This is a genomic window from Rheinheimera sp. 4Y26 (assembly GCF_025245835.1).
Taxonomy (GTDB): Bacteria; Pseudomonadota; Gammaproteobacteria; order Enterobacterales; family Alteromonadaceae; genus Pararheinheimera.
Map to the genome: position 1 here is coordinate 515,472 of NZ_JAOBWS010000001.1, position 57,671 is coordinate 573,142.

Annotated in this window: 49 protein-coding genes and 1 other RNA gene (2 of these 50 cut by a window edge); 38 read left to right on the top strand and 12 right to left on the bottom strand. The window is 50.0% G+C overall.

The genetic code is table 11. The features are described from left to right. Positions 1-1,119, bottom strand: partial view of a M3 family metallopeptidase gene (locus N3Z11_RS02160; RefSeq protein WP_260655497.1) — the 5' portion only. The gene continues 1,236 nt to the left of window position 1, outside the view; the window shows 1,119 of its 2,355 coding nt (coding positions 1-1,119); its start codon is at positions 1,117-1,119; its stop codon lies off the left edge, out of view. Between the two features lie 198 nt (positions 1,120-1,317). Here N3Z11_RS02160 and N3Z11_RS02165 point away from each other — a divergent pair, with 198 nt between their 5' ends. From N3Z11_RS02165 to N3Z11_RS02215, 11 genes are all read left to right on the top strand, one after another. After that, entirely contained in the window at positions 1,318-1,755 is a 438-nt protein-coding gene (locus N3Z11_RS02165) for a GNAT family N-acetyltransferase (protein ID WP_260655498.1), read from the top strand. A 155-nt stretch (positions 1,756-1,910) separates the two neighbouring features. Then, entirely contained in the window at positions 1,911-3,962 is a 2,052-nt protein-coding gene (gene prlC / locus N3Z11_RS02170) for an oligopeptidase A (RefSeq protein ID WP_260655499.1), read from the top strand. 191 nt (positions 3,963-4,153) lie between these two features. Next, on the top strand, positions 4,154-4,501 hold the full coding sequence (locus tag N3Z11_RS02175; RefSeq protein WP_260655500.1) for a hypothetical protein: 348 nt from the start codon (positions 4,154-4,156) through the stop codon (positions 4,499-4,501). A 117-nt stretch (positions 4,502-4,618) separates the two neighbouring features. After that, complete coding sequence (locus tag N3Z11_RS02180; protein WP_260655501.1) at positions 4,619-5,353, top strand: DNA-3-methyladenine glycosylase I; 735 nt, start codon at positions 4,619-4,621, stop codon at positions 5,351-5,353. After that, positions 5,350-6,114, top strand: coding sequence for a class I SAM-dependent methyltransferase (locus N3Z11_RS02185; RefSeq protein WP_260655502.1), 765 nt, complete (start codon positions 5,350-5,352; stop codon positions 6,112-6,114). The genes N3Z11_RS02180 and N3Z11_RS02185 overlap by 4 nt, the downstream gene beginning before the upstream one ends. Before the next feature lie 153 nt (positions 6,115-6,267). Then, entirely contained in the window at positions 6,268-6,759 is a 492-nt protein-coding gene (locus N3Z11_RS02190; RefSeq protein WP_260655503.1) for a peroxiredoxin, read from the top strand. Positions 6,760-7,462: 703 nt separating this feature from the next. Continuing rightward, positions 7,463-7,759 (top strand): hypothetical protein, encoded by a 297-nt coding sequence (locus N3Z11_RS02195; protein WP_260655504.1) that lies wholly within the window; start codon positions 7,463-7,465, stop codon positions 7,757-7,759. Positions 7,760-7,871: 112 nt separating this feature from the next. Beyond that, positions 7,872-8,270 carry a hypothetical protein gene (locus N3Z11_RS02200; protein ID WP_260655505.1) on the top strand — a complete coding sequence of 133 codons (399 nt, stop codon included), beginning with the start codon at positions 7,872-7,874 and terminating at the stop codon, positions 8,268-8,270. A gap of 510 nt (positions 8,271-8,780) precedes the next feature. Beyond that, positions 8,781-9,239 carry a hypothetical protein gene (locus tag N3Z11_RS02205; protein WP_260655506.1) on the top strand — a complete coding sequence of 153 codons (459 nt, stop codon included), beginning with the start codon at positions 8,781-8,783 and terminating at the stop codon, positions 9,237-9,239. 207 nt (positions 9,240-9,446) lie between these two features. Then, positions 9,447-10,175, top strand: a complete 729-nt coding sequence (gene leuE / locus N3Z11_RS02210; protein WP_260655507.1) for a leucine efflux protein LeuE — start codon at positions 9,447-9,449, stop codon at positions 10,173-10,175. Between the two features lie 184 nt (positions 10,176-10,359). After that, a complete protein-coding gene (locus tag N3Z11_RS02215) occupies positions 10,360-10,827 on the top strand; it encodes a hypothetical protein (protein WP_260655508.1) in 468 nt (155 codons plus the stop codon). A 199-nt stretch (positions 10,828-11,026) separates the two neighbouring features. On the opposite strand, the gene N3Z11_RS02220 is transcribed toward N3Z11_RS02215, so the two are convergent. After that, positions 11,027-11,938 carry a S1 family peptidase gene (locus N3Z11_RS02220; protein ID WP_260655509.1) on the bottom strand — a complete coding sequence of 304 codons (912 nt, stop codon included), beginning with the start codon at positions 11,936-11,938 and terminating at the stop codon, positions 11,027-11,029. Positions 11,939-12,261: 323 nt separating this feature from the next. On the opposite strand from N3Z11_RS02220, the gene N3Z11_RS02225 reads away from it, so the two are divergent. After that, the gene (locus tag N3Z11_RS02225) at positions 12,262-12,636 is read left to right on the top strand and encodes a DUF3718 domain-containing protein (protein WP_260655510.1); all 375 of its coding nucleotides are present in this window, start codon (positions 12,262-12,264) and stop codon (positions 12,634-12,636) included. 109 nt (positions 12,637-12,745) lie between these two features. Here the strand turns inward: N3Z11_RS02225 and ggt are convergent, their stop codons facing one another. Then, positions 12,746-14,485 (bottom strand): gamma-glutamyltransferase, encoded by a 1,740-nt coding sequence (gene ggt / locus N3Z11_RS02230; protein ID WP_260655511.1) that lies wholly within the window; start codon positions 14,483-14,485, stop codon positions 12,746-12,748. Positions 14,486-14,657: 172 nt separating this feature from the next. Between ggt and N3Z11_RS02235 the strand changes: the two genes are divergently transcribed. From N3Z11_RS02235 to rnpB, 5 genes are all read left to right on the top strand, one after another. Beyond that, positions 14,658-16,400, top strand: a complete 1,743-nt coding sequence (locus tag N3Z11_RS02235; protein ID WP_260655512.1) for a M1 family metallopeptidase — start codon at positions 14,658-14,660, stop codon at positions 16,398-16,400. Between the two features lie 198 nt (positions 16,401-16,598). After that, complete coding sequence (locus N3Z11_RS02240) at positions 16,599-17,348, top strand: hypothetical protein (RefSeq protein ID WP_260655513.1); 750 nt, start codon at positions 16,599-16,601, stop codon at positions 17,346-17,348. Beyond that, complete coding sequence (locus N3Z11_RS02245; protein ID WP_260655514.1) at positions 17,345-18,391, top strand: sensor histidine kinase; 1,047 nt, start codon at positions 17,345-17,347, stop codon at positions 18,389-18,391. The genes N3Z11_RS02240 and N3Z11_RS02245 overlap by 4 nt, the downstream gene beginning before the upstream one ends. A gap of 65 nt (positions 18,392-18,456) precedes the next feature. Beyond that, positions 18,457-19,266: a LytR/AlgR family response regulator transcription factor gene (locus tag N3Z11_RS02250; protein WP_260655515.1), complete on the top strand. Its 810-nt coding sequence runs from the start codon at positions 18,457-18,459 to the stop codon at positions 19,264-19,266. A gap of 74 nt (positions 19,267-19,340) precedes the next feature. Beyond that, positions 19,341-19,705, top strand: an RNA gene (gene rnpB, locus N3Z11_RS02255) — RNase P RNA component class A. 170 nt (positions 19,706-19,875) lie between these two features. Here the strand turns inward: rnpB and N3Z11_RS02260 are convergent. Continuing rightward, on the bottom strand, positions 19,876-24,132 hold the full coding sequence (locus N3Z11_RS02260) for a S8 family serine peptidase (protein WP_260655516.1): 4,257 nt from the start codon (positions 24,130-24,132) through the stop codon (positions 19,876-19,878). Between the two features lie 436 nt (positions 24,133-24,568). Here N3Z11_RS02260 and N3Z11_RS02265 point away from each other — a divergent pair, with 436 nt between their 5' ends. From N3Z11_RS02265 to N3Z11_RS02275, 3 genes are all read left to right on the top strand, one after another. Beyond that, positions 24,569-25,381 (top strand): hypothetical protein, encoded by an 813-nt coding sequence (locus tag N3Z11_RS02265; protein WP_260655517.1) that lies wholly within the window; start codon positions 24,569-24,571, stop codon positions 25,379-25,381. A 207-nt stretch (positions 25,382-25,588) separates the two neighbouring features. Beyond that, positions 25,589-28,678 (top strand): efflux RND transporter permease subunit, encoded by a 3,090-nt coding sequence (locus tag N3Z11_RS02270; RefSeq protein ID WP_260655518.1) that lies wholly within the window; start codon positions 25,589-25,591, stop codon positions 28,676-28,678. After that, a complete protein-coding gene (locus tag N3Z11_RS02275; protein WP_260655519.1) occupies positions 28,665-29,840 on the top strand; it encodes an efflux RND transporter periplasmic adaptor subunit in 1,176 nt (391 codons plus the stop codon). Before N3Z11_RS02270 ends, N3Z11_RS02275 begins: the two co-directional genes overlap by 14 nt. A gap of 21 nt (positions 29,841-29,861) precedes the next feature. On the opposite strand, the gene N3Z11_RS02280 is transcribed toward N3Z11_RS02275, so the two are convergent. Continuing rightward, on the bottom strand, positions 29,862-31,022 hold the full coding sequence (locus N3Z11_RS02280) for a flavin reductase family protein (RefSeq protein ID WP_260655520.1): 1,161 nt from the start codon (positions 31,020-31,022) through the stop codon (positions 29,862-29,864). A gap of 819 nt (positions 31,023-31,841) precedes the next feature. Here N3Z11_RS02280 and mraZ point away from each other — a divergent pair. The 15 genes from mraZ to lpxC all read left to right on the top strand — a co-directional run bounded on the left by mraZ (position 31,842) and on the right by lpxC (position 48,779). Beyond that, positions 31,842-32,312 (top strand): division/cell wall cluster transcriptional repressor MraZ, encoded by a 471-nt coding sequence (gene mraZ / locus N3Z11_RS02285; protein ID WP_260655521.1) that lies wholly within the window; start codon positions 31,842-31,844, stop codon positions 32,310-32,312. Then, entirely contained in the window at positions 32,309-33,253 is a 945-nt protein-coding gene (rsmH, locus tag N3Z11_RS02290; protein ID WP_260655522.1) for a 16S rRNA (cytosine(1402)-N(4))-methyltransferase RsmH, read from the top strand. Before mraZ ends, rsmH begins: the two co-directional genes overlap by 4 nt. Beyond that, complete coding sequence (ftsL, locus tag N3Z11_RS02295) at positions 33,250-33,558, top strand: cell division protein FtsL (RefSeq protein WP_260655523.1); 309 nt, start codon at positions 33,250-33,252, stop codon at positions 33,556-33,558. Before rsmH ends, ftsL begins: the two co-directional genes overlap by 4 nt. Further along, complete coding sequence (locus N3Z11_RS02300; protein WP_260655524.1) at positions 33,555-35,297, top strand: penicillin-binding transpeptidase domain-containing protein; 1,743 nt, start codon at positions 33,555-33,557, stop codon at positions 35,295-35,297. The genes ftsL and N3Z11_RS02300 overlap by 4 nt, the downstream gene beginning before the upstream one ends. Continuing rightward, positions 35,287-36,801: a UDP-N-acetylmuramoyl-L-alanyl-D-glutamate--2,6-diaminopimelate ligase gene (locus tag N3Z11_RS02305; protein WP_260655525.1), complete on the top strand. Its 1,515-nt coding sequence runs from the start codon at positions 35,287-35,289 to the stop codon at positions 36,799-36,801. The genes N3Z11_RS02300 and N3Z11_RS02305 overlap by 11 nt, the downstream gene beginning before the upstream one ends. Continuing rightward, positions 36,798-38,177 carry a UDP-N-acetylmuramoyl-tripeptide--D-alanyl-D-alanine ligase gene (gene murF / locus N3Z11_RS02310; RefSeq protein WP_260655526.1) on the top strand — a complete coding sequence of 460 codons (1,380 nt, stop codon included), beginning with the start codon at positions 36,798-36,800 and terminating at the stop codon, positions 38,175-38,177. Before N3Z11_RS02305 ends, murF begins: the two co-directional genes overlap by 4 nt. Further along, positions 38,171-39,253 (top strand): phospho-N-acetylmuramoyl-pentapeptide-transferase, encoded by a 1,083-nt coding sequence (gene mraY, locus N3Z11_RS02315; RefSeq protein ID WP_260655527.1) that lies wholly within the window; start codon positions 38,171-38,173, stop codon positions 39,251-39,253. The genes murF and mraY overlap by 7 nt, the downstream gene beginning before the upstream one ends. A 13-nt stretch (positions 39,254-39,266) precedes the next feature. Beyond that, on the top strand, positions 39,267-40,610 hold the full coding sequence (gene murD / locus N3Z11_RS02320; protein ID WP_260655528.1) for a UDP-N-acetylmuramoyl-L-alanine--D-glutamate ligase: 1,344 nt from the start codon (positions 39,267-39,269) through the stop codon (positions 40,608-40,610). Beyond that, a complete protein-coding gene (gene ftsW, locus N3Z11_RS02325) occupies positions 40,607-41,806 on the top strand; it encodes a putative lipid II flippase FtsW (RefSeq protein WP_260655529.1) in 1,200 nt (399 codons plus the stop codon). Before murD ends, ftsW begins: the two co-directional genes overlap by 4 nt. Further along, positions 41,799-42,884, top strand: a complete 1,086-nt coding sequence (gene murG, locus N3Z11_RS02330) for an undecaprenyldiphospho-muramoylpentapeptide beta-N-acetylglucosaminyltransferase (RefSeq protein WP_260655530.1) — start codon at positions 41,799-41,801, stop codon at positions 42,882-42,884. Before ftsW ends, murG begins: the two co-directional genes overlap by 8 nt. 1 nt (position 42,885) lies before the next feature. Continuing rightward, positions 42,886-44,343 carry a UDP-N-acetylmuramate--L-alanine ligase gene (gene murC / locus N3Z11_RS02335; RefSeq protein WP_260655531.1) on the top strand — a complete coding sequence of 486 codons (1,458 nt, stop codon included), beginning with the start codon at positions 42,886-42,888 and terminating at the stop codon, positions 44,341-44,343. 28 nt (positions 44,344-44,371) lie between these two features. Continuing rightward, on the top strand, positions 44,372-45,136 hold the full coding sequence (locus N3Z11_RS02340; protein WP_260655532.1) for a cell division protein FtsQ/DivIB: 765 nt from the start codon (positions 44,372-44,374) through the stop codon (positions 45,134-45,136). After that, complete coding sequence (ftsA, locus tag N3Z11_RS02345; protein WP_260655533.1) at positions 45,133-46,368, top strand: cell division protein FtsA; 1,236 nt, start codon at positions 45,133-45,135, stop codon at positions 46,366-46,368. Before N3Z11_RS02340 ends, ftsA begins: the two co-directional genes overlap by 4 nt. 170 nt (positions 46,369-46,538) lie before the next feature. Continuing rightward, positions 46,539-47,756, top strand: coding sequence for a cell division protein FtsZ (gene ftsZ, locus N3Z11_RS02350; protein ID WP_260655534.1), 1,218 nt, complete (start codon positions 46,539-46,541; stop codon positions 47,754-47,756). 111 nt (positions 47,757-47,867) lie between these two features. Next, a complete protein-coding gene (gene lpxC, locus N3Z11_RS02355) occupies positions 47,868-48,779 on the top strand; it encodes a UDP-3-O-acyl-N-acetylglucosamine deacetylase (RefSeq protein ID WP_260655535.1) in 912 nt (303 codons plus the stop codon). A gap of 87 nt (positions 48,780-48,866) precedes the next feature. On the opposite strand, the gene N3Z11_RS02360 is transcribed toward lpxC, so the two are convergent. Then, complete coding sequence (locus tag N3Z11_RS02360) at positions 48,867-49,331, bottom strand: DUF721 domain-containing protein (protein WP_260655536.1); 465 nt, start codon at positions 49,329-49,331, stop codon at positions 48,867-48,869. A 29-nt stretch (positions 49,332-49,360) separates the two neighbouring features. On the opposite strand from N3Z11_RS02360, the gene N3Z11_RS02365 reads away from it, so the two are divergent. The 3 genes from N3Z11_RS02365 (at position 49,361) to mutT (ending at position 53,576) form a co-directional block, all read left to right on the top strand. Further along, positions 49,361-50,317: a M23 family metallopeptidase gene (locus N3Z11_RS02365; RefSeq protein WP_260655537.1), complete on the top strand. Its 957-nt coding sequence runs from the start codon at positions 49,361-49,363 to the stop codon at positions 50,315-50,317. Positions 50,318-50,333: 16 nt separating this feature from the next. Next, a complete protein-coding gene (gene secA, locus N3Z11_RS02370; RefSeq protein ID WP_260655538.1) occupies positions 50,334-53,045 on the top strand; it encodes a preprotein translocase subunit SecA in 2,712 nt (903 codons plus the stop codon). A 126-nt stretch (positions 53,046-53,171) separates the two neighbouring features. Further along, positions 53,172-53,576, top strand: coding sequence for an 8-oxo-dGTP diphosphatase MutT (mutT, locus tag N3Z11_RS02375; protein WP_260655539.1), 405 nt, complete (start codon positions 53,172-53,174; stop codon positions 53,574-53,576). A gap of 50 nt (positions 53,577-53,626) precedes the next feature. Here mutT and yacG read toward each other — a convergent pair whose 3' ends face one another. From yacG to pilB, 6 genes are all read right to left on the bottom strand, one after another. After that, entirely contained in the window at positions 53,627-53,860 is a 234-nt protein-coding gene (gene yacG, locus N3Z11_RS02380; protein WP_260655540.1) for a DNA gyrase inhibitor YacG, read from the bottom strand. 96 nt (positions 53,861-53,956) lie between these two features. Beyond that, entirely contained in the window at positions 53,957-54,703 is a 747-nt protein-coding gene (gene zapD, locus N3Z11_RS02385; RefSeq protein ID WP_260655541.1) for a cell division protein ZapD, read from the bottom strand. Between the two features lie 62 nt (positions 54,704-54,765). Continuing rightward, the gene (gene coaE / locus N3Z11_RS02390) at positions 54,766-55,389 is read right to left on the bottom strand and encodes a dephospho-CoA kinase (RefSeq protein ID WP_260655542.1); all 624 of its coding nucleotides are present in this window, start codon (positions 55,387-55,389) and stop codon (positions 54,766-54,768) included. A 6-nt stretch (positions 55,390-55,395) separates the two neighbouring features. Next, a complete protein-coding gene (locus tag N3Z11_RS02395; protein WP_313771324.1) occupies positions 55,396-56,298 on the bottom strand; it encodes an A24 family peptidase in 903 nt (300 codons plus the stop codon). Next, positions 56,295-57,521 carry a type II secretion system F family protein gene (locus N3Z11_RS02400; RefSeq protein WP_260655543.1) on the bottom strand — a complete coding sequence of 409 codons (1,227 nt, stop codon included), beginning with the start codon at positions 57,519-57,521 and terminating at the stop codon, positions 56,295-56,297. Before N3Z11_RS02400 ends, N3Z11_RS02395 begins: the two co-directional genes overlap by 4 nt. 95 nt (positions 57,522-57,616) lie before the next feature. Beyond that, positions 57,617-57,671, bottom strand: the final stretch of a protein-coding gene (gene pilB, locus N3Z11_RS02405) for a type IV-A pilus assembly ATPase PilB (protein WP_260655544.1). It continues 1,634 nt past the right edge of the window; 55 of the gene's 1,689 nt are visible here — the last part of the coding sequence; the start codon falls outside the window, past its right edge; the stop codon is at positions 57,617-57,619.

The following is a 57,671-nucleotide window of genomic DNA, read 5'->3' on the forward strand; positions in this document are numbered from 1 at the left end:
CGCACGTTCAGCACGGATTTGCGCCAGACGAGCCACCAGAGGGCGGTTGTCGGTTTCACCTTTGGTGCCGCGATAGGCTGAAGCTTCCCAGATTTGCTGACGCAGTTCACGGTTTTCCAGCACTGCTAAAGCAGGCTGGCGGGTGGTGTTGGTCAGTGCAATCACATACTTACCTTCCTGACCACGGGCTTTAGCGCCTTCAGCAGCAGCCTGAATTTCAGCTTCTGAAAAACCAGCCAGTTTGGCTTTGTCATCAACAAAGACTGCGATGTCTTTGGTGATTTTTAACAGGTTCTGGCTGAACTGGTTGGTCAGTTTGGAATGTTCTTCGTTTAAAGCGCGGATCTTGGTTTTTTGCTCGTCAGTTAAAAGCGCACCGGCACGCACAAAACGGTCGTAATACACTTCAGTTAAACGTAATGACTCAGCATCCAGATTCAGGTTGGCGCGGTTGTCATAAATGGCTTTAACACGGGCAAACAGCGCCGGATTTAAGTTAATGTTGTCGCCGTGTGCCGCCAGTTTCGGTGCCATTTCTGATTGAATTTTCAGAATGTCCGGGTTGCTGATAGTGCCGGTCATATTAAAAAACACTGAGCTGGCGCGGTCTAACAGTGCACCACTTTGCTCCATGGCCACAATGGTATTTTCAAAAGTGGCAGCTTCAGGGTTATTGGCAATTTTTTCAATTTCAGCAGCGTGTTCGGCAATGCCTTGTTCCATCGCTGGCTGATAATGTTCAACCTTAATTTTGTCAAATTCAGGTGCCTGATATTGCAGTGAACTTGGTTGTAACAGCGGGTTGCTGGCTGTGACAGCGGCTGTTTTATCAGCTGCTGCAGCAGGGGCTGCACTTTGAGCTTGTTGTTCAGCTTGCGCAGGGGCTTTATTGTCAGTACAGGCGCTTAACGCCAGCACTGCTGCAACTGTGGTTGCAACCATGGTCTTTTTCATCTTGTGTTCCTTGGAATTCAGGGTGAGCTGTTGTTGCCGGATGGCAAATAAACGTTCCGAGTATGCCAAAGAGCGGGCTGCTGTCACGCAGTTTTTCAGCCAAAAGCCGCTACTTTGCGTTAAATAACAGCGCAGATGCTGCAAAAGCTGAATTTTGTCAGCCATACTGGGGGCAGCCGGTGCAGAAAACTGACAGCAAAACGCCGCTTATTTGCCTTTGTTTTCAGTTCATTAACATCGTTGGCCAGCGCCTGTTGTGACAACAAGCGGGCTCTGGCGGGCAAGAGCCTTACTCTGCATGTCTGGCCTGCAATACAAACCCCACACCACAGCTGTGACTATAGCCAAATCAAGAGGACAGTTATGTACAGTATGACCGAAGTACCCTTGAGCGATCCTGCCTTACTTGCGCTGTTTAAGGCGTTATCTGATGCCCTGGGTCACACTGCGCAGGAAGATCCACAACAACTGTTGATGAATGGTGCCGATGTGCTGGTGGCTGTGCTGGCCTGGCATGACGGTAAGGCGGTGGGCTGTGGTTTGTTACTGAAATTTAATGACAGCACTGCCGAAATTAAACGTATGTATTCGCGCCAACCCGGCGTTGGCACTGCTGTGCTGGCTTATCTGGAAAACTATGCCCGTCAGCATGGTTTTCAAAAACTGGTGGGCGCAGCACGTATTATCAACAGCAAAGCGGTCAACTTTTACCTGCATAAAGGTTTTAAAAAGTGCGCCAGTTATGGCAAATACAAATACAGCTCGCAGTCGATTTGTATGGAAAAACAGCTTGGCTCGTGACTGTTCACATCGGCACTGGCCGGCGGATTTTTCCCGGCCAGTGGCTGGGTCCCTGTTATTTTCTGTTTTTGCTGCTTGAGAAAATCTGCACCCACCCATAACTCAGGTTATTATCCTGTTTATCTTTTTTGCATGTCGCAACACCCGGGGTTTTTATGGACAATCTGTTATTTAATTTCACGGCGTTACCGCCTTTTTCCAAAATCAGTGCTGATATGGTGTTGCCTGCGGTGGAAAAGGCGTTAGCCGAATGCCGCGTTGCGGTAGAGCAGGCGGTGCAAAGCCGTCCGGTCAGCTGGCAGTCGCTGATTGAAGCTACCGAAGCGAGTTCCGATCATTTAAGCAGCCTTTGGTCGCCGGTATCGCATTTAAACTCAGTGGTTTCTTCAGCAGAGCTGCGTGAAGCTTATGAAAGTTGCCTGCCACTGTTGTCTGATTTCAGCACCTGGCTGGGGCAACATGAAGGTTTATATCAGGCCTATCTGGAGCTGAGTCAAAGCGCTGAATATCAGACGCTGAGCAGCGCCCAGCAAAAAGTGATTCAAAACGCGCTGCGTGATTTTAAATTGTCGGGTATTGGCTTGTCGGATGCCAAAAAGCAGCGTTATGGTGAAATTCAAAGCCGGTTATCTGATTTATCTTCTACCTTCTCCAACCATTGTTTAGATGCCACCCAGGCCTGGTTTAAGCAGGTGACAGACGAAAACCTGCTGGCCGGTTTGCCTGAAGATGCCAAACTTGCCGCCGCAGAAGCAGCGCAAAGCCGCGAGCTGGACGGTTATGTGTTTACGCTGGAATTCCCAAGTTATATCGCGGTGATGACCTACGCCGATAACGCTTCGCTTCGCGAAGAAATGTACCGTGCTTATTGCACCCGCGCTTCAGATCAAGGCCCAACCGCCGGTCAGTTTGACAACAGCGCCATTATTGAAGAAACGCTGGCGCTAAAACACGAGCTGGCCACTTTGCTTGATTTTAACAACGCCGCTGAAGAGTCGCTGGCCACCAAAATGGCTGAAAGCCCGGCCCAGGTGCTGGAGTTTTTATCTGATTTAGCCAAACGTGCCAAACCTCAGGCCAAACAGGATTTAGCCGAGCTGCAGGCTTTTGCCAGTGCTGAGCATGGCCAGAGCAGCTTAAACGCCTGGGACATTACCTATTATTCGGAAAAACTGAAAATGGCCAAATACGCCATTTCTGACGAGGTATTAAGGCCGTATTTCCCTGAGCCTAAGGTGCTGAGCGGTTTATTTACCGTGCTGAATAAACTTTTTGGCGTGACAGTAGAACAGCAGCAAGGGGTGGATGTGTGGCACCCTGATGTGAAGTTTTACCGCATTCTGGACGCCAAAGGTGAGCTTAGAGGCAGTTTTTACCTGGATTTATACGCCCGCGCCAAAAAACGCGGTGGTGCCTGGATGGACGTATGTCAGGACAGGTTATGGCGTGCCGATGGCAGCCTGCAACACCCTGTGGCTTATCTCACCTGTAACTTTAATAAACCAGTTGGCGGAAAACCTGCGCTTTTTACCCATGATGAAGTGGTGACTTTATTCCACGAATTTGGTCATGGCCTGCACCATATGCTGAGCAAAGTAGACGCCAGCGCAGTGGCCGGTATTCATGGTGTGCCATGGGACGCGGTAGAGCTGCCAAGCCAGTTTATGGAAAACTGGTGCTGGGCGCCTGAAGCTTTGCAGGTGATTTCCGGCCATTATGAAACGGGCGAGCCATTGCCACAGCAGCTGCTGGATAAAATGCTGGCGGCGAAAAACTTCCAGAGCGCGATGTTTTTAGTGCGTCAGCTGGAGTTTGCTTTGTTTGATTTCCGCTTACACGCTGAATATCAGCCTGAGCTGGGTGGCCGGGTGCAGCAAATGCTGGATGAAGTGCGTGCTGAAGTGTCGGTGATAGTGCCGCCGCGTTTTAACCGCTTCCAACACAGTTTCAGCCATATTTTTGCCGGTGGTTATGGCGCCGGTTATTACAGCTATTTATGGGCTGAAGTATTGTCAGCCGACGCTTTTAGCCGCTTTGAAGAGGAAGGTGTATTTAACGCAAAAACCGGTGCCGACTTCCTGGCCTGTATTTTAGAGCGTGGTGGCAGCGCCGAGCCAATGGAGCTGTTTAAAGCGTTCCGCGGCCGCGAACCGTCCAATGCAGCGTTATTACGCCATATGGGTATCAACGCCGGAGCCGCCGCCTGATGCGCGGCGCAGGCTCCAAGGGTGGTGCAGCAAAGCGGCCGCTGCTTTTGGCAACAATCTTTGTTGCAACACTGGCTGGCTGCAGCCCCAAACCGCAACAGGCGGGGGTTACGCCTGCTGCTGACAGCAGTCAGGTGTCTGCAGCTCAGGTTGCACCAGAGCCACAAACACCAGCATCAGCCGGGGTAGTAATGAATAAAGAGCAACAACTGCCAGCAGCAGTGAGCAGAAACGAACTGCAGGCCATGTATCAGGACATTGTGCAGCTGGTGGGCAGCGCCAAAGCCAGCTCAGTGGCGCAGTGCCGGGTGGTGGGGCTTGGCGCCAAACCTTGTGGCGGGCCGCAGTCTTATCTGGTGTATTCGGCTGAACAAGGCAACGAAACTGAACTGCTGGCCAGGGTGGCACGTTATAACCAGCTGGTACAACAGCATAATCAGCAGCTTGGACTGATTTCTGACTGTGCAGTGGTGCCAAAACCCGGTGTGGTGCTGGTGGAAGGTGTCTGCCAGGCTGGCCCGCCTGGTGATTTAATGTAACAGGCTTATGTAACCGCCTGATGTTACAGGCGAATATCAGCGCCTGATAAAAAGCAAATGAAGTAACACCAGGCTCAGCCAAAGCGGCTGAGTTTTGGCTTTAAAAAGGAAGGGCCCATGGCCAAAGTGGAAACAGTGTCGCAGATTTATCAGCGGGCACTTGAACGCAAAGGTGGTGAAGCGCAGCTGCAGTTATTATTGGGGCAACAGCCGCTCAGTACTGCAACACTGCTGCAATACCAGGACAGCGACTGGCTGGCCGCTTTTACCAAAAAAGTATTTCAAAGTGGTTTTGTCTGGCGGGTAGTCGAGCAAAAATGGCCGGGTTTTTGTGACGTTTTTTTTGATTTTTCCATCGAAAAAATGCTGCTGATGAGCGACGAAATGCTGGCGGCCAAAGCGCAGGACCCACGGATTATCCGAAACGGCAGTAAAGTGCTTACCATCAGACACAATGCGCTGATGATTAACGATTTAGCCCGCGAGCACGGCAGTTTTGCTGCGCTGGTCGCGCAGTGGCCAACAGACAATATTATTGGCCTGTGGCAGCTGTTAAAGCAGCGTGGTGCCAGGCTGGGTGGCAACACCGGCCCTTATGCGCTGCGCGCTATGGGCAAAGACACCTTTTTATTAAGCCAGGATGTGGAAGCTTATTTACGCGCTTATCAGGTGATTGATGGGGGTTTAACCAGCAAAAGCAATCTGCAAAAAATTCAGGCGCAGTTTAATCAGTGGCAACAAGAATCGGGTTTTAGCCTGACCACTTTAAGCCGCCTGGTGGCGCTCAGTAGCGGTGACAATTATCTGGGGCTCACTGGCGCCGGTGCTGCTGACATGGCGGACAACGCATGACAATACAGCCTGAACATCAGTTACTGGCAACAGAAAATCTGCCGGCAGAAATCCAAAATGCCGCCGCCGGTTTTGGCATCAGCCTGGCGACGTCTGTGACAGGCTGGCATTTAGTCTGGACCGGCGAAGCGCTGGTGCTGCGTAGCACCGAACTTGCCAAACAAGGTGACATTCTGGTGGATTTTGCCAGTGGCGCTGCCACTTACCGGCGCAAGTTTGGTGGTGGTAAAAGTGAAGCTATTGCCAAAGCTGTTGGCCTGAGTAAAAAAGCCGGTTTAACAGTGATAGACGCCACTGCCGGCCTTGGCCGCGACGCACTGGTGCTGGCAAGTTTGGGCGCTCAGGTGACTTTAGTGGAGCGTAACCCTTCGGTGGCGCTGTTGTTGTGGGACGGTTTACGCCGTGCCCGGCTCGACCCTGAAGTGTGCGACTGGTTGCCACCACGGATGCTGCTGGTATTTCAAAGTGCGGCCGAGGCGCTGCAAACTTTGCCAGCGCCCGATGTGGTGTATCTGGATCCGATGTTTCCGGCGCGGGAAAAATCTGCTGCGGTAAAAAAAGAAATGCGCGCTTTTCATGATGTGGTGGGCAGCGATCCCGACGCCGACCCTTTACTGGCTCTGGCTTTAAACCTGGCGCAGAAAAGAGTGGTGGTCAAAAGGCCGGGTTATGCTGAGTTTCTGGCCGGACAAAAACCCAGTATGAGTATTGAAGGTAAAAACAACAGATTTGATGTGTATGTAAAAGCGGCGCTGGATTAAAGCAGCGCGACGCTGATAACAGCAGATCACAGCGAAGCGTGGTTTTTGTGAATGCAGGCAGATGCAGGCACATGTAAATACGGCGCTTTGGGTTATAAACAACGATGATTTCAGCACGACTTATTCATCATTTCAGCACAATAGGAGCAACCCATGATTAAAGTGGGCGATAAATTACCGGAAGTCAGCTTCCAGCGACTAACCGACAATGGTGTGGTGACTTTAACCACCAAAGAAGTGTTCAGCGGCGAAACCGTGGTGTTATTTGCACTGCCGGGCGCCTTTACCCCAACCTGCAGCGCAGCGCATTTACCCGGTTTTATTGAGCTGGCCGAGCAGTTTTTTCAGGCCGGTGTAGACCGTATTATCTGCACTGCGGTGAACGATGCTTATGTGCTGGACGCCTGGGGCAAACAGCAAAACGCCGGTGACATTCTGTTTTTAGCCGATGGTGCCGGCCGTTTTGCCACCGCCTGTGGTTTGGCAACCGACAGCGGCGACTTCGGCGGCCTGCGTTCATTGCGCTACGCCATGATAGTGGAAGACGGTGTGGTGCAGCTGTTAAACGTCGACGCGCCCAAGACCTTTGAGCTGACCAAGGCGGAAGTGCTGCTGGAGGCAGTGAAGCAGCGCTCTGCCTCTTAATTGCCAGCCTGCTTTGAGCGGGTGGCTTTTGGCCTTTTGGTTTTCATCTGAAAATTAAGGCGTACTTGTTATAGGCGGTGCGCCTTTTTTGTTTTTGGTGTTTTGGCACTCTGCAATTTGGGGCGTAGTCGCAGCGGGCAGTACGTCGGATGGCGTCTTGTATTGCACATTCAAGACGGTCTGGTTGATGCCTGAAGTATTTTGTTTTCAGCTTGCAGCTGATGGTGCTATTGAAGCGGAGACTCGCCTCCGCGGGCGAGTCACTTTTTGTATCGACAAAAAGTGACGCAAAAAACGACCCCGAGATCGCTCGAAAGCCTGTTGTTTTGACTCGCTTTTGAGGCGCCGCCAAAACTCGACGGCTGCTAGCGTCAGCCGTCTCAAACAGTTGTCGGCTTAAAACCTCAAAACCGGCCAAAACAACTGCTCGCTAAACGGGGAGGGAAAGCACTGGCTGGGAGATGAGTATTGTTCTAACTAGCTAGCTGCACTTTACGGCTCGTTTTGTAATTTATTTGTTGCAAATTAACTGTGCGGGTTTATCCACGCTTTCACACTCACAAAAAAACGCTGCAGTTATAACCACTTGTCGTCAATCATATTTCTGTGTAGTTTTGAAGCATATTGGAACGAAATAAGGGATAAACCACGATTTAAAGCGTGGTTTATCCCGTTGATTAAGTTGTTATAAGCCAAGGAAGACATGAGCCATTGTCGCCACTGTGAAGAAGTCAACCAAAGCTTTCGCATCGAAAATCCAGGGGATTTATCGAAAGCAATAAGGGTTGTTTCTGACAACCTCGAAGACGGAACAATTATTCAAGATGTTCCTGAGATGGGTGGTTTTACTTCAGTTCAATTTCGAGATTTAGCTAAGGGCGAACTTTGGGATGATATTGTTGAGTACAACTTCATATGCCCAGAGTGCAAGCAGAAATATTGTCTTCGAGCAGAAACCTATCATGGTAGTGGTGGAAGCTGGTCTCCAAGGTCGAGCTAATGGCTTATAACAAGTTGCTCAAGTACACTCCGGCCGCAAAAAAGCGCGGCCTCCGCGGGACAACCTACACTACGTTTCGGTTGCCCCTTAGCAAAGCGTTAGGTGATCGCAGATGTTTTCTCCGTATTTTCTAACTGATGAAAATTTGGGTTTGTACCCTGAAGTCGATGTACGAACAGATGCAAGTGGTGTTGTTATAAAGCTAGCATTCCACTCGCAGGTAATAGAAGTGCTCTTCCGCCATGTGATTGCATTCTATTGTGTTGAAGAAAGTAATTACGAGTTGTCGCCGCTACCGGGTATGTCTAGTGAAGTTGACTTTGTATCGCTGGGAAAGGGGGCAAAAGAATCTCCAATTTGGAAGTCTTCAGCCAATTACAGGCGCAGTTTTTATGCTCATCTTGATTCATATCTTGCAGATGCATCATTAGAATCATATTTAATTTTTGGTGCCGATTACGTGGTTTTGGTTGAGTCAATCGGTTTGGTAGATGTTAAGGTGGCAACTTAAGCACCTAACTATCCGCGTCATTCGGGGCCTGCGGCCCCTACGACGCTCACAAGTTCGCGCGCATGCGGGGCGTTAGCCAGCAAGAACAAGGAACGTCGTGCAATATTTTAATAGCCCCAGATACTTACCGTTTTTGCTGTTGATGAGTCTCAGTATGTGGTGCTATTTGGCTTTAATTGGTGCTTTGGGTGACTCACGAGCAACTGATCATAGCCTTACATCAGACGAAATGTATTGGTGGGAAATAGTATGGCTTTACATCACTGTGGGGAGCTTATTTTATATTGTGGTTTGCTCAGTCGTTCATTGCTTCAAGAATTTAAGCATGTTTGTTGCTCTAATAATTCTATTCGTCTGGCCTACAGCTTACCTATATGCGCTTTATCATCTGTACAAGATTTCAATAGGGTCTAAATATGGCTAACAAACGCCAGCACAACGCGTCTGTGGCCGCTTTACTCGCAACAAGTTGCTCGCCCGTGTGGCGGGCGTTATGTATAGGAGCATTAATTGAAAAATCTAATGGAACTTTATAAAGGATTTTTGTGGGGGGTAGGTTTTTCTCTTGCGGCTGGGCTTATATTTTCAGTGCTAGTATCCAGGTTTGCTGCATCTATAGAATATGGTTACAAAAATCGCTTGCAGGAATTATCTTCAAAACAATTGACGTTGCTCGCAGATTCTTTAGGTTTGGAAATAGTCAAAACCTCAATTGAATCTAAAAAAATTATTTTTGCTACAAAGCATATAAATTTGAATGATTCTTCTTTTATCCATACTACGTACAACATTTCATTGAGCCTTTTTAACAAATCCGGAGAGTTTATTTCAAAGTGTGAGTCTGAGTTCCCTGATGAAAAATCAACTGAGAAAGACATTTATACAGTGATTGAATGCCCAATAATATTTGGGGAGGCTAATGAATTTGATCATGCAAAAATTGCGATCACACGACAACAAAGGACATAACAAATAAAGCTTAATAGGGGGCAGGTTTTGTGTTTTACCCTCATGCTAATTAGTTTATTTTTGCAGTCAGGTGCGCTGAAGTTTAGATTCTGAGGCTATGAGAGCTAAACAAAACGCAAGATCTGCCCCTGATCACTGCAGAGGCTATTAGAGCTAGGCAAAACACAAGACCTGACACTGATCGCTATTAAATTGCTCAGGAGTGGTATGGAAAACCTCGGTATTGTGCAGTTCTGGACTTTTCTCAGCGGTGTCATTGTCATTATTCTGCTGCCAGGGCCCAATAGTTTGTTTGTGCTCAAAACCAGCATCAGCCGGGGGGCTCAGGCGGCCTGGCAAGCAGTTGCTGCTGTGCTGATTGGTGATGCGGTGCTGATTTTATTGGCTTATCTGGGCGTGGCTTCGTTGTTACTGGCATCCCCTGAACTGTTTCGCTGGGTGCGGTATTTAGGTGCTGCTTATTTGTTGTATCTGGGCGTGCAGATTTTATTAAGCCTGCGCCAGCATAAGAGCAGCACCGCAGCAAAAAGCACGCAAACGAGAACGCAAGGCATTGCAGAAGGAACAGCAGAAGGCAGTACAGAAGACCATGCAGCAGGCAGCATAGAAGAAAGCGCAGAAGTGCGCAGCACAAAAAAGACCGGTTCGGTGTTTCGTAAGTCTTTGCTTTTGAGCCTGACCAACCCCAAAGCCATTTTGTTTTACCTGTCGTTTTTTATTCAGTTTATCGACTACAGCTATCAGCCGGCCTGGTTGCCTTATCTGATGCTGGCGCTGGTATTGGAGCTGGTTAGCCTCTGTTATCTGACTGTGCTGATTTATGCCGGCCGGGCTATTGCCGGATTTTTTGGTCATCAACCCAAAGTGGCGATGGCGGGTAATCTGCTGCTTGGGCTGTTATTCAACGCTTTTGCCGTCCGGCTGGTATGGGCCTGATGTAAGGGCTGTATCGGTGTCGTTTTTTGCATGCGTCACTCGCCGCTCTGAAATAACCCAGGCTGCCTTTTGGGTGCTTTTGTGCCTATCCCAAATTTTCCACCACTGGTCACGGCTGGTGCTGGCGTTTTCGTGTTGTTGATTAGTCTGGCTTACAACAGCTTCAAAAGAGCAAGGAAGCATCATGCAAAAATTTATGGGGTTATTATCAGGCTTGGCTTGTGTGCTGTTTTTGGGCTTCTGTTGTGGTGCTGCAGCGCAGCCTGCGGATGCCCGGGTTCTCGATGCTGAAGAACTTAAAGCCAAAGTTGTGGCCATCACCGACGCACAAAATAAAGTGATGCTGAAAGGTTCCAGCCAGGCTGATGTGGATGCGCTTTTTGCTATGTATCACGCCGACTTTGTGTATCAGCACCAGGTGTATGGCGGTGAATATTCCAGAGAAAAACTGTACGCCAATACGCTTAGGCTGCAGGCGATGGGCAAATACAACCTGACGGCGCCACGTTATCAGATCCAAGCACAAATACCGGGTTATAACGCCGTGGCGGTACAGCGGATGGAAATGCAGCAGGGTGCGGTACACCATCATTTAGCAGTGTTTGAATTTCGGGGTGATAAAGTCAGCCGCATCATCGAGTATTGGCAATAAACAGCGAATACAAGCAGCCATAACAAAGGCAGATGCAAACGGCCTGGCGGAACAAAAAAGTGCAGTATCAGTTTTCTTGTTGTGACCAGCTTTTGCCTACAGCAGATACATACCTGATTTTTTAACCTTTTTTATCACCTGGCTCACGCCCTTTTGTGCAGCGGTTTTGCAGTCCGCTGCTTTTTTCTTTAGAACTTCGTTAATTGTTGCCCGACAAAGCAGCCTCTAGCCAATCCAGATAAAACCAGCTGCTGCTAAATATGGTGTAGTTGCCGCTGCGGGTGGCATGCCAGGCATCGGCGCTGTGATTGTTCAATACAGCTACATCATCAGTTTGTGTGCAGCTTTGGCCAAAGCTTGCCACGCCAAGATGGTAATAGTTGCCCTGATAAAACCCCAATAATGGTGCGCCGCTGTCAGCAACACAGTTGTTGTTATCGCCGCGGGCAAAACCAAGGCACAGCATTGAGGGCAGTACCGCGCCCTGATAAGCCGTTGGCCCGTTGCAGTTTATGTGAGCCTGCAGCGGCAAACTTTGTTGCAATAACTGCTCAGCCGCTTCACCTCTGGCATTCAAGGCGCCCCAGCTGGCGCTTTTCAGGTAAACACCGGGGTAAACCAGTTGCGCCATCACCCGGGCGTTTGGCAGTTGCAGTGGCCGAAACTGCGCTGGGGCAGCGCCTGCAAGTTGCAACAAGGCAATGTCGTGTTGATGGCTGTGGTATTGATAAAGTGGATGACGCAGAATTTTTTGAATGCTGATAAGGCTGTGCTCTGACATGATCTGCTCACTGCCCAGCCGCACCTGTGCACCCGCCTGGTGATGTGCCACACAACGGGCTGAGGTGAGTACCCAGTCGGGTTTTATCAGCGCGCCACTGCAATAATGGCCACCTCCCAGCTGCACCGACACCATAAAACTAAATTCCTCTGCCGCTACCTCTGTGCCTGTTGCTATCAGCGGCAACGGATAAAGCTGAGCCAGGTTTTGTGCCGGCGCTTCAGGCTCAGGCTCAGAGGCCGCCAAAGCAGGGCCTGGAGAAGCCATAAACAGCGTGGCGACAAAAACAGCTATTGTCGCTGCAATCTGAAGTGTGATGGCTGGCCGCATCTTTGCCGCTCCGCTTTGCTAACAGACTGAAGTTGCATGGGGTTTTGTTAGCCTTACAGCGGTTTCGCTCTGGCGCCAGCGCAGATGGATGATGTCAGAAAAATATCAATAAATTGTCAGCGTCAGGTTTTTTAGTGTGGCATTTGCAACATATTTGTATGCATAAAACAGCGACAAGAATAAAAAACCAGCAATCAAATCAATTCGATAGCGAATTTGCCATCTGCCAGCTTGCCTTTGTGTCATAAACGCCAATACTTGGCATGAGCCGGCTCACAACAGAGGCCGGGGGAGAAAATTTTTCAAGTCTGGATGAGGTTGTTATGAAGAAAACTGTAACTGTAGTGGCGCTTGCGGTAACTATGCTGGCTTTTAGCGCACCTTCGGCGCTGGCGAATGATCAGTGGGCGACTTCTATATGTGAATATACCAAGGCGGATGATAAAAACCGCATCCGTAAGCTGTTAAGCGATAACAAACTGAACGTACGTAAAATTTATGACAGCGTGCAGTGCAATAACGAATCTCTGATTAAATTTGCCATGCGCAGTGACGCTTATGAAGTGGGTTCCTTTTTTGTCAAACAGATGCCGGCTAAAGCGCTGGTGGCAGAAGATTTAGAGGCCTGGGCCGGTGCTAATGGTTTGGCTTCTTCATCATTAATTAACGATATTAAAGCCCGGATTGGTCAGGATTAATCACTGTCCAAACAGGGGAAAAACAAAGGGCGGTTAAGACCGCCCTTTTTGCTGTTTGTCAGTCAGCTATTTGCTCAGTTGGCTGTTTATTACAGCTGAAAAAAGCCGCTTAATAACCTGCCGCCTGCCCATCTTTACGCGACTCTGACGCACCATAATACACGCCGGTTTTTGGGTCTTTCATAATTGCCTGATAACCACCATAACCGCCAAAACCATAACGGATGTCGTGGCCTTTTTGCTGCAGTTGCTGAATGGTCTGATAAGGCACGCCACGCTCTACTTCAGTGTAACCGCCGTTTTCCAGATACATCTGGCTGCCATCTGTAGGTTCAGTATTGCCAAGGTGCTGCCAACGGGCGGCGTCGCCGGCTTCCTGCAGGTTCATACCGTAATCAATCATATTCACCACAATCTGCACATGGCCCTGAGGCTGCATAGCGCCGCCCATCACACCAAAGCTGACATAAGGTTTGCCATCTTTCGTAATAAAAGCCGGAATAATGGTGTTAAAAGCACGTTTACCAGGCGCAAAAGCGTTGGCGTGTTTAGGGTCCAGCGAAAACATCTGGCCACGGTCCTGGAAACCAAAACCTAAACCAGGCACCACCACACCAGAACCCATACCACGGTAATTTGACTGGATCAGCGACACCATATTGCCGTCTTTATCGGCTGTGGTCATATAAATGGTATCGCCTTCATACAGGTTGGGGTTACCTGCGTCCACCCGCTGCGCCGCTTTGTCGGTTATCAGCTTGGCGCGCTCCTTGCCATAAGCTTCAGAAATCAGGCCTTTGACCGGCACCTTGTGAAAATCCTGATCGGCATAAAATTTCGCCCTGTCTTCAAAGGCCAGTTTTTTTGCTTCAATTAAGGTGTGCAGGCTTTCTGCGCTGTTATAACCCATGGATTTTAAATCGAAATTTTTTAAAATTTGCAGCATCTGCAAAGCGGCAATACCCTGACCATTAGGTGGAATTTCCCAGACATCAAAACCGCGGTAATTGACGGATACCGGCTCTACCCATTCAGATTTATGCGAGGCTAAATCTTCATAACGCAGATAACCGCCTTCTTTTTTCATAAAAGCGTCAATTTTCCGGGCGATTTCACCCTGATAAAAAGCGTCGCGGCCATCTTTGGCCAGAATTTTTAAGGTATTGGCAAGGCCTGGGTTTTTAAAAATATCGCCTTTTTTTGGTGCTTCGCCATTAATGGTAAAAGTGCCTTTAAAATCACCGGGTTGCGGCGACAATCTCGGCACCGATGCCCCCCAGTAATAGGCAATCAATTCAGACACCGGAAAACCCTGCTCGGCGTATTGAATGGCAGGAGCCAGAATTTTATCCATTGGCAATTTGCCAAATTTGCCATGTAGGCTAAACCAGCCATCCACAGCACCAGGCACGCTAATGGGCAACATGCCATAAGGAGGAATATCGGTGCGGCCGAGTTTTTTTACTTCAGCCTGCATTTTTTCCAGCGTCATGCCTTTGGGTGAACGGCCTGAACCATTGAGGCCAAACAGCTTTTTGTCTTTGGCCGACCAGACAATGGCGTATAAGTCACCGCCGATGCCGTTACCTGTGGGTTCCATTAAACCCAAAGCAGCGTTGGCGGCAATAGCGGCGTCTATGGCGTTGCCCCCTTGTTTCATAATATCCAGCGCAATCTGAGTGGCCAGCGGCTGACTGGTGGCGGCCATGGCATGGGGGGCTATCACTTCAGAGCGACTGGCAAAATCATGGCCTGTAACCCTGTCATAGCTATATGCCGGACTGATGGCGAGGCTCAATACCGAAATCACAAAAACAGGTTTTAACAACACAACAGGTTTCGAAAACATGACGGGCTCCGCTGATTTTTTGAGCCTAGAGCTTACTTTAGTGATCGCTAAATTCCATCAACAAACGACCAACGCACCAGTTCCGCCGATGGCCGGTGCGCTACGCCCAAGCGCTGTATCTGGTTTTCATGGCATGATAATTTTTTAAATAGCAAAGCGCGCAGGAGTTGCAATGGCCGTTGTTCAACCGCACCAGATCACACCTCATCCCTTTTGTTTGCCACAGAAAAAAACCGGTTTTGGCCTGAGCCTGCTGGCACTGGCTCTTGCTGGTTGCAGCAGCACCATGGCGCTGGATCCGGTGATTGGCGACACCGGCCAGCCGTTATCACAACTGGCGCAAAAAGCCGACGTTAAAAGATATGCCCTTGATTTAGAGATATTTCCTGACGAGCAAAAAATTGCAGGTGTGGGTGAAACTGAATTTGTATTGGTTGCGCCAAGCGACAAAGTGGAGCTCAAACTCGACAGCCGTTTTGACATCAGCAAGATTGAGGTGAACGGTAAAACAGCGCAATACCAACGTCAGGGTGGGGTACTGACTATTGCGCTTGGTGCAGAGCAGCCCTCAGGCGCCACAGCCAAAGTGGCGGTGTATTACAGCGGCAAACCTCATGTGGCAAAAAATGCACCCTGGGCCGGTGGTTCGGTCTGGAGCAAAACCGCCAAAGGCGAGCATTTTATTGCCACCGCAGTGCAGGGCGAAGGTTGTGATTTATTCTGGCCCTGTAAAGATCATTTCAGCGACAAAGCCGACCGCATGCAGATAAAGCTGACAGTGCCTAAAGGCTTAAGCGCAGTGACCAATGGCGTACTACAAAAAATCGACGAGTTACCCGGCAATAAACAGCGTTTTGACTGGTTATTATCGGTGCCGGCCAGCGATTACAATATTGCGCTGAATATTGGTCCTTACAGCCGTATTTCTGAGACTTATCAAAGCATTAACGGCGCTACTGTGCCTATTGAATTCTGGGCGCTGAGCGACAATGCCGATAAAGCCAAAACATTGATAAAAGATGATGTGCGTGCGCAGCTGGCTTTTTATGAACGCCGGTTGGGGCCCTATCCCTGGGGTGACCAAAAAATGGGGGTGGTGGAAACGCCGCATCTGGGGATGGAACATCAAACCGTCAACGCTTATGGCAAAGGGTATAAACGCGACGAATATGGTTTTGACTGGCTGTTGCACCATGAACTGGCGCACGAATGGTTTGGCAACCTGATGACCCACGAAAAGCTGAACGACGCCTGGTTACACGAAGGTTTTGGTCTTTATATGCAGCCCGCTTACGCGCTGGAAAAACTCGGTAGCGCTGCGTATTCCTATCAAATGTATAAGTCTTATTTAGGTTTATTAAACTGCGAGCCTGTGGTGCGAAGCGGCGTGGTGACCTCAGATCAGGCTTTTAACCCGGATATTTATGGCAAAGGCGGTTGGGTGCTGCATAGCCTGCGCAATCTGATTGGTGAAGAGGCGTTCTGGCAGGCCACCCGCGAGCTGCTGTATGGCACAGCAGATACGGCAAAGTTGCAGTACCCGATAAAACCACGTTATCGCAATACCAAAGAATTTATCAGCATAGTCAACCGCATCACAGGTCAGGATTATCAGTGGTTATTTGATGTGTATTTATATGAAGCGGCTTTGCCTGAGCTGAAACAGCAACAAAATGGCGATGCCGTGACTTTTAGCTGGTTAAGCCCCAATAAAAAACCTTTCCCTATGCCGGTTGAAATTAGCATTAATGGCCAAACGCAGCTGCTGGATTTTAGCAAAGGTGCTGTGACTGTTGCGCTTAAAAGCACAGATCAGCTGTTGATTGACCCGCAGATGAAAGTGCTACGCCAACTGCCGCTGATTGGTTTATGTGAAGAAAACCGCGCCAAAGTTAAAAATAAAAGGGCGGAATAACAGCTGTTTTAGCAGCTGACCTAAATCAGCCAGTCACAGCTCGTTCAGATAAAGCGCTGCCTTTGCGGCGCTTTATTGCTTATTTTCCTCCGCTAAAAAGCAGTTTTCCGCTGCTGTTCGTTTTTGCCTGCCCGGCACAGCGCCCGCTTTGTAATCTGAGTTCCAGACAACTGAAACACAGACAAATGGGGCTTTAACATGAATAACAACAATCAAAACAGTAGTTTTAAAACAACTCATCTGCAAACCGCCATCAATCTGGTGCTGGGTTTTGCTGTGGTGGCGCTTGGAGTGCAAACCCAAATTCTGCAAAAAGACACAACCTCTGTGCGAGAGCTGAATGTTGAGCGGCTGAATGTCATGGAGCCAACAGGGCATCCGCGGCTGGTGCTGGCCAATACCGCCCATGCGCCCAAAGCCATTAAACAAGGCAAAGTGGTGTTTGACCCGGGTCAGCGCCCCGGCATGATTTTTTATAACGACGAAGGCACTGAAAATGGCGGGCTGATTTTCCGTGGTAAAAAAGTCGGCGACAAAATTGAGCATGGCCTGCATTTGTCGTTTGACCGTTATAACCAGGATCAGGTGGTGGCGCTGCAGCATATTGAGCAGGATGGCATGCTGATCGCAGGTTTAAATATTGTCGATCGGCCGCAACTGGATTTTGATCTTTATATGCAGCTGGCGCTGGCGGCAGAACAAGGCGATAAGGCCGCTATTGCCAGGCTCGAAACGCTGGATGTCAATAAAGACGGCTCCATTCATGGTGCGCGCCGCGCTTTTTATGGCACCCTTAATAACAAAGCCATGTTGCAACTCAATGATCCATCAGGTAAAAAACGGATTGAAATGGCAGTGAATGCCAAAGGCGAACCTCAGCTGGTGTTTTATGATGCCAAAGGCCAAGAGATGTTACGTTTACCTGAGCAGAAGGAACTGAAACCATGACCATGGCCGCATCTGTACCCGCACAGCCGGCAGCCCCGTTCTGGCTGCGGCTTGGCAAACCTGTGGTAGGTATGCTGCTGTTTGCCCATTTGTTCTGGTTATATGTGGCGCTGTTGCAAACAGCGCCCGGTGAAGCGCTGCATTATTATTTTGACGCACCAATCTGGCTGACGCTGCAGGGGCTGCTGGCGCTGGCACTGACCCGCTGGTTGCAGCGGCGTTTGCCAAAAAGGGCAAACAAAAGTGTGCACTATCTGCAAACTTTATTGCTGGGCACACTGCTGTTTGTTGTGCTGATGACCCTGCTGCAACAAGGCATAGAGCAGTTACAGGGTTATCCTTTTTCCGCAACTTTGCTTTTGAAAAACATGCTGATGTACGCGCTGTTGCAGTTATTGGTTGGCGGTTTTGTGTTGTTACTCGAGGCGCTGAAAGAGCAGCGCCAGCAGGCGGAAATGTTGCTGATGGCCGAAAAAAATGCGGCTGAGCAGCAACTGCAGCTGTTACAACAACAAATGGATCCGCATTTTTTATTCAATAACCTCAATGTGTTGTCGGCGCTTATTCATAAAAACCCCGATGAAGCTGAAGATTTTTTAGCAAAATTTACTGCTATTTACCGTTATCAGTTGCAGCAGCAGGCCACGCCGCTGGTGACGCTGGCACAGGAGCTGGCTTTTGCGAAGGATTATCTCTTGCTGTTAAATCAGCGTTTTGCCAACAGTTATTTGCTGGAGATTGAGCTTGCAGGTTTTAGTCCTGAACAACAGCTGGTATTGGCGGGGGCTCTGCAGCTGGCACTGGAGAATGTGGTGAAACACAACGAAGCAAGCCCGCAGCAGCCGCTGCACATTCAGATCCGCACCGAAGGCGACTGGTTAACTGTCCGCAACACATTAAGGCCAAAGTTATACGCACCTGAATCCACTGGCCTTGGGCTGAAAAACTTACAACAACGTGCCCTGGTGTTATTTAAACGGGATATTCAGGTGACACAACAACAAGGTGAGTTTTGTCTGGCCTTACCGCTGAGTGCTTTATAAACAAAGACACAAAGACACAAGGGCACTGGTAAAACACAGTATAAAGCACTGATAAGGTGACGGTTTTGCAACAAGAATTGCTGAAAGTATTGCTGATAGAAGACGAACCTCTTGCTGCCGAAAAGCTGGCCGGTTTTATTCAAAGGTACCAGCCAGCGGCTGAAATAGTGGCGGTATTAACCTCAGTGGCCGAAGTGCTGGCCTTTTTTGAGCAGGACGAGCTGCCGCTGTTACAGCTGATTTTTGCCGATATTGAACTTAGAGACGGCGCGGTATTTAAAGCTTTGGCGCAGCTCGATTTGCCTTGCCCTGTTATTTTTACCACTTCTTATGATCAGTATGGCGTGCAGGCATTTTCGCATCAGGCTGTAGGTTATTTACTGAAACCTTTTACTTATAAAGTGTTTAGCGACACCATGGAAAAACTGACGCAGCTAAAAAACAAGCTGCTGGCGCAGGCACAGATGCCAGCAGCGTCTGCGGCAATAACACTGGCAGCAGCACAGGCTTTACCAACCACACCACCGCAGCCTGGTTATCGTCAGCGGTTTTTATTAAAGCAGGGCCAGGGGCTGAAGTTACTGGAAGCGGCCAATATCAGTTGTATCCGCGCTGTCAAAGGCATTTTGCTGGCGCAGGATGAAAAGGGCCAAAGCCTGATGCTCAGTGAAAACAACGTGCAGCAGCTGGCCGAAAGCCTAGATCCAAGCCGGTTTTTTCAGCTTAATCGCAGTGACATTATCCAGATTAACTTTATTGAGCGGCTGGAGCCTTATGGCAAAGAAAATCTGGCGGTGTATCTGCGCGGCCAGACCGAGCCTTTAATAAGCAGCAAAACCCGCACAGCATTACTTCGTAAGTGGCTGAATAGCTAGACAAAAAGCCCGCCAGTTGCAGGCAGGAAAGCTTTTACTGGCCACAAACCCGAATTGGCGTATAATGCGCGCCGTGAGTTGGCCAAGACAATCGCTGCCTGCGCAAGCAGGGGGAGGAAAGTCCGGGCTCCACAGGGCAGGGTGCCAGGTAACGCCTGGGGGGCGTGAGCCTACGACCAGTGCAACAGAGAGCAAACCGCCGATGGCCCGCAAGGGATCAGGTAAGGGTGAAAGGGTGCGGTAAGAGCGCACCGCGCGACTGGTAACAGTTCGTGGCACGGTAAACTCCACCCGGAGCAAGACCAAATAGGCCCCCTTTGGCGCGGCCCGCGTTGGGGGCGGGTAGGTTGCTTGAGGCGTGCGGTGACGTACGTCCTAGAGGAATGATTGTCGCTCTGGCAACAGAGAACAGAACCCGGCTTAACGGCTGGCTCACATCTCATTTAGCAGGCAGCAGGTCAATGATCTGCTGCCTGGATTTAATAAAAAAACCGGCATCTTTGGATGCCGGTTTTTTTATGCCCTGAAAGCTGTGATGGTTCTGAACTGGCAGGAACAGCTTGTTGTCTGAACCTGCCGATTTTGGCGTTAAAACAGTGTCTTGCTTTGTTATGTATGGCTTTGTTGTGCTTTGCCTTGCAGGCGGTACTGCCTGCGATAACACCAGATTGCGGCCAGGCTCAGCACACTCAAGCCCATACTGCCACCACCGCCGCCACCGTCGTTGCTGTTTGCTCCGCCACCGGAAGAACCATCGCCGGATTTTTTATCTGAAACCGTCGGGTTGGTGCCAGCCTGAAATTCCTGCAACGCGCTAAAACCATCCTGATCTTTATCCGATGTGGCATCAGCAGCATCCAGCGGGTTTAAGTTGTATTGCACTTCATAACCGTCAGGCATGCCGTCGCCGTCAGTGTCGGCCAGAGTTGGGTTGGTTTTATATTTAAATTCATGAAGGTTGCTCAGGCTGTCCAGATCCAAATCTGTGTTGGCATCCGCTATATCCAGAGGGTTTAAGTTGTACTTCACTTCATAACCATCGCCCATGCCATCCTTGTCAGTGTCGGCAGATTTTGGGTTGGTGCGCAGTTTAAACTCGTCCAGGTTGCTCAGGCTGTCCTGATCCAAATCTGTGTTGGCATCCGCGATATCCAACGGGTTTAAGCTGTACTTCACTTCAAAACCATCGGTCATAGTGTCGCCGTCGGTATCAGCTTTGGCGGGCTGCGTTTTGTGAATAAACTCTTGCAGATTGCTCAGTTCATCCTGATCCGGATCCAGCTGTGCATCGCTACTGTCCAGAGGGTTCAGCCCGTGTTGATGCTCAAATCCATCATGGATGCCATCCTGGTCTGAGTCTGCCCGATCCGGGAATGTTGTGAGTGTTAATTCCTGTAAATTGGTTAATCCGTCATTATCCAGATCACTATCTCGATCATCTTTATATAAATCAAGTCGGTAGCGCAGCTCGTCGATGTCATCCATGCCATCATTGTCGTCATCATTATCCTGAAAATCTGCAGTGCCATCCTGGTCGTGATCAAGTGCGAGTGCGGTTTCGGACTTGGGACCTACAATGGCTGCGTTGTGAAACACCGATTCCAGGCTATTGCCATTTTTGTGTGTTGCTATGTATCTGACCGATGCCAGAGCGGCGTTGTCCGGCAGTTCAAATTCACCACGATAAACCGGTAATGTGTTTGTATCTGGTGTGGTGAGCTGCATGCCCAGTGGTCGCCATCTGCCGTGATAATAAATCTCGGCACTGACTGCTTCGACGTTATCGCTAGCCAATTCAAAAAAACCTTTGCCCTGGCTGATTTGTTGTGTGGGTTGCTGGTTAGCTCCTATCCGCACCTGATGTATAGATAAATCGTTATAGCGGTTGGCGGCAAAGGTTGTCAGGCGACTAAATGAAGGGGTGGGCTGATTCAGCAGCGCAGTGGTGTATTTGAGTTCAACATCATAGCGTGTGCAGTTCTTGTCAAAAGTAAAGGATGCTGCTGTGGACAGTTTTATTTCACCAGCGTTTTGGTCGCAGCGAAGCAGCGCCGAGTACTCAGCCGGATATTGGGGTGTAGACTCATGTTTGATGCGGTTGCCATAAATATCCCAATACTGGCCAGCTCGAACCTCAAAGCTGGCAGGATTGACATGAGCCCAATAACGTACCCAATGTGGCATCAGGGTCAGAGTTTGCTGTCCTGCCGGATTATTGGTGTAGTTTTTAAGTTCCTGCACAGATGAGCCGTATTGGCTGTATAAAGAAACTTGAGATGCCCCTTTTTCGCCATAAAAACGCCAGTTATCACTATAAACAGAATTCATAAAATCGTTGGCCGTTATGGAAATAGAAAATTGACCTACGCCATAATCAGGCTTAAACGATGGTGCTGTGCCATAAATGCTTACTTTTGCTGGATTATTTGCTGCAATTTCAGCAATCCGATAGCCAAAACCTACAGTGCCGTGCCTGTCTTCAGGAAGAAGATCATCGCTTTTTAAACCACGCAAAATGCCGTAACTGAAGGCAATATATTGGGTAAAGTCGGCTGCTGCTATTTGCGTCACCAGGCGGTTTTGTGTGGTGGCGTCTAACTGGATTTCTGTATTGTTATTTATTTCGCTAAAACGTTGTGTCCAGCTGTAAATCTGAACGTCGTCAGCTGCAGCTCGTTTGTCTTGCCAAAAAGCGGTCATGGCGAGTTGGAATTTATCTGGAATGGCTGAAATAAACAGGGATTGTGTTCCAATCAGCGTTGGTCCGGGCGCATTGCCCCAGCTCGACTGACCAAGCACACCATACATCTTCAGGAAATATACCGGTTTGGATTGATGCCGGATTTCCAGCGAATGTAAGCCCCCCTTCAAAGCGTCGGGCGGAACAGCATGACCTTCCCGGTCTTTCACCGATGTCAGATTAATTTGATGGCTGGCCAGCGCTGGATCAATCAGCAGTGTTTGTGGTTGGTTAATCAGTTGCGGTTCCTGCAGCACAATACGGGTTTCGTCGCCGATCAAAAATCTGGCAATCACATCATAACTACCGGCGACCATACGAAGCACAGTATTGCCCCAGGCGCTGTTGTTATAAACTTTTTTACCTTTTTCGTTATAGATCTGCAGCTGCTCAATAAAATACGGGCTGCTGATTTTGACCTGATGGTAAGCCAAAAAAGCCATTGGCAAACGATAAGTTCTTTGTTCACTGCGGATACTGAGTGACAGATCCTCAAGCACAGTGTTATTGGCAGGTTGTTGATAAATTGTGGTGTTTACACTCAGCTGCAACTGAATTTCCAGACGGGCACCACCGGCAATAGTGACAGTGCCTGACGGGGTCATGGTTAAACTGACCCCTGCAGGTAACTCAGGTTGTTCCAGTGTGACTGTGGTGCTGCTGGCCGAGGTATTTTGTACAACCAATGTTTTTTGCTGTTGCCACAAGGATTGGCTGGCATCGAGTTTGCCAAAAGAAATGGATTGTGGACTCAGGATCAGGCTGGCGCTGGCTGCAGCCAATACATCTAAACGTCCACTGCCTTGTAGCAGGATACTTTGTTGTAAATCTTTGCTGTTATTAACCAGCAGCGATTTAATTGTATCCGGTGTGCGGTTGTAATCCTGTTGTTTTAATAAAGCTGCCGCGCCTGCTACATGAGGAGCGGCCATGGATGTACCGCTTTTCTCCTCAAACAAACCATTAGGCACGGTTGAATTGATATAGCTGCCGGGAGCTGCTAAATCAGGTTTCAGGACCAGGTCGCGATCCCCTGGCCCTCTGGAGCTAAAATCGGCGATATTGTCTGCAAAATCACTGGCAGCTACCGTAATTGCCAGTTCGGCGTTACCCGGAGTGCCCAATGCATCATAGGCTTCACCATCGTTGCCGGCGGCAACTACCACGACGATGCCGGCCTTACTTGCATTATTGGCGGCAATAGTTAAAGGGTCGTCCGAGCTGCCTGGCCCACCTAAACTTAAGTTCACTATATCCAGCGCATCTTTGGTCAGTGGGTTTTGGTCCGGATCGGCCGAACGTTCTAACGCCTGAATCACAAAGCTGGTTGGGCAATAATAGTTACAAACCTGATATGCATATAAAGTGGCTTCCGGTGCCACCCCTTTTACAGTGCCATTACCGGCAATAATACCGGCCACATGAGTGCCATGGCCGTCGGTGTCGACGGGGTCAGCGTCGTTATTGTAAAAATCATAACCACCGGCTACTTTGCAGTCCTCACCAAAACAACCGCCTAAATCCGGGTGGTTGTAGTCGATACCGGTATCCAAAACACCTACTCTGACACCTTTGCCGGAAAGTGTGCTGCCGTTGTTATCTTTCAGTGCCCAGGCTTTGTCAGCCTGGATCAGTGGAATAGACCTGTTGCGGTATAACTTCAGTTCACGGTCGGCATGTACTTTTTTAACCTGGGGCAAAGCGGCAATCCGGGCAATGTCAGCCGGATTGGCCGACACTATCATGCTATTGAGCAGCAGGCTGGTGCTGGCATGCACGTCGCTTATCAGCTGGTCCTGCAACAGTTGTTGTGACAGTTGTTGTTGTTCTGCTTTGACCTGATTTTCTGCCTGCAGCAATAAAGGCGCTGCTATTTGCCGGATGCCGGATAAATTGTTGTGTTGTAAGCGGGGTAATACGGCGTTGCCTTGCAATTCAATAATATATTTTTCTGTGCCATTGGCAGCAGTGCGGGTCAATTCAGGTTGAATACTGCCATCTGGTTTTTGGATGAGCCGGTAGCTGTGGTGATTGGCGCCGGTGATATCTGCTGAGTCTGGCAGCTCGCTGCCATGGGCTGATGTGATAGCCAGCATGACACTGAACGATAAATAACGAATGAACACCTGATGCTCCTTGCGTGGGTGGATGGTGCTGCTGTGGTGCTTGGGGTAAGCCAAAAAGAGTCGATGCTAACTGACGAGGCCAATTTGGTAAATCAGTTAAGTAACAAAATTTTTACTCAATACTTGCTTTTGTCCGGCAAGTACCCATTCAGAGCTTGTTATTGATTAAAAGCTGTGTGGCAGGGCGCACCAGCCGCCGTTTTTATGGCCTTGTTATGGACTTGTTTAAACGCCGATTTTTTGCACAAAAGCCTTGGCCTGGTGCAATATTTTCCACAATGCAGATGTACCTTTGTTGCAGACTGTGCTGTTATTAGGGCTCATCTTATGGTGATTTTTGGTTTGCCCAGCCTGAGGCATAAAATCTATGTTACTGAAAGCTCACTTATTTTTGCTGATGTTTTGTTCTGGAATCTGCAGCGCTGCTGAGCTTTCTATGGTCTGGCTGGCCGACAACGATCTGCAGGCCAGCAACACACATAAAAAGCTGGCGGTGGATGTCAATGGCTCGACCTTGCAGGTGCTGCGTCAGGGCTTGCCCGAGCTTGCAGTGAAAACCCTGGTGGTGAATACCCCCAGAGCCATGGCGTTGTTAAAGTCGGAGCCCAATGCCTGCGCCGGCAATAAAATTTTATCTGCTGACAGGTTGCAGCACGCAGTGGCCAGTCAGTTACCTCAGGTGGTTTTTCCGGGGTTCAGGCTTTTTGCCTTAAAAGATTCTGCCACAGCCGGCCTGCTGACTGAGCTGAAAAACGCCGAAGGTAAAGTGAGTGTGTCAGAGCTGCTTGAGCAAAATCACAGCGCGCGTTTTGCCGTCGTAGGTGGACGTAAATACGGTGCGGCTTTGGATGCACTGATGCGCGATCCCAGATATCGGCAGCGTTTTTGGCAACGCCATGCCAGCGATCTGGCCGGCGGTGTCATCCAGATGTTGCAAAGTGGCCGGGTTGAACTGTTGATTGAATATCCGAATGTGGTGCAGCACAACTTACTGAATCAACCCAAAAAGCAACATGGCACAGCAGAACTGTTCAGCCTGCCGCTGGCCGAGTCGCCGGAAGTGTTATTGGGCCATATCTTATGTGCCAAAACGCCACAGGGACAACAACTGCTGGCGTTACTGGAGCAGCAACTGGCGCTGGCAAGCCAGACCGAAGCTTATTTACAGGCGCATTTACAATGGTTTGATCCATCTTCCCATGCTGAAGTCAGGCGGCTTTATAACCAGGTATATGGCACCCATTTTTAAGCGGCGCCGACTGTTGATTTGGCGATTTTTCCCGCCGTTACTCTCTGCGTAAAAATGACCTCTTTACGATAAAACGCCAGGCGCGGACGACCAATTACCGCTCGTCACAATTGGTTGCAATTTATCTTCCGCTTGTCCCAACCTTTACTGGGAATTCAACGACAACTGCATATACTCCGGCCATTCGCTTTCTGGAACCACTTAGTGATGAACCTGACCCGTGCCAGTTGTAAAAACCCGGCCGCCACTGTCGTGGTGGTTATTCTGATCCTGTTATTTGGTTTGCTGGCCATGGCAAAACTGCCGGTGCAGTTGCTGCCTGATTTAGACAGACCACAAATATTTATTAACAATGGCTGGCGGGCAGCAGCACCGCAGGAAATGGAAGCCACCATTATTGAGCCGCAGGAAAACACCTTACGTAATGTGCCTGGTGTGGTGGAAATCCAGAGTAATGTTGGCCCTGGTTTTGGCTCTATTGCCCTCACCTTTGAAGTGGGGCAGGACATGCAGCGCGCTATGCTGGATGTGATCAACGCGCTGAATCAGGCGCCGCCAAGACCCAGAGAAGCGGCCGAGCCGGTGATCAACGTAGGCAGTGGCCGCGGTAATGTGGCTTCTATTCTGATCAAACAAATGGCACCCGATGCGCCGGATGACTTCAGCCCTTATTTAAAACTGATCCGCGATAACGTTGGCCCCAGATTGCGGGCTATTTCCGGTGTATCCAATGTAGAGCTGGCGTCTGACTTGCCCAAAGAGCTGCATATCACTTTTGACCCTTACAAAATGGCCGCCCTTGGCATCAGCATTGAACAGATTCAGCAAAGTATTAACCGCAGCAGCAATGTGTCCGGTGGTTTTGCTGAAGTAGGGCGTCGCCAGTACACAGTGCGTTTTGAAGGCCAGTTTGATGCACAAAGTTATGGCCGGATGATTATTTCCTACAACCAGGGCCGGCCTGTGTATCTGGCAGAAATTGCCCAGGTGGAAGTGGGTTACCCTGAAGTGCCGGGTTTTACCAAAAGAAATGGTTTACCTGCTTATTATCTGACGCTGGAACGTGGCGAAAACTCCAACACTGTGGCCATTCTGGATGAAGTGAATAAGGCCATTACCGAGCTAAACCGCGATGTGCTCGCCGCCAAAGGGCTGGAAATGGAGCTCAGTTTTGACGCATCAGTGCATATCCGCCGCGCTATTGCGCTGGTGAACTCGAATTTATGGCTGGGGGTGGCGCTGAGTTTACTGATCCTGTTTGCGTTTTTACGCGGGGTTAAAGCCACCCTGCTGATTGGCCTGAGCATACCGATTTGTTTGCTGGTGGCTTTTATGATGTTGCAGGCTTTTGGCCGCAGTTTAAATGTGGTGTCGCTGGCCGGTCTGGCCTTTGCCGTTGGCATGGTGCTGGATGCATCCATCATAGTGCAGGAAAACATAGTGCGGTTGCAGCAGCAAGGCATGGCATTGCTGCAGGCGATTAAAAAAGGCACGGCTCAGGTTAAAGGAGCGTTATTTGCCTCCACTGTCACTACAGTGGCCATTTTCCTGCCGGTGCTTTTTATGCAAGGGGTGGAAGGTCAGTTGTTTTATGATTTGGCGCTGACGCTGGCGGTGGCAGTGTCCGCTTCGATGCTGGTGGCGCTGACGGTGATCCCGGTGGCCTCTATGTTGTGGTTTAAACGGCTGGATGCCAAACCAGATCCGTTATTGCCGCTATGGCAATGGCTCAGTGACAAAGTGATTTTATGCACTGGCTCTTTCAAAAAAGCACTGGGCTGGACCTTGCTGCTGGTGCCGGGCAGTTTATTGCTGATTTATCTGCTGCTGCCCAAAGCCGACTTTTTACCTCAGGCCAATTCAGACGGTATTTTTACCGGTTTTAGCCTGCCACCCGGTGGCAATATCAAAGTGTTGGAGCAGGAAATTGGCCAGCTGTTGGTGCAAAGGTTAAAACCTTATTATCAGGACAAAAAATATCCGGCCATTAAAGGCTATAACATGTCGATGTTTCCGGCTTTTAACGTGTTGTTTATCTACCCGGAAGACCCCCGTGCTGTTGACGATATGCTCACTTTATTGCGCACCGAAATTTTAAAAGACTTGCCCGACACTACCTCTTTTAGCTTCCGGGCTTCCTTGCTGAACTTTGGTTTTAATTCGGGTCGTGAGTTGTATCTTGATTTTCAGGGCCCTGACAGCGAATTGCTGATGCAACAAGCGGCCGCTGCTATGGCGCTGGTGCAGGACAAAATTCCGGGTGCCAATGTGCAGGCACAACCTGGTCTGGCGCAAAATCAGCCGGAACTGAAAATTTTGCCCGATGAAATGAATATTGCCAAAGCCGGTGTCGACCGTTTTACCGTGGCCAATGCGGTGCGTGCCATGACAGACGGTGTGTATGTTGGCGAGCAGTTTGACGGCAACGAACGGATGGATATTATTCTGCGCGCTATTCCCTGGACCACACCCGAGCAACTGCAGGCGATGCCGCTTTACACCAGTCAGGCCGGGGTGCAAACCATAGGTCAGCTCACCAGTTTGCAACGTACAGTGGGGCCAACCAATTTGCTTCGGGTAAACGGCCTTCGTACTGTCAGTTTACAAATCAGCCCGCCGGCCGACATGGCGCTGTCTGATGTGATGGCCACTTTGCAGCAGGACATAGTGCTGCCGCTGCGCCAGCAGCTGGGTGATGACTTAACCATTGGCTTTCGGGGTAGTGCCGACAGGCTGCAGGCTGCGATCAGCACTATGGCGCTGAACTTTACTATTGCGGTGTTTATCCTGTTTTTGCTGATGGCGGCCTTGTTTAAATCCGTCAAAGCCAGTTTGCTGGTGGTGCTGACCATGCCGATGTCGTTATTAGGTGGCGTGGTTGCATTAAAACTGTTGAATTTGGTTACCTTTCAGGCGCTGGATTTACTGACGATGATAGGTTTTATCATTCTGCTGGGGTTAGTGGTCAACAACGCTATTTTGCTGGTGGAACAATACCGCGACAGCCAGGCCAGTGGCTTCACCCCGGCCCAGGCCATTCGTGAGGCGGTGCAAGTGCGGGCCAGACCTATTTATATGAGCACCCTGACCAGTATTTTTGGCATGTTGCCACTGATGCTGGTGCCAGGTGTTGGCAGTGAAATTTACCGGGGGCTTGCCACTGTGATAGTGGGCGGCATGACCTTTAGTGCCATCTTTACCTTAATTCTGATGCCTGCGCTGCTGTATTTAAGCAGCTGGCAGCGCAGCAGCACCCCAGTTACTGCAACAGGAGCGATGCAACATGTTTGTGAATAACCGGACCTTGTCCAACAGCAAAGCGCGGCCACAAGGTTTAAGCCGCAACTGGCATATCAGGCTCTTTGGCATGTTATTGCTGGCCGGTGGTTTTGCCGGTTCACTGCAGGCCAATGAAACAGCGGCAAAAGTGGTCAGTGTGGCGCCGGTGCAAAGCCAGATGATCAGCCCGCAAATGATGGTGTCGGGTCAGGTGTACAGCCGTTATCAGTCGAACTTAAGTGCCGGCGTGGATGGCCGGCTGGAATGGATAGCCGAAGCAGGGCAACAGGTGGCGCAAGGGGATGTGCTGGCCAAGCTGGACCCCACGCCTTTAACTCTGCGCAAAAACGAGCTGCAGGCACAGCTGAAAAGATCACAAATTAATGCGGCCAGGCTGGATAAAGAGCTGGCGCGGTTAACAACACTGGTGGCCAAACAGCTGATTTCGCAAACTCAGTTGGATCAAGTGCAGGCAGACCGTGATTTGGCGCTGGCCGATGTGGAGCTCAACCGTGCTTCGCTGGCGCAGGTGCAGGATCAACTAAACCGGGCAGTGGTGACAGCACCTTTTGCCGGTGTGGTTAGTCAGCGTCATCATCAAAAAGGTGAAGAAGTCAGTCGCAGCGAAACTTTATTGCAACTGGTGAGCCTGACCGATCTGGAAGTGCGGGTCTTTGCCCCTTTAGCTTATGCCGCTTTTATTCAGCCGGGCCAGCAATTACAGGTGTATCAGCAGCAAGGGCAAACGCAGTTGCAGTTAAGTTCAGTGATCCCGGTGTCTGACGTACGTTCCCAAACTTTTGAAGCCAGACTGGCGGTAACTGCGGCCGATGCCAACAACTTTTCGGTGGGCCAGCTGGTCAGCGTGGCCTTGCCAACCGCCAGTGCCAGCTTAAGCACTGTGGTGCATCGTGATGCTTTGGTGCTGGGTAAACAACAACATGCGGTATTTTTGGTGCAAGAAACCAAAGAAGGTGGCCCACAGGTCAAACGGCTGACGGTGGAGCTGGGTCAGGGCCAGGGCGAATGGTTACAGGTCAAGGCTGCAGTGAAACCCGGTGACCAGCTGGTGGTGCGTGGTGCCGACACCCTCAAAGATGGTGACAAAGTGCGGGTACTCAGTGAAGCCGAATTTGCGCTGGCAAAAAGCAAAACCCCGACTGACACTGTGGCTTTGTAAAAAAGCCACAGTCATTATTTATTAAAGATTCTGAGGCTGTTCAAGGTTCGGTGTTGTGATGGCGGTGCCTATGGCATCAGGTTCTGATGCAAATGAACTAAAAGCCAGTTGCAGCGCTGAGCTGGCCTGTACACAGCAGCTTAAGATCTCATGCTCCGCCACGCTAAACTCCGGCGCCAGCACGGTTTTGCACTGACCCGACTTTAAGGTCAGCCGGCATTGGCCGCAGGAGCCACCGCGACAGTCATAAGGCACAGCGATGCCAGAACCAAGCAGGGCGTCTAACACTGAAGGGTAACCCGCACTCTGGGCGCTTCGACCTTCCAATTCAATGAGATGATTTTCTGTGCTTTGTGCTGCTTTAAAAAGCTCGTAATAACAATGTTTTACACCAGAAGCCTGCAGTTGCTGCGAAAGTTCGCTGACCATTTTTGCATTGGCACAAAGATAAAATTCTGCATTTGCCGCCGTATGTGCCAGCAATAAAGGTGCATCAATGCGGCCCCGCCGTCCTTGCCAATCTGCGCTGGCCTGGCTTAACACAGGTATAAAATCCAGGCCGGGCAAGCGGCGCAGCATAGGCCACAAGGCTAAATCTGCTTCGGTTCTGGCCTGCAACCACAATTGCACAGCCCGTCGTTGGCGCAGCAGCTGCCATAACATCGCCAGTAGTGGCGTAATGCCAATACCACCTGCCACCAGCACCACAGGGCGTTGTGCTTGTGGCCAGAGCCTGGCTTTGAGCCTGCTCAACAAGGATTGGTGCAAGATAAAGTGCCCTTTGGGAGCACTACATAGCAGACGATCGCCAACCCTAAGATCTGACCACAAGGCCCGGCTTAACCGCCCGTCCGGTTCTGCTTTCACCGCCAACTGATAATAACGCCGCTGACTGCAGTCGCTTGTGATTGAATAAGCCCGGCTGACTTTATTGCCTTTTAGATCTGGGGCTTGCAGCAACAAATGCTGGCCGGCTTTGGCTTTGGGCAACAGTTTTCCTTGAGGGTGGCGCAACCAGATTTTGACAATCTTGCCCTGACGCCGCAGCCGGTATACCTGTAACTGCTGGCGGTATTGTGCCTGTTGTTGCCGTTGGCGGCGAAGCCAGGAGTGCAGCAGACTGTAACTTAAATAACAGCTTAATAAGACAATACACAGATATAACGGCAGTTGGGCAGGCATAAGGATCCCCAGAAAAATACCGGGTTATTTTATCTGATAGCGGCAATATTGCAATTGAGAATTGTTATCATCTTTTGGTGTGAGTGCTTACTCACTCTGTACGCTCTGATTTGATTGGTTTTTAGCGTCTGGTTTTGGATTAATGCGCTTTGCGCTCACCGCATTTTTAGATAATCACAACATGCATTCATCACAGAGCTCAGCTGATCCCAGAGATTGACAACAACACTCTTTGTGTTGAGTTACCACTGTGTAGTTCTGCAGTTGCCAGGGATGTGGATCTTCGCAGCGGACAACTGCGGGATCTGCGGTTTTGTCTAAACACAATACTGTCTTGGGCAGCATCTGAAAACTTCAACGCAATCTTATTGATTTAATTAAATTTATTGATCCGGATTTGATCGTCGATCTGCATAATCAGCGCGCTGAATCAGTTGGCATAAAGCTTTGCCGCTAGTCGCTCAGCCTGTCCTCCTGGCGCATCAGCTCTGTAATTTTAGCCTGAGGCTTCACCCCGGCTTTGCTGTTTTGCCGATACCGCCCGTCGGATCCAACAGCTGATTTTCTGCGGCTGATTGCGGCTCTGATCAATCGGGTTACGCGAGACTTTTCTCGTGCTGATCGCCAATCTGCACCACTTTTTCCCACTTTTTTTGTCAGTTCAGCGCTAAGCCGCGTCGTTATTGGATCTTTATCGATCACTGAAGTGGGGTTTTACCTTGACAATGCTGAATTCTGCGCCATAAACTGTATCATTGTGGAGATTAGTGGGTAATTGTGGATCTTTTCAGGATCTAATTACAACAAAGTGGGATCAACATGTTTCGTGGATCATTTGCTCTGAGCCTGGATGACAAAGGCCGGTTGACGCTGCCAACGCGTTACCGCGATAGCCTTTTGTCTGAAAACGGCGGTGCGCTGATCTGCACTATCGATCACAAAGATCCCTGCCTGCTGCTGTACCCGCTGTCTGAGTGGGAAGAAATTGAAGAAAAGCTGAAAAAGCTGTCGAGCTTTAATCCACAGGAACAACGTCTGAAACGGTTGTTATTGGGCCATGCCACAGACTGTGACATGGACAAAAACGGCCGCATTTTATTACCCGCCACCTTGCGTGAACATGCCCATTTAACCAAAAGCCTGCGTTTGGTAGGCCAGCTGAATAAATTTGAAATTTGGGATGAAGAAACCTGGCACCGCCGGGTGGCCGAAGACATGGCAGTTGAGCAGGAAATGGCAATTGCCGGTGATGCTGAACTGTCAGAACGATTACAGGATTTGTCATTGTGAGCAATCAGCAAGCCCATATTTCCGTCTTGCTGCATGAAGCAATTGACGGTCTGAACATTCAAGCCGATGGCATCTATCTGGATGGCACTTTTGGCAGGGGAGGGCACAGCAGTGTCATCCTGAGCAAATTGTCGGATAAAGGCCGGTTATATGCGATAGACCGTGACCCACAAGCCATTGCTGCTGCAGAAAAGTTTGCAGATGACAAACGTTTTCATATCAGCCACACCGCTTTTTCTGAACTGGCTGCTGTGGCCGAGCAACAAGGCATCAGCGGTCAGGTTGACGGTATTTTGCTGGATTTAGGGGTGTCGTCACCACAGCTGGATGATGCCGACCGTGGTTTTAGCTTTATGCGTGATGGTCCACTGGATATGCGGATGGATCCAACGTCCGGTATTTCCGCCGCTGACTGGCTGGCTAAAGCCGATGTGGAAGACATTACTTTTGTGCTGCGTGAGTACGGCGAAGAAAAATTCGCCTGGAAAATCGCCAACGCTATTGTCAATAGCCGCGACACTCAACCGTTAAAACGCACCAGCGAGCTGGCTGCTTTGATAGCAGCCACAGCGCCGAAAAGTTTTAAAGAGAAAAAACACCCGGCAACCCGCAGTTTTCAGGCTATCCGCATTTATATCAACAGCGAGCTGGAGCAGGTAAAAACTGCGCTGGACGCTGCGCTTGCGGTATTAAAACCAGGTGGACGCCTGGCGGTCATCAGTTTCCATTCGCTGGAAGACAGGTTAGTAAAACAATTTATGCGTCAGCACAGCAAACCGGCACCTGTGCCTAAAGGTTTGCCGCTGACTGAAGATCAGCTGCGTCAGCATTTGCCGCTGAAACTGATTGGCAAAGCCATTATGCCTTCTGATGCCGAACTGGCTGTGAATCCAAGAGCACGCAGTGCCGTGCTGCGTATTGCGGAGAAACAGGCCAAATGAGCAGCATCAAATTAAACAAACTGATAGTGCAGGATATTGCCAACCACAAACTGGTGCTGGTGATGTTAGTGCTCTGCATAGGTTCGGCGCTGGCTGTGGTGGAATTTACTCACCTGAACCGTCAGCTGACCATCAATCAGGACAAGTTATTTCAACAACGTGATGCGCTGGAAATGGAATGGCGCAATTTACTGGTAGAACAGCGGGCTTTGTCTGAACACAGCCGGGTTGAAGAGCTGGCACAACAGCAGCTCCAGATGGTTCGACCATTGGGTCAGCAGGATATAGTGGTAAACGAACCATGAGCAGAACAGTCAAACAAGCCAAAAACCGCAAACACCCGACAGTGATCAGCTGGCGTTTTGCTTTTGTGGTGTTGTCCTTGTCAGCGGTATTTTTTGGCCTGGTGGCCCGTGCTGCTTATTTACAGGTCATTGACCCCGACATGCTGGTAGAGCAAGGCGATCGCCGCTCGTTACGGGTGAAGTCGGACGAAGTGCTGCGTGGCATGATTTTAGACCGTAACGGCGAAGAGCTGGCGGTCAGTGTGCCGGTTGAATCTGTGTATGCCGATTCTAAAGTGATTATGCAGGCCAATGCTAAAAACGACAGCCGCCGCTGGCATGCCTTAGCGGAAATGCTGCAGTTAAAACCGGAAGAGCTGACGCAAAAAATCGCCACAGATCCGAAAAAACGTTATGTCTATCTGCAGCGCCATGCCAGTCCGGCTACTGTGGATTACATCCGCAAATTAAAAATCCCTGGCATCTACTTTAAGCAGGAATCACGGCGTTATTACCCGTCCGGTGAAGTAGCAGCCCATATTCTTGGTTTTACCAACGTGGACGATCATGGTGTGGAAGGTGTTGAGCGCCAGTTTGACCAGCTGCTTAAAGGCACAGCCGGCCGTAAAGTGATTCGTAAAGACGCCAAAGGCCGTGAAATTGAAGTGCTGGAGCAAACAGACGCCACAGCGTCACGCAATTTGCAGCTCAGTATCGATCAGCGCATTCAGGCGGTGGCTTACCGTGAACTGAAAAAAGCTGTGCTGACCTTTGGCGCCACTTCAGGCTCAGTGGTGGTGGTGGATGTACACACAGGCGAAGTGCTGGCCATGGTGAACAGCCCTTCTTACAACCCAAACAACAGAAAAGGCACGGCGATCCACAAATTCCGTAACCGCGCCATTACCGACACTTTTGAACCAGGTTCAACAGTGAAACCTTTACCTGTTCTGGCGGCGCTGGAAAATGGCACTGCTGATTTGAATACCATCATCCCAACAGGTTATGGCCCTATTATGGTCGGCGGCGGCAGAGTGCAGGATGTGACAGGCAATGGCGACCTGGACTTAAAAGGCATTATCCGCCGTTCCAGTAACATTGGTGTGACCCGTCTGGCGCTGAATATGCCTCACGAAGACTTATTAAAAATGTATTACAACATGGGGCTGGGTGAAGACACTGGCTTAGGTTTGCTGGGTGAAAGTGCTGGTCAGCTGCGCGAACGCGCCCGTTGGTCTGAGCATGAAAGAGCCACTTTATCTTTTGGTTATGGTCTGTCTGTCACTGCAGTGCAGCTGGCACGGATTTATGCTGCCATAGGCAACGGTGGTGTAGTACGTCCTTTAACCATTTTAAAAACCGACAATCCACCACCGGGTGAGCGGGTGATTGCCGAACACAATGCCGACGCTATGGTGGAAATGTTAGAAGCAGTGACCGAAAAACGCGGTACAGCCACCCGTGCCAAGGTGCCTGGCTACCGCGTAGGTGGTAAAACAGGTACAGCGAAAAAGGCCATTGCCGGGGGTTATGGTGATGACTATATCGGTTCTTTTGCCGGCATAGGCCCTATTTCGCAACCCAGGTTGGCTTGTGTGGTGATTATTAATGAACCCAGCGGGGATTATTACGGTGGTGGCGAGGTGGCGGCACCTGTCTTTAGTGCCGTGATGGGAGCAGCGATGCAGCTGCTCAACTTGCCGCCGGATGGCAATGACAGTCGCATCACTAAAGTGGCCGGAGGTCCAGATGCAGGTTAACCGGCTCGAACAATGGTTATCTCCCTTTAAAGCGACTGTCGAAGGACAGTCGCTTTGTGCGTTAGAAAACAGGCCACAAATTGCGGCCATGGCAAACTTGTGTGTCAGCAGCCAGCAGGTGAAAGCCGGTGATGTGTTTCTGGCCATTGCTGGTGTGTCCGGTCATGGCAACAGATTTATTGAAACTGCACTGTTACAAGGCGCTGCGCTGGTGCTGACAGACGTACTGCTGCCAGAGCAGGCGCAGTTACAGCAGGACGCACGGGTATTGTTATGGCCTGATCTGATGGCGCAGTTGCCGGCAGTGGTCAGCGCTTTTTATCAGCACAGTGCAGCACAGCTTGAACTGGTGGGCATCACAGGCACCAACGGTAAATCCAGCACCGCTATTTTTGTCAATCAGTTAAACCGCTTGCTGGGTGAAAAAGCCGCAGTGATTGGCACTTTGGGTTATGGTGAGTTTCCGGCCTTTACGCCACTGCAGAATACAACACCACATCTGGTTGATTTACATCGTATTTTTAACGGTTTTGTTCAGTCTGGCTGCAAAGTGGCGGCAATGGAAGTGTCGTCGCATGCCTTAGTGCAACAGCGCGTGGCCGGGCTCAAATTTGCGGTGGCTGTGTATACCAACTTAAGCCGGGATCATCTGGATTATCACGGCACTATGCAGGACTATTTTGCCGCCAAAGCCTTGTTGTTTACACCAGAGCTTGCCAAAGCCGCAGTGATTAATGTCAGTGACGACTATGGCAAACAGCTGGTGGCACAAACAGCATTACCGGCGCTGGTGTACGGCAAGCTGGCGGACTGCACCGGTTTTACCCGCTATCTGGCTTATGACGCACTGCAGGCCGATGGTCATGGTTTTCGCTGCACTTTGCACAGTCATCTGGGGCAGTATCAACTGCACATTCCGCTCTTGGCCGAATTTAACGTACAAAATGTGTTGGCTGCTATGGGCGCGCTGGTGCTTTTGGGTCATGCCTTGCCGGATATCATCGACGCTGTAGCCAGGTTATTGCCGGTGCCGGGCCGGATGGAGCAGTGGCAGTTCCCACAGGAAGTGACATTGGTGGTGGATTACGCTCATACCCCCGATGCGCTGCAACAAAGTTTAGTGGCACTGCGCCAGCAATGCCGCGGCCATTTATGGTGTGTGTTTGGTTGTGGTGGTGACAGAGACAAAGGTAAACGACCTTTAATGGGACAAATCGCCGAACAATACGCAGATCATGTTATCATTACCGCCGACAATCCCCGCACTGAAGCTGTGTTAGATATCTGCAATGATATTGCCGCCGGTATGGTGACCGGTGCCAACTGCCAAATTGAAACTGACCGCGAATCTGCCATTAAACTGGCACTGATTGAAGCTCATCAAGGCGATATGATCCTGGTGGCCGGCAAAGGCCATGAGGCTTACCAGATCATTGGCACCCAGGTGCGGGATTACGACGAACGTAAATTTATCAGTAGTTTATTGGCGGAGATGTGCCGATGATCAGCTTAACAATGTCTGAAATTGCCAGCGCCACTCAGGGGCGTCTGGTCGGTGCTGATATCAGCATCAAACAGGTCAGTACCGACAGCCGCAACATTAGTGCGGGTGACTTATTTATTGCGCTTAAAGGCCCGAACTTTGATGGCCATCAGTTTATCAGCGACGTAGTGCAAAAAGGTGCTGTCGCCGTGGTGGTGGAACAAGCCCAGGCCGGCTGTACTGTGCCTCAACTGGTGGTGGCTGATACCAAACTGGCGCTGGGCGCGCTTGGCGCACTGGTTAAAGCAAAATTATCTTTAAAATCAGTGGCTGTGACCGGCAGTGTTGGCAAAACCACAGTCAAAGAAATGATGGCGGCTATTTTGTCGCGTATTGGCAATGTACTGGCTACCGCCGGCAATTTTAATAATGAAATTGGTGTGCCTTTAACTTTGCTGCGTTTAGAGCCCCAGCATAACTATGCCGTGATGGAGCTCGGTGCCAATCATCTGGGTGAAATTGCCTATACCACCTCTTTGGTGAAACCCGATGTGGCGATGATCACCAATGTCGGCGCAGCCCATCTGGAAGGTTTTGGCGATTTATTTGGTGTGGCCCGTGCCAAAGGCGAAATTTACACAGGTTTAAGCGAGCAGGGCCTTGCCATTGTGCCGCTCGACAGTGAATTCCACAGTTATTGGTTACAGCGTTTAACCCATCTGCGGGTGCAGACATTCAGTGCTGAGCAAGTTGCTGATTTTCATGCTGAAAACATAGTGCTCGACAGCAATGGTTGTGCCGGCTTTACCATGCATACGCCCTATGGCCAGTGTTTTATTCAGCTGGTATTGCCTGGCCGTCACAATGTGGCCAACGCACTGGCCGCCGCTGCTGCCACTTTGGGTTTAGGCGCCAGCCTGACCGACGTACAGCTGGGTTTAGCAGCGATGAAGCCGGTAAAAGGCCGCATTAATGTCAATCAGCCGCGTGAAGGCCTGCGTATTATCGACGATACCTACAACGCCAATTCAGAGTCGGTGAAAGCCGCCACTGATTTACTGGCTTCTTATGCCGGTACCCGCATTTTAGTGCTGGGTGATATGGGTGAACTTGGCCCTGATGCCCGTCTGTACCATGAAGAAGTGGGCGCTTATGCCAAACAGGCCGGCATTAATCACTTATTTACGCTTGGTGTGCTGTCGCAAAATGCCAGTGAATTATTCCATGCCCAGGGTGCACATTTCAGCTCGCGTTCACAGCTGGTGGCTAAACTGGCGCCGTTTTTAACAGGCACAGCGGAAGTGTCCATTCTGGTGAAAGGCTCGCGCAGTGCCCGGATGGAATTGGTTGTGCAGGACTTGCTAGAAAGATGTCAGCAGGAGACAGACGCATGTTAGTGTGGTTAGCCGAATTTCTTACCCAATATGTGAATGCATTTAACGTATTCAGTTATCTGACATTCCGCTCCATTTTGGGCGTGTTAACCGCCTTACTGCTGAGCCTGTATTTTGGCCCCAAGCTGATTGCCGCTTTGCAAAAACTGCAGATTGGCCAGACAGTGCGTGATGACGGCCCCCAAAGCCATTTCTCGAAAAAAGGCACGCCAACTATGGGCGGTTTGCTGATTTTAGGCTCCATCGCTATCAGCACTTTGCTCTGGGCAGACTTATCCAATAAATACGTTTGGGTGGTGTTGTTTGTGCTGGTCAGCTACGGCTGGATTGGTTTTATTGATGACTACCGCAAAGTCATTCGTAAAGACCCAAAAGGCCTTATCGCGCGCTGGAAATATTTCTGGCAATCGGTGTTTGCTATTGCCACTGCATTTTTCCTGTATGCCACAGCAGAAAGACCGGCTGAAACCAGTCTGGTGGTGCCTTTTATCAAAGATGTGCTGCCACAGCTCGGTTTGTTCTTCTTAGTCACCACTTATTTTGTCATGGTGGGTTTTAGTAACGCGGTGAACCTGACCGATGGTTTAGATGGCCTTGCCATAGTGCCAACTATTATGGTGGCTATGGCCTTTGCCATTATTGCTTATGTCAGCGGCAACGTGGTGTTTGCCAACTATCTGCATATTCCGCATCTGCCGCTCACTTCCGAACTGGTGGTGGTGTGCGCCAGTATTATTGGCGCAGGCTTGGGCTTTCTCTGGTTTAACACTTATCCGGCTCAGGTCTTTATGGGCGACGTGGGTTCTTTAGCGCTGGGCGCCATTTTGGGTGTGATAGCTGTGCTGGTGCGTCAGGAAATAGTGCTGATCATCATGGGTGGCATTTTTGTTATTGAAACCATGTCAGTGATTTTGCAGGTGGGCTCTTACAAACTGCGTGGTCAGCGGATTTTCCGCATGGCGCCTATTCACCACCATTATGAACTCAAAGGCTGGCCAGAGCCGCGTGTGATAGTCCGGTTCTGGATCTTGTCGATTATTTTTGTGTTGATTGGTCTTGCGACCTTAAAACTGCGTTAAGCGGGTGAAATGAATGAATAAATTGTTTCAGGGCAAAAAAGTGGCTGTGCTTGGACTGGGTGTTTCCGGCCTTGCTACTGTGCGCTTTTTGCTGAAACAAGGGGTAAAACCCACGCTGATGGATACCCGGCTTAAAGTCAGTGGTTTGGATGCCATAGCGCCGGAAAAAGTTGACGGTATTTATCTGGGCGAATTAGACGCCAACCGGCTGGCTCAAATGGATGTGATTCTGGTCAGTCCTGGCCTTGATACCAATCATCCGGCGATTCGTTTTGCCCAAAAGCAAGGCACTGTGCTGATGGGCGATGTGGAGCTGTTTGCGCTTTGCCTGAATGCACAGGCAAAGCCGCCTGCAGTGGTGGGGATTACCGGCTCCAATGGTAAATCAACAGTCACCACCTTAGTGGCCCATATGCTCAGCTGCAGCGGTATTAAAGCCATAGCTGCCGGCAATATTGGGCTCGCGGTATTGGATGCACTACAGGAAAACGAGGTGCAGGTGTATGTGCTGGAGCTGTCGAGTTTTCAGCTCGACACCACCTATAGCCTGAAGCTTAAAGCGGCCTGCAATTTAAATGTCACTGAAGATCATTTAGACCGTCACGGTACTATGGCCGCTTATGCCGCCGCCAAACAACGCATTTATCAGCATGCAGAGCTTGCGGTGTACAACGCCGATGATGTGCTGACCAAACCTGTGCAACAGGTGCCGGCAGAAATCGCGATTAGCCTCAATGGCGGTGATTATGCTGTGGTGCAGCATCAGGGAGAGAGCTGGTTGCAGGTGGCTGGTGCACCTTTGTTAAAACTGGCCGAGATGTCGCTTGTTGGCCGGCATAACCAGTTTAATGCCTTGTCGGCTGCTGCTGTGGCGCTGGCCGCAGGTGCCAGCCGTGAAGGTTTAGTGCAGGCATTAAAAACCTATCAAAGCCTGCCACACCGCTGTGCTTTGGTGGCAAACCATAACGGCGTGCGCTTTATCAATGACTCCAAAGCCACCAATGTCGGCGCAACCCTGGCTGCTATTGCCGGTTTACGTGCTGAAGTTTCCGGCAAACTGATTTTAATTGCCGGTGGTGATGGCAAAGGGGCTGACTTTACTGAGTTAGCTTCGGTGTTACAGCAACAGGTTGATCTGCTCATCACCCTGGGCAAAGACGGCCCGGCCATTGCCGCTTTAGTGCCTGGGGCTGTGCAGGTGGCGGATTTAACCGCCGCAGTTAAATATGCGGCTGCCCATGCCACTTCGGGCGATCTGGTGTTGTTGTCACCGGCCTGTGCCAGTCTGGATATGTTTAAAAACTATGAAGAGCGTGGCCGCTTGTTTAGCGACGCTGTGCAGAAGGTGCTGGCATGAAACAACTGGCACTGAACTGGATGAATAAGGCCACAGATGATCTGGCGAGCTGGTGGCAGGCTGAAGATGGCGCCAGCTATGACAGATTTTTCTTTACGCTGATGATTTTGTTGTTGTGTGTTGGTTTTGTCATGGTTACCAGCGCTTCAGTCCCTGTGGCTGAGCGTTTGTTTGATAACCCGATGCATTACAGCATCCGGCATTTAATCTACGTGATGATAGGTTTATGTCTGGCCTATGTGGTGCTGAATGTACCTATTGCCTGGTGGCATAACACCAACTTATTGTTGCTGGTGTTTGGCTTGCTTGGTTTGCTGGCTGTCTTGGCGGTAGGTCGTAATGTCAACGGCAGTACCCGCTGGTTATATCTGGGGCCTATTGGTATTCAAACAGCCGAGCCTGCCAAATTATTCTTTTTTGTGTATTTATCCAGCTATCTGGTACGCCGCCATGACGAAGTACGGGAAAACTTAAAAGGCTTTTTAAAACCGCTGATCATCCTGTTTGTGTTTGCGGTGCTACTGCTGATGCAGCCTGATTTGGGCACAGTGATTGTGATGTTTGGCACCGCTGTGGTGCTGTTGTTTTTGGCTGGCGCCAAGTTATGGCAGTTCTTCGGTCTGATTTTAACCGGCTTAATGTCGATAGCTGTACTGATTGTGTACAGCGAATATCGTTGGCGCCGCGTGACGTCCTTCCTCGACCCCTGGGCCGATCCTTTTGGCAGCGGCTATCAGCTGACGCAATCTTTAATGGCCTTTGGCCGTGGCGGCTGGACAGGGCAGGGCCTGGGTAACTCAGTACAAAAACTGGAATATCTGCCTGAAGCCCACACCGACTTTATTCTGGCGGTGATTGCCGAAGAAGCCGGTTTACTCGGTGTACTGGCGGTGATGAGTCTGCTGTTTTTATTGTTGGTGCGCGCCTTATGGATAGGCAAAAGGGCATTGCAAAAAGGCTTAAGTTTTCATGGTTTTCTCGCTTATGCGCTGGCGGTGTGGATTGGCTGTCAAACCTTCGTCAACGTGGGTGTAGCCACAGGTGTGTTACCGACCAAAGGTTTAACCTTGCCTTTTGTCAGCTCAGGCGGCAGTAGCCTGATTATGATGCTGATAGCTGCGGCCATTATTCTGCGGATAGATTTTGAAGTACGCCTCAAGGGCAAACACGCCATAGCCGGAGGTCCGCATGATTAATACCATGCCGACAGTGCTGATTATGGCCGGTGGTACCGGCGGTCATATATTTCCGGCCCAGGCCGTGGCAAAACAGCTGCAGGCGCAAGGTTTTAGCATTCACTGGTTAGGCACCGCCGATCGGATGGAGGCAAAGCTGGTGCCTACTTTTGGTTTTCCGTTTTATGCCATTGAAGTGGCGGGCCTGCGTGGCAAAAACTGGCGCACTTTGCTCAAAGCACCGCTGATGTTATGGCGTTCCATCCGCCAGGCCAGACAAGTGATCAAACAGGTAAAACCGCAGCTGGTGCTGGGCTTTGGCGGATATGCCAGTGGTCCTGGCGGGCTGGCGGCAAAACTGCAGGGCATTCCGCTTGTGATCCACGAGCAAAATGCGGTGGCGGGCACCACCAACAAGCTGCTGGCAAAAATTGCCAAAGCCGTGATGGTGGCCTTTCCCAGTGCCTTTCGTGGTCAGAAAAACCGCTATGTGTTGGGAAATCCGGTACGAAAAGAGCTGATTGCAGTAAAAACTGAGAATAATTTCAGTAAAGGCTTAAATATTTTGATCGTCGGTGGTAGTTTAGGCGCTAAAGCGCTGAATGATATTTTACCGGCGCAGCTGAAGCAGGTCGCGGCTTCCGGGCCTGTTCAGGTCCGGCATCAGACTGGTCAGGCGATGTTAACAGAAGTGCAACAAGCCTATGCCGATGCCCCTGAAAATTTAAGCGTACAAGTCACTGCTTTTATTGACAATATGGCTGATGCCTATAACTGGGCCGACTTAGTGATTTGCCGGGCCGGTGCTTTAACCGTCAGTGAAGTGGCTTGTGCCGGTGTGGCAGCAGTGTTTGTACCGCTGCCTTCAGCTATTGATGACCATCAGACGGCAAATGCCAATTGGCTGGTGGAGCAGGGTGCGGCTTTATTATGGCCGCAACGTGATTTAAACAATAAAAATTTAGTGTCGCTGCTGCAAAGCTGGCAAAAAGATAAAACGCCGCTTGCACACATGGCACATCAGGCACGTGCTTGTGCCATCGACGATGCGACTGATCAGGTCGTTGCAGTTTGTCGACTCGTGATAGGTATGAAATAACATGAATACAATAACCAGGCCCCAGGAAAAAATTGCCATGCGCCGTGTTGAGCGCATCCACTTTGTTGGTATTGGCGGGGCTGGCATGGGCGGCATTGCCGAAGTGCTGCTAAACGAAGGTTACAAAGTCTCAGGCTCAGATTTAGGCCCTAATGCGGTGGTTGACCGCTTGACATCGCTGGGGGCTGAAATTTGTTTTGGCCATGCCGCTGAAAATATCAAAGGTGCTTCAGTGGTGGTGGTGTCCAGCGCTATTAAAGCCGACAATCCTGAAGTGGCCGCAGCGCTGGAGCAACGTATTCCGGTGGTGCGTCGCGCCCAGATGCTGGCCGAGCTGATGCGTTTTCGTCATGGTATTGCCATTGCCGGCACCCACGGTAAAACCACCACCACCAGTCTGGTGGCTTCTATTTTTGCCGAAGCCAAAGCAGATCCAACTTTTGTTATCGGCGGTTTACTCAATTCTGCCGGTACCAATGCCCGTTTAGGTTCAGGCCGGTATTTAATTGCTGAAGCGGACGAAAGTGACGCTTCTTTCCTGCATTTACAGCCGATGGCCGCCATCATCACCAATATCGAACCTGATCATATGGAAACTTATCAGGGCGATTTTGACAAAATGAAGGCGACTTACCTCGAATTTTGTCACAACCTGCCGTTTTACGGTGTCGCCGTGGTTTGTATCGATGACCCTGTGGTGCGTGAACTTATCCCTGCGATTGGCCGCACTGTGCTGACTTACGGTTTTAGCGATGACGCCGACTACCGCGTCAGCGACTTTAGCCAGTCCGGTACCCAAAGCCGTTTTGTCATTACTGACCCAACCGGCAACAGCAGAGCTGTCACATTAAATCTGGCCGGACGACACAATGCGCTGAACGCGACCGCCGCTTTTGCTATAGCCACAGACGAAGGGGTTGATGAAGCTGCAGTATTGGCAGCTTTTGCCAAATTTGAAGGCATAGGCCGGCGTTTTCAGCAATATGGTGAATTTGATACTGGTCGCGGCAAGGTATTGCTGGTGGATGATTATGGTCATCACCCAACTGAAGTTGCGGCCACAGTGGCGGCGGTACGTAATGCCTGGCCAGGCCGGCGTCTGGTGATGGCTTATCAGCCGCACCGTTATACCCGCACCCGCGACTTATACGAAGATTTTGCCAGGGTATTGTCCACAGTTGACACTCTGTTGCTGCTCGAAGTGTACAGCGCAGGTGAAGCACCTATTACCGGGGCTGACAGCCGCAGTTTATGCCGCAGCATCAGAGCCCGTGGTCAGCTGGACCCTATTTATGTGGCACAGCCTGGCGACTTAGCCGGAGCTCTGGCTGATGTACTGCAGGACGGTGATGTGTTGTTAACTCAGGGCGCCGGCAATATAGGTGCACTGGCCAAACAGCTGGCAGCGGCACAGCTGCAAATCAGTCAGCTGAAGGCTGAAGCTTTGCATGAACACTAAACAAAAACATTAAGGCAGGCGGATTCTGATGACAGTGCTTCGCAGCAAACAAAAAACACCATACACCCCGGCTTTTGTTGGTGGTGTGTTGTTTTTTTTGCTGTCACTGGCATTGGTGCTCTGGTTTGCCAGTCGTGTTGTGGTCTGGGTGCAGGACCAGCAAAATGCACCAATCCGGCAAGTGAAGTTGTATGGTGACTTTGGCCATATCCAACCAAAACAATTGCATGGCAAGTTACAGCAGCAGTTTGTCGGGAACTTTTTCAAAGTGAACGTTGATCAGGTGCAGCAGTTCCTGCAGCAACAACCCTGGGTGTATCAGGTAGCCGTGCGCAAACAATGGCCTGGCACTCTGGTGGTTGTGGTGACGGAGCACAGCCCGGTGGCAGTGTGGAATAACGACTCTCTGCTGAATAAAAAAGGTGAGGTTTTTAAAGCGCCTATTGAGCAGCTGAACGCCAAACTGCCCCATCTGGCCGGCCCTAAGGGCAGCGAGCAGGATGCCCTGACCATGTTCGGTAATGTGCAGAGTTTATTAAAACTGCATCAGTTTGAAGCCAGCAAGTTAGCGGTTTCCGAGCGTTTTGCCTGGGAATTGCAGCTGAGTAATGGCATCGCATTAAAACTGGGGCGGGAAGACACATTAAAACGGGTACAGCGTTTTATCGATTTGTACCCTGCTATCAGCAAACATAAAACCGAAGCAATTGAACAGGTTGACTTACGGTATGACACAGGATTGGCGGTACGTTTTGCACCGCCGGCAGTACAACCAGAAAAGAGAAAAGCATGACCAAGTCGTTGGATCGGGAACTGATCGTTGGTTTAGATATAGGCACTTCGCAGATCAAAGCCCTGGTGGGTGAGATCACGGCGGACGATCAGCTGAGTATTGTGGGTGTAGGGACTCATATTGCCCGTGGTATGGATAAAGGTGGTGTCAACGACTTAAACCTGGTGGTGCAGGCAGTACAGCGTGCTATTGACGAAGCTGAGCTGATGGCCGATTGCCGGGTGTCTTCAGTGTATTTAGGCATTACCGGTAAACACATCCGTTGTCAGAACGAAAGTGGCATGGTGCCTATTAACGACACCGAAGTGACAGCTGAAGATGTGGCCAACGTTATTCACGCCGCCAAGTCAGTGCCTATTTCGGCCGAACGTCGTTTATTGCATGTGCTGCCACAGGAATTTTCAGTGGATATGCAGGAAGGTATTAAAAGCCCGATTGGCATGTCGGGGGTGCGGATGGAAGCCAAAGCCCACATCATCACCTGCGCCAACGATATGGCCAAAAACATTGAAAAATGTGTTGAACGTTGTGGTTTACAGGTTGATCAGCTGATATTCAGTTCCTTGGCTTCAAGCTACGCCGTGCTGACCGAAGATGAAAAAGAGCTGGGTGTTTGTGTGGTGGATATGGGTGGTGGCACCATCGACATCTCCATTTACACCAATGGCGCTTTGCGCCACACAGCGGTGATCCCGGTGGCCGGTAACCAGGTCACCAGCGACATTGCCAAAATTTTCCGCACACCGATTGGCCATGCTGAAGACATCAAAATTCAGTACGCCTGTGCCCTTCGCAGTATGGTGGGCAAAGAAGAAAGTATTGAAGTGCCAAGTGTCGGCGGCCGTCCGGCACGCAGTATGTCGCGTCATACCCTGGCCGAAGTGGTGGAACCGCGTTATCAGGAATTATTTGAACTGGTGTTGGAAGAAGTGCGTGCCAGCGGTCTGGAAGAGCAGATTGCCGCAGGTGTGGTGCTGACCGGTGGTACCGCCAAAATGGAAGGTGCCATTGAGTTTGCCGAAGATATTTTCCAGATGCCGGTGCGGTTGGGTTATCCAACCAAAATTAAAGGTTTGGCAGAGTATGTACAGGATCCGGCCTACGCCAGCGTGGTTGGATTGTTGTTGTACGGCAAAGACGTGCGTCAGCAGCAGAAAAAAGCCGGTGCTGCACGGGAGTCCGTCGGTGGTTTAGTGCGCAAGATCACCAGCTGGTTTAAAGGCGAATTTTAACAGATTTAAAGAGAGAGAGTCCCCCTAAGTCATTGGTGGTGCAGGAAGGCGGCAACTGAGTGAATCCCCATGAGCATAGTGAGCTATGTGATTGGGGTGAACGAGCGCAGCCAACGCCCCTGTACCGCCAATGATGACGGGGGTCAGCGTATAAAAACGGAGAGAGAGCTATGTTTGAGTTAATGGAAAACCACAGCGAAGAAGCTGTCATTAAAGTGGTTGGTGTTGGCGGCGGCGGCGGTAATGCCGTTGAGTATATGGTTGCCAACAATATTGAAGGTGTTGAATTTATCGCGGCCAATACGGATGCTCAGGCCCTGCGTAATTCTTCTGCCAATATCACTTTGCAGTTAGGTGCCAATGTTACTAAAGGCTTAGGCGCAGGTGCTAACCCTGACGTTGGCCGCCGTTCTGCCGAAGAAGACCGCGACACTATCAAAAAAACCATTATGGGTGCTGATATGGTGTTTATCGCTGCCGGTATGGGTGGTGGTACTGGTACAGGCGCGGCGCCAATTGTGGCTCAGGTTGCTAAAGAGTTGGGTATTCTGACTGTTGCAGTGGTCACTAAACCTTTCCCTTTTGAAGGCAAAAAACGCTCAAGTTATGCTGATGAAGGCATCAACGAGCTGTCAAAACATGTCGACTCTTTGATCACTATTCCAAACGACAAATTATTAAAAGTACTGGGCAAAGGCACCAGCCTGCTGGATGCTTTTAAAGCCGCTAACAATGTGTTGTTAGGCGCTGTGCAAGGTATTGCTGAACTCATTACCCGCCCTGGTTTGATCAACGTTGACTTCGCCGACGTACGTACTGTGATGTCAGAAATGGGCACTGCCATGATGGGCACAGGCCGCGCTTCAGGCCCGGACCGTGCTGAAGAAGCTGCTGAACAGGCTATTTCCAGCCCGCTGCTGGAAGATATCGACCTGTCAGGTGCCAAAGGTATTCTGGTAAATATCACGGCAGGTCTGGATTTAACCATCGAAGAGTTTGAAATTGTTGGTAATGCGGTCAAAGCCTTTGCCTCAGAAAACGCCACTGTAGTGGTGGGTGCTGTTATTGATCCGGACATGTCTGATGAACTGCGCGTAACAGTGGTTGCAACTGGCATTGGCGCTGAGCGTAAACCAGATATCAGTCTGGTCCATGGCCACCACCGTGCTGCTGAGCCGGTACGTGCCCAGTACAACAACCATTCAGGCAGCGTTTATGGTAACGCCGGCACTGTGTACGGTAATGCAGGCAACGCCGCCCGCGATATGCGCGAAGCTATGCCGGTTACAGCCGCAGTGGAAAGTGTACAAAACAAGCCGCAGGCAGATAACAAAGCCAATATCGACATTTTTGATATTCCGGCTTTCCTGCGTAAACAGGCTGATTAAGTCAGTCTGTGACACAGGGCGGATAAGCTCACAGCATTGGCAATGTTGTTAACATATGCTATGCTTCGCCGCCGTTTGGGTTTGTTCAAATTTTGAACAGGACGAAAAGTGATGATTAAACAACGTACTATCAATAAAACTGTCAGCTCTATCGGAGTTGGTCTGCACAAGGGCGAGAAGGTTACGCTTACTCTCCGGCCTGCGCCTGACAACACAGGTATTGTGTTTCGTCGTGTTGACCTTGACCCTATAGTTGACTTCAAAGTAGCACCTGAACTGGTTGGTGATACTGTGATGTGTACCTGCTTGATTAACCCAAACGGTGTGCGGTTATCCACCACCGAACATTTAATGGCTGCCATTGCCGGTTTAGGCATTGATAACCTGATTGTGGAAGTAGACGCCGCCGAAATTCCAATTATGGACGGCAGTGCCAATCCTTTTGTGTACCTGCTGCTTGAAGCAGGTGTTGCTGAACAAAAGCTGGCGAAAAAATTTATCCGCATCAAAAAAGCAGTGCGGGTGGAAGATGGTGATAAGTGGGCTGAATTTAAGCCACACCATGGTTTCCGTATTGATTTTGCCATCGACTTTGATCACCCGGTGATCTCAGAAACCAAACAACGGATGAAACTGGATTTCTCTGCTGCTGGTTTTATTAAAGATATCAGCCGCGCCCGTACCTTTGGTTTCCTGCAGGATATTGAATATCTGCGTGCCAATAATCTGGCTCTGGGTGGCAGTTTTGACAACGCCGTAGTGCTGGACGAATTCCGGGTATTAAACCAGGACGGCCTGCGTTATGACGACGAATTTATTAAACACAAAATCCTCGATGCCATCGGCGACTTATATATGGCCGGTTACAGCATTCTGGGTGAGTTTAAATCTTATAAAACCGGCCATGCGCTGAATAACCAGTTGCTGTGTGCCGTACTGGCCGATCAGGAAAACTGGGAATTTGTCACTTTTGACAAACCTGCACAGTTGCCGATTTCTTATCTGGCGCCGCAGATGGCTTAAGTCGCTGCTGGCTCAAAAAAAACCTCACCGGTTACCCTGTGAGGTTTTTTTTCGCTTGTGATTAACAAAACCGGAAAAACACCGCGGTTATTTTTTGCCGGCCAGTTCGGCCAGCCGGCGTAATCTTTTGGCCAGTTCCGGGTCGGCATTTTCTGCTGCCGCCAGTAAATAAGCACCGGCTTGCTCCGATATTTGGCGGTTAGTTGGGGCTTCTGTCTGGTTTTGACTGGTTTGATAACGAATATCGCTGTTTGGGCTGATTTCGATATCCAGACCTGCTAAATCAGGCAAGATTTTTTGCCTGAAATTGTCTAGAATAGCGCCTCTTTGCATCTTGATCCGCGTTGCCCAGGCCGCTGATGTGCACAAAATCTGCACTCTGCCTTGTTCAATGCGGCTAACCTTGCAGAAAAACGGTTTTTCCAGTTGCAGGATTTGGATTAATTCGGTATTAAGTTGACGCACTAATTCCGTCTGCGAAGACGTTTGCAACAGCGTGTTCTGTTGCAGCAGCGTCGCGACGTCGACAGGTTTGCGTGAATAGCGGGCCATAACAAACAAGAACCAGAAACTGAGGTCCCATGAGTCTACCAGTTTTTTACCGCGAGCAGTATCGCGCCCTCAACTTTGGTGCCACACCAAAGCAATGGGCTGTGACCGCGGTATTATTGTTTTTTATTGCCGCAGGGGTAGGCGCAGCCGCAGGCCGCTTATGGGCGGATGCCGGTGCACAGGTGCCGGTTGCGGATGCTGAACCTAAGGTAGATGCCGCTGAAGTGGCGCAAATTCGTCAGCGCGCTGAACATCAGATTGCGGCTCTCACCGCTAAAGTGGCGTCATTGCAGGCGCAGGTGAACCGGCTGAATATGGTCGGCGAGCGTTTAATTGATGCTGCCAATTTGTCCATGGATGAATTTAACCTGCATCAGGCACCGCCTATGGGGGGGCCCGCACAGCCAGGCGTTCAGCTGAGTCTGGATGACTTAAATCAGGTGCTGTTGCAGCTGACCTCACTTGAGCAAAATCTGCAAACTGAACAAACCCGTTTTGCCTTACTTGAATCTTTGGATCTGAATCACAATATCGGTATGAACAGTCAGTTATCTGGCCGGCCGGTACAAAAAGGTTACCTCTCTTCCGCTTATGGCGTGCGCAGTGATCCTTTTAGTGGTGAGCCCGCCCTGCACCGTGGTGTTGATTTTGCCGGTACCGAAGGTGATCCGGTGGTGGCAACCGCAGGTGGAATTGTGACCTGGGCCGGAGAACGTTTTGGTTATGGGCTGATGGTGGAAATTGAACATGCCGGTGGTTATCGCAGCAGGTATGGTCATGCCAAAGCAATTCAGGCCGACATTGGCCAACTGGTCAGTAAAGGTCAGCAAATTGCCACTATCGGTAATACCGGTCGTTCAACAGGTCCGCACGTACATTACGAAATATTAAAAGATGGTCAGCAAATAGACCCGATGTTGTTTGTGAACCGTCGGACAAAAATTTTCAATGGCTCAGCCAGGACTGCACGCCAGTCTCAACAATAAAAGTGGTATTTGGACAATGTTTGGAAAACTCTTTACCAGATTATTTGGTAGTCGCAACGATCGTTTCCTGAAAAAACTCACTAAAACGGTCGACGAAATCAACGGCATGGAAAGCCAGTTTGCAGCTTTGTCTGATGAACAGTTGCAGGCAAAAACTGCAGAATTTAAACAACGTTATGCTGATGGTGCCAGCCTGGACGATTTACTGCCTGAGGCCTTTGCCACTGTGCGTGAAGCCAGTAAAAGGGTGTTTGGCATGCGTCATTTTGACGTGCAGCTGATTGGCGGCATGGTGCTGCATCAGGGCAAAATTTCTGAAATGCGCACAGGTGAAGGTAAAACCCTGACCGCAACCTTGCCGGCTTACCTGAACGCTTTAAGCGGCGGTGCTGTGCATGTCATTACCGTCAACGACTATCTGGCCAAACGTGATGCCGCAACCAACGAGCCGCTGTTCCGCTTTTTAGGCTTAACAGTGGGCGTTAACGTGCCTGGCATGCAACATCCGGAAAAACAGCAGGCTTATGCTGCTGATATTACCTACGGTACCAACAACGAATTTGGTTTTGATTATCTGCGCGACAATATGGCCTTCAGTATGGCCGATCGGGTGCAGCGCGATTTAGCCTACGCCATTATCGACGAAGTAGACTCGATTTTGATCGATGAAGCCCGTACACCACTGATTATTTCCGGCCAGGCTGAAGACAGCTCAGAGCTGTATCGCCAAATCAACACTGTAGTGCCGATGCTGGAAAAACAGGAAAAAGAAGACGAAGAAGGCCAGATGGGCGATGGTCACTTCACCATCGACGAAAAAGCCAAACAGATTTATTTAACCGAACGTGGTCAGATCCGGGTGGAAGAAATTCTGCAGGAACGTGGATTAATTCAACAGGGTGATTCGCTGTTCTCAGCCAGTAATATCACTTTGTTACACCATGTGTATGCCGCTTTACGCGCCCACAACCTCTTCAAAAAAGATGTGGATTATGTGATTAAAGACGGTCAGATTGTGATCGTTGATGAACACACAGGCCGCACCATGGAAGGCCGTCGCTGGTCTGAAGGCTTGCACCAGGCCATTGAAGCCAAAGAAGGTGTACGTATTCAGAACGAAAACCAGACGCTGGCCTCTATCACTTTCCAGAACTACTTCCGTCTGTACGAAAAACTGGCCGGTATGACAGGTACTGCCGACACTGAAGCTTTTGAATTTCAGCAAATTTATGGTCTGGAAACTATTGTAGTGCCAACCAACAAGCCGATGGTGCGTAAAGATATGCCGGATCTGGTGTATCTGACTGCCGAAGAAAAGTATCAGGCCATCATTAAAGATATTGAAGCCACCCGTCAGGCACAACGCCCTGTGCTGGTCGGTACTGCTTCTATTGAAAGCTCAGAATATCTGTCGTCGTTATTACACAAAGCAAAAATCCCGCATCAGGTGTTAAACGCCAAGTTTCACGCCAATGAAGCGCAAATTATTGCCGAAGCCGGTCGTCCTGGCACTGTCACCATTGCCACCAACATGGCAGGCCGGGGTACTGACATTGTGCTCGGTGGTAACTGGCATTCTGAAGTGTCCAAGCTGGAAAACCCGACTCAGGAACAAATTGATGAAATTAAAGCCCAGTGGCAACAGCGTCATGACGCTGTGATAGCTGCTGGTGGTTTACATATTATCGGTACCGAACGTCACGAATCTCGCCGTATCGACAATCAGCTGCGTGGCCGTGCCGGTCGTCAGGGTGATGCCGGTTCCAGCCGTTTTTATCTGGCGCTGGACGATGCATTAATGCGTATTTTTGCCTCAGACCGTATGGCAGGTATGATGCGTAAACTGGGTATGGAAGCCGGTGAAGCTATTGAACATCCATTGGTAAGCCGCGCTATTGAAAACGCCCAGCGTAAAGTGGAAGCCCGTAACTTTGACATCCGTAAGCAATTGCTGGAATTTGACGACGTCGCCAATGACCAGCGTAAAGTAGTGTACGAGCAGCGTAACGAATTGCTGGCCACTGAAGATATTACCGAAACTATTGCCGCTATCCGCACTGATGTGGTGCAGTCGGTGATGGACCAATATATTCCGCCACAATCGCTGGACGAAATGTGGGATATCCCGGGTCTGGAAGCACGGTTACGTTCAGACTTTGCTATTGATGTACCAGTGGCAAAATGGCTGGCCGAAGACAACAAACTGTTTGAAGAAAAACTGAAAGAACGTATCCACGACGTGGTCGAAAAAGCCTACGAGCTGAAAGAACAAATGGTGGGTGCACCAGTGTTACGTCAGTTTGAAAAAGCCGTGATGCTGCAAAGTCTGGATACGCACTGGAAAGAACATTTAGCCGCGATGGACCACCTGCGTCAGGGTATTAACCTGCGTGGTTATGCGCAAAAGAACCCGAAACAGGAATATAAGCGCGAAGCTTTTGAGCTGTTCTCCAATATGCTGGATCAGCTGAAACTGGACGTGGTTGGTGTGTTAAGCCGTGTGCAAATCCGCGCGCCGGAAGATGTGGAAGCGGTAGAAGAACAGCGCCGCAAAGCTGATGCCGTAGCTATGAAGTTTGAACATGAAGAAGCCGAACATGTGGGCGGTGAAGTACCGGCCAATCCGGGTGCTCCTGTGTTCCGCGATGGCGAAAAAATTGGCCGCAACGATGTTTGCCCTTGTGGTTCGGGCAAAAAATATAAGCAGTGCCACGGCAAATTAAGCTAAGCCGTCGCAGTGCATAAAAAAAGCAGAGCTCGCTCTGCTTTTTTTATGCATGCAAAAGCAGGCCAGACATAACCATTCAGGCAATACAACTCGGGCAGATAAGCCGAACAACCCGGAGTACACAAAGTGTCGACAACCAAAGTAGTGCATGTGGCCGTTGGCGTGATAAAACGCGGCGACTTTATCTTTATCAGCAAAAGGCCGGATCAACTGCATCAGGGCGGACGCTGGGAGTTTCCGGGCGGCAAAGTAGAGGCGGGTGAAACTGTGCTGCAGGCGCTGCAACGTGAGCTGCTGGAAGAAGTGAACCTGAAAGTGAACAACGCCAGCGCCATGTTACAGCTGCAATATGCTTATCCGGAAAAAACCGTGTTGCTGGATGTCTGGTTAGTGGAAGATTTCAGCGGTGAAGGCAAAGGGCTGGAAGGCCAGCAAACGGCCTGGGTGCATCAGCTTGAACTTGGTAATTATCAGTTCCCTGATGCCAATCAGCCCATTCTGGCTGCGGTACAGCAACTGTTCCAGCCTTAGGGCGCGATAGCAAGCACCGGCTCAGTCATTCAGCCAGAGCCGGTGTTTGTTTATTGAAAAAACTTATTGTCCTGCTGCATCAGCTCATCTTCCAGCGCCATCAGATCGGCATCGCCAATACCTGCCTCTATCGGCTGTTTATCGGCAATACGGCGGCTTTCGCTGGCCCATTCACCTAAATCAATCAAACGGCAGCGTTCGCTGCAAAATGGTCTGAATGGTGATTGTGGGCCCCACAACACTTCGGTCTGACAAGTTGGGCATTGTACTTTGAGCTCTGACATCACAATTCCTGTGCGCTATTTACAAAAGCTGCATTATACACCCAAGCTGAAGACGAGGCTAAGTGTGCAGCCGATGTCAGGAACTAAAAAATGACGCTAACAGCAGGCGAGTTCAAACGGGATATTTTTATCTGAAGTGGCGCGGCCCTGAGTGTCGCAGAGCTGCATAAAACGAATGGCATAACGGTATTTATTGCCGCTGATGGTTGGGTAACAGCAATATTCCAGCGGGTATTTTAATCTGAGCAGTTCGTATTGTTCAGTATTGCTCTGGTAATAGCCATTTTCCGCCACCACCGGCTGAAATTTACCGCGTTCGCGGATAAAGGTCAGCACAAAGCTGATGGCTCTTTCCACCAACTGCAGCTGAGCTATCCATTCCTGCGCCGATTTTTGCCGGACATCCAGTGGCTGGGTGTACCAGAACTGCAGTTGAGGTAAATCAAAATAACAGGTGCCACCCGGAATAAAAAAACGCTGGCGCAGCGGACCTAAAAATTTATCTTCTTTGAGCACATTGGCAAATTTGGCGCCGCGAATCAGTTCGCTTTGCAGCCGTACCGCCTGCTGTAACATCGACTCCAGACTGTCATCAGACACTGAAGGATGACGCGACCAGCTTACCAGCGCACTTTCACAACGTTCGACGTCTTTAATTAAATCCGGGCGGATATCATTGCGATCAAGTACTTCAATCAGGGCAAACAACGAGGTAAAAAAGCCAAGTTGCTGGGATTCGTTGGCAAGTGCGAGCTGATGATTAACCTGACTGAATAAATATTCGACCCGCAGATAGGTCCGGACTTTTTCGTTGAGTGGATGTTCGTAGATAAGTTCTGCCATGCCCGAGGTGCGCCCCAAAAAAAGCCAGCGGGTTGCTGTTGCACCCGTCAGTTAACATAACCTTAAGTTCGCGATTTGGCTAGTTTTTCTGCTGCCATGGCTGAATATATTTGATGCAGTGCCATAACCCTTTCCGGCAGAGTTTCAGGTGGCAGGTTGTTATCCAGCAGCTGAGTTGCCGCAGCAAGGCGCTGCTCACGCGTACATTGGGACGCCATAATGGCTGCCACCTGAGCTGTGTCAACCTGATCCCGCGCTGCAGTGCGGCTTAGCTGATGGTCTGGACTCACGTCTACCACCAGCAACTGATCCACCAAAGGTTGCAGTTTGTTTTCAATCAACAGCGGCGCCACCAGAATGACATAAAGCGAGCTGGCTTGCGCCAGTTGCTGCAAAAGCTGCTGCCGGATCAGTGGATGTAACAGCTGATTTAACCAGTGTTTTTCCGCTTCATTGCTGAAAATACGTTCCCGCAATAAAGCCCGGTTCAGACTGCCATCGCTCAGTAAAATACCTTCACCAAAATGGGCGGCTATTTGTGTTAAGGCCGGGCTGCCCGGTGCAACCACTTCTCTGGCAACTAGATCGGCATCCACCAGCTGGATGCCGAGTTTGGCAAACTCATTGGCAACCGTGGTTTTACCACTGCCGATACCGCCGGTGAGTCCAACAATAAATTTGCTCATTAGACGTTATGGCTGGATCAACAACAAATAAGCTTCAGTGATTTGTTCACCCCAGAGCATGGCAATCCAGCCGGCCGCAGCTATGTAAGGACCAAATGGAATAGCATTATTTTTATCTTTGCCCTTTACAGCCAGATAGATAGAACCCACCACAGCCCCGACCAGGGATGATAACAAGATAATCAGTGGCAGTTGTTGCCAACCAAGCAAGGCACCAAATACGGCCAGCAATTTAAAATCACCATAACCCATGCCTTCTTTGCCGGTCAGCAATTTAAACAGCCAATACACCGACCAGAGCGCCAGATAACCCAGAGCTGCGCCTGTGATAGCCCCGGCAGCGTCGGTTTTACTAAAGCCCGCCACTGCGGCCACCAGCACCAGCCATAACAGGGGCAGGGTGATTTGATCGGGCAATAACATTTTATCGATATCAATAAAAGTCAGTGCCAACAGCGCCCAGGTCACAGCTAAATATAAAAAGCCTGTGGCTGTTGCGCCCATTTGCCAGGCCACTACCGCAGATATCAGTGCAGTGCCAAGCTCCAATAGCGGGTATCGCAAGCTGACAGGCGCTTTGCAATAACGACATTTGCCTTTGAGCAGCAGATAACTGAGCAGTGGAATATTATCCAGCGCCGACAGCTGATGCTGACAATGCGGACAAGCAGAGCGGGGCACTGCCAGATTAAATACCGGTGTTTTTGATTGTGATTCGTTTGATGACAGCTCTGGCGAAAAATATTCCTGATATTCCTCTTTCCAGCTGCGTTCCATCATCAGCGGTAAGCGGTAGACCACCACATTTAAAAAACTGCCAACACAAAGGCTGAACAAAAACACCACAGCGGTAAAAACATAAGGCGACTGCTGCAAATACAACAATACTTCTGCACCAGACAACATCATTTGATCACCGAACCCAGTTGGAAAATTGGTAAATACATAGCGACAATCAAACCACCGATAATCACACCCAGTACCGCCATAATCATTGGCTCAAGCAGCGCAGTTAAACCGTCTACCGCGTCGTCTACTTCCTGTTCATAAATATTAGCCACCCGGGCCAGCATATCGTCTAAAGAGCCCGATTCTTCACCAATAGACACCATCTGAATCACCATTTCCGGGAATCTGTTGGTGGTTTTCATCGAGCTGAACATCTGGCCACCGGCGGAAACATCGGCTCTGACTTCCATAATGGCATTTTTATAAATTTCGTTGCCGGCAGCGCCAGCGGCAGATTCCAGCGCTTCAATCAGCGGTACACCGGCCGCAAAAGTGGTGGATAAGGTCCGGGCATAACGGGCAACAGCTGCTTTATTAATAATCATGCCCATCACCGGCAGTTTTAATGCCATGGCATCAGCTGCGGTTTTAAACTGCAGGTTGTTGTGATAAGCCTTTCTGAACATATATAACGCAATAATGATGGCGGCCAACACCACCCACCAATAACTTTGCATCCATTCTGAGATACCCAAAACAAAGAGGGTAAAACCAGGCAGTTCAGCGCCAAAACCAGCAAAAATTTCGGCAAAGGACGGCACCACAAAAATCAGCAAAATTGAGGTCACGATCAGTGCAACAACTGTAACGGCGATAGGATAGAACATCGCTTTTTTAATTTTGGATTTAAGGGCTTCTGCTTTTTCTTTATAGGTGGCAACACGATCAAAAATGCGGTCAAGGGCACCGGACTGTTCACCTGATTTGACCAGGTCACAATACAATTCATCAAAATATTTTGGATGTTCGCGCAGCACTTCAGACAGCGGAATACCACTTTGCACTTTTACCGACACTTTTTGCATTAAATCACGCAAAGATTTTTTGTCGGCACCGCTGCTGATGAGGTCAATGGATTGCACCAGGGGTACGCCGGCAGCCAGCATAGTGGCAATCTGGCGGGTTAACACCGCGACATCAGCTGGCGTGACCTTGGCATCACCGCCGATCAGGCTTTTACGTTTTTTGGTAACAATGGATGGCGTTATGCCTTGTTGGCGCAATAAAGCTTTTGCTTCGTTAATAGAGTTAGCGCGAATTTCACCTTCGGCTTTTTTCCCCCGGCGGTTTACCCCTTTCCAGGAAAAGTTGTCCTGCTCTTTTATTTTTGGTTGTGGAGCCATTTTTTATCCTTGTGCCGGCAATCACCTGCTGGCCATTATTAAATTCAAGTCTGCGCTTTAACTGCTTTGTTGCAGTGCCGTTTTATGCACCTGTATTAAGCGTTTGTCACCCGGTTAATTTCGGTCAGACTGGTTAAGCCGGCCGCTGCT

Excerpts from the sequence above, each read along its gene's own strand:
- ftsZ (WP_260655534.1), top strand. The coding sequence starts at position 46,539 with ATGTTTGAGTTAATGGAAAACCACAGCGAAGAAGCTGTCATTAAAGTG.
- yacG (WP_260655540.1), bottom strand. The coding sequence starts at position 53,860 with ATGTCAGAGCTCAAAGTACAATGCCCAACTTGTCAGACCGAAGTGTTG.
- murF (WP_260655526.1), top strand. The coding sequence starts at position 36,798 with ATGATCAGCTTAACAATGTCTGAAATTGCCAGCGCCACTCAGGGGCGT.
- secA (WP_260655538.1), top strand. The coding sequence starts at position 50,334 with ATGTTTGGAAAACTCTTTACCAGATTATTTGGTAGTCGCAACGATCGT.
- mraZ (WP_260655521.1), top strand. The coding sequence starts at position 31,842 with ATGTTTCGTGGATCATTTGCTCTGAGCCTGGATGACAAAGGCCGGTTG.
- N3Z11_RS02185 (WP_260655502.1), top strand. The coding sequence starts at position 5,350 with ATGACAATACAGCCTGAACATCAGTTACTGGCAACAGAAAATCTGCCG.
- N3Z11_RS02225 (WP_260655510.1), top strand. The coding sequence starts at position 12,262 with ATGAAGAAAACTGTAACTGTAGTGGCGCTTGCGGTAACTATGCTGGCT.
- N3Z11_RS02270 (WP_260655518.1), top strand. The coding sequence starts at position 25,589 with ATGAACCTGACCCGTGCCAGTTGTAAAAACCCGGCCGCCACTGTCGTG.
- ggt (WP_260655511.1), bottom strand. The coding sequence starts at position 14,485 with ATGTTTTCGAAACCTGTTGTGTTGTTAAAACCTGTTTTTGTGATTTCG.
- N3Z11_RS02195 (WP_260655504.1), top strand. The coding sequence starts at position 7,463 with ATGAGCCATTGTCGCCACTGTGAAGAAGTCAACCAAAGCTTTCGCATC.
- leuE (WP_260655507.1), top strand. The coding sequence starts at position 9,447 with ATGGAAAACCTCGGTATTGTGCAGTTCTGGACTTTTCTCAGCGGTGTC.
- ftsL (WP_260655523.1), top strand. The coding sequence starts at position 33,250 with ATGAGCAGCATCAAATTAAACAAACTGATAGTGCAGGATATTGCCAAC.
- murD (WP_260655528.1), top strand. The coding sequence starts at position 39,267 with ATGAATAAATTGTTTCAGGGCAAAAAAGTGGCTGTGCTTGGACTGGGT.
- N3Z11_RS02200 (WP_260655505.1), top strand. The coding sequence starts at position 7,872 with ATGTTTTCTCCGTATTTTCTAACTGATGAAAATTTGGGTTTGTACCCT.
- N3Z11_RS02300 (WP_260655524.1), top strand. The coding sequence starts at position 33,555 with ATGAGCAGAACAGTCAAACAAGCCAAAAACCGCAAACACCCGACAGTG.
- murG (WP_260655530.1), top strand. The coding sequence starts at position 41,799 with ATGATTAATACCATGCCGACAGTGCTGATTATGGCCGGTGGTACCGGC.
- N3Z11_RS02245 (WP_260655514.1), top strand. The coding sequence starts at position 17,345 with ATGACCATGGCCGCATCTGTACCCGCACAGCCGGCAGCCCCGTTCTGG.
- N3Z11_RS02360 (WP_260655536.1), bottom strand. The coding sequence starts at position 49,331 with ATGGCCCGCTATTCACGCAAACCTGTCGACGTCGCGACGCTGCTGCAA.
- N3Z11_RS02395 (WP_313771324.1), bottom strand. The coding sequence starts at position 56,298 with ATGATGTTGTCTGGTGCAGAAGTATTGTTGTATTTGCAGCAGTCGCCT.
- murC (WP_260655531.1), top strand. The coding sequence starts at position 42,886 with ATGAATACAATAACCAGGCCCCAGGAAAAAATTGCCATGCGCCGTGTT.
- N3Z11_RS02165 (WP_260655498.1), top strand. The coding sequence starts at position 1,318 with ATGTACAGTATGACCGAAGTACCCTTGAGCGATCCTGCCTTACTTGCG.
- mraY (WP_260655527.1), top strand. The coding sequence starts at position 38,171 with ATGTTAGTGTGGTTAGCCGAATTTCTTACCCAATATGTGAATGCATTT.
- N3Z11_RS02280 (WP_260655520.1), bottom strand. The coding sequence starts at position 31,022 with ATGCCTGCCCAACTGCCGTTATATCTGTGTATTGTCTTATTAAGCTGT.
- N3Z11_RS02190 (WP_260655503.1), top strand. The coding sequence starts at position 6,268 with ATGATTAAAGTGGGCGATAAATTACCGGAAGTCAGCTTCCAGCGACTA.
- N3Z11_RS02240 (WP_260655513.1), top strand. The coding sequence starts at position 16,599 with ATGAATAACAACAATCAAAACAGTAGTTTTAAAACAACTCATCTGCAA.
- N3Z11_RS02400 (WP_260655543.1), bottom strand. The coding sequence starts at position 57,521 with ATGGCTCCACAACCAAAAATAAAAGAGCAGGACAACTTTTCCTGGAAA.
- N3Z11_RS02340 (WP_260655532.1), top strand. The coding sequence starts at position 44,372 with ATGACAGTGCTTCGCAGCAAACAAAAAACACCATACACCCCGGCTTTT.
- N3Z11_RS02305 (WP_260655525.1), top strand. The coding sequence starts at position 35,287 with ATGCAGGTTAACCGGCTCGAACAATGGTTATCTCCCTTTAAAGCGACT.
- N3Z11_RS02180 (WP_260655501.1), top strand. The coding sequence starts at position 4,619 with ATGGCCAAAGTGGAAACAGTGTCGCAGATTTATCAGCGGGCACTTGAA.
- N3Z11_RS02220 (WP_260655509.1), bottom strand. The coding sequence starts at position 11,938 with ATGCGGCCAGCCATCACACTTCAGATTGCAGCGACAATAGCTGTTTTT.
- prlC (WP_260655499.1), top strand. The coding sequence starts at position 1,911 with ATGGACAATCTGTTATTTAATTTCACGGCGTTACCGCCTTTTTCCAAA.
- ftsW (WP_260655529.1), top strand. The coding sequence starts at position 40,607 with ATGAAACAACTGGCACTGAACTGGATGAATAAGGCCACAGATGATCTG.
- N3Z11_RS02215 (WP_260655508.1), top strand. The coding sequence starts at position 10,360 with ATGCAAAAATTTATGGGGTTATTATCAGGCTTGGCTTGTGTGCTGTTT.
- N3Z11_RS02275 (WP_260655519.1), top strand. The coding sequence starts at position 28,665 with ATGTTTGTGAATAACCGGACCTTGTCCAACAGCAAAGCGCGGCCACAA.
- lpxC (WP_260655535.1), top strand. The coding sequence starts at position 47,868 with ATGATTAAACAACGTACTATCAATAAAACTGTCAGCTCTATCGGAGTT.
- N3Z11_RS02365 (WP_260655537.1), top strand. The coding sequence starts at position 49,361 with ATGAGTCTACCAGTTTTTTACCGCGAGCAGTATCGCGCCCTCAACTTT.
- ftsA (WP_260655533.1), top strand. The coding sequence starts at position 45,133 with ATGACCAAGTCGTTGGATCGGGAACTGATCGTTGGTTTAGATATAGGC.
- coaE (WP_260655542.1), bottom strand. The coding sequence starts at position 55,389 with ATGAGCAAATTTATTGTTGGACTCACCGGCGGTATCGGCAGTGGTAAA.
- N3Z11_RS02235 (WP_260655512.1), top strand. The coding sequence starts at position 14,658 with ATGGCCGTTGTTCAACCGCACCAGATCACACCTCATCCCTTTTGTTTG.
- zapD (WP_260655541.1), bottom strand. The coding sequence starts at position 54,703 with ATGGCAGAACTTATCTACGAACATCCACTCAACGAAAAAGTCCGGACC.
- N3Z11_RS02175 (WP_260655500.1), top strand. The coding sequence starts at position 4,154 with ATGAATAAAGAGCAACAACTGCCAGCAGCAGTGAGCAGAAACGAACTG.
- N3Z11_RS02265 (WP_260655517.1), top strand. The coding sequence starts at position 24,569 with ATGGTCTGGCTGGCCGACAACGATCTGCAGGCCAGCAACACACATAAA.